The following is a 57,671-nucleotide window of genomic DNA, read 5'->3' as shown; positions in this document are numbered from 1 at the left end:
CTACCAATGCCATTGATTATTTGCGCGCCAATTATGACGTTCCATTTATAGGTATAGAACCAGCCATTAAACCGGCCGCACTTCAGACCAAAACTAAAAAAATTGGGATTTTGGCCACCAAGGGGACCTTGTCAAGTGGTCTTTTCCACAATACTTCAAAATTATTTGCCGAAGGAATCACCGTGGTGGAACAGGAAGGGAAAGGTCTGGTGGAACTCATTGAAACCGGACAAATCAATTCCATCGTCACTCGGGGCTTGCTTCTCTCTTTTATTAGGCCTATGTTGGATCAAAATATAGACTGTTTGGTACTGGGCTGTACCCACTATCCGTATCTCATTCCTTTGCTCAATGATATTCTTCCAAAGCACATTACCCTAATCGATTCCGGTGAAGCCGTAGCACGGCAAACCAAGGCAATTCTGGAAACAAATAGCCTTTTAAATTCACAGGACATTGATGGGGAATATCTATTTTACTCCAATAAAGGTATTGAAGTCTTGCGGAACCTAGTGGATGATGACAAAGCTGAAATTTTATATCTGGATTTCTAGCTTTATTTCTTCTGATACGTCAAATACGTAAAACTGTATTGGTGTCGGTCATCCTTCGGATGATGTTCCTCTTTTATCAACTCCCATTCATTTAGGTTGATTTCTGGAAAAAAAGTATCCGCTTCAAAAGTTCCGTGTACCCTGGTGAGTTCCATATCCGTGGCCAAAGGCATGGATTGCCTGTAAATTTCGCCTCCACCAATAATAAAAGCAGTTTCAGTATCGCCCACCAAATCAATGGCATCTTCAATGGAATGTACTACCGTACACGGGAATTTTGGGGTGTAGGTGTTGTCTCGGGTAATGACAATATGCTCCCGATTGGGAAGGGGTTTTGGAAAGCTTTCCAGCGTCTTTCGGCCCATAATAATTTTATGACCTGTGGTAAGTGCTTTAAAGCGCTTAAAATCATCTGGAAGGTGCCAGACCAAATCATTGTCCTTCCCCAAAGCATTGTTCTCTGCGGCAGCGGCTATGATGATGAGTCGCTTCACAGCTCTTTTTTTTTATTGATTTTGGACAATGGAAAATCCGTATCAATTTCCTTTTGGATTTCAGCAATCCGCTTTTTTTGTTGCTCCACCAAGCGCTCACGTTGCTTTCTTTCCCAATCCTGTCCCATAAACTTGTGGGTGACAAAAACATTGAAGGTATGCATGACCAATAAAAAAGCCCAAAATAGAATGACCCAGATAGACCAATCATAGGGCTCACCGTATTTCAGGATTTTGTTGGTCAGGACCAAAAATAAACTTCCGATTAAAAATAGGACCACATGGGAAAACAACCGTTTCTTCTGTTTAATGCGTTTTTGGGCATTCTCCAGCAGTTCGTGTTGCTCCAAGTCTATTTCTGTCTTTTTCTTTTTACCAAAGGACAACATGGAATGGCTATCTTTAACAACAAAGATAACCGAATTGTACCCAATACCTCAGCAATGCAAAGTCTAAGAAAAAAATTTCCTGTCCTAAATCAATGTATCTATGCCAATACAGCCTCTGCAGGTCTTTTGAGTGAAGATCTTATGGAGTGGCGACAAGGGCATGATTTGGACTTTCTCATTGGGGGCAGCAATATGAAGGTTAAGGCATTTGCCCATCTTCCGGAAATCAAGAAAACCGTTGGAAAGTTTTTTCATTGCAAGCCAACCCATGTTGCGTTGGTTCCCAACTTTACTTTAGGATTCAATATGCTTTTGGATGGACTCTCCAAGGATAAAAAAGTCTTGTTGCTCCAAAAAGATTACCCTTCCGTTAACTGGCCTTTTGAGACCCGAAACTTCAATAGGGAGTATGTGGACATCGATGAAAACATGGAGGAAAATATATATAATAGAGTGAAGTCAGGAGGCATTGATGTATTGGCCCTAAGTGTGGTGCAATGGATAAGTGGAGTAAAGATTGATCTTGACTTTTTGAAAGAACTGAAAAAAGACTTTCCCAGCCTATTGATTATTGGTGATGGCACCCAGTTCTGTGGTACCGAGCCATTCAATTTTGAAAAATCGGGATTCGATATTTTGGGCGCCAGTGCCTATAAATGGTTGTTGGCCGGCTACGGCAATGCCTTTTTTCTGGTCAAGGAAGCCGTAATGGGGCAATTTGAGCTAAAAGGTATTGGTAACGGCTCTGTGAGCAACGACCAATCCAAACGCGACAGCATTCCCTTTTGTAAATTTTTGGAGCCAGGCCACTTGGATACCTTAAATTTTGGAAGTTTAGAATTTTCACTTGACTTTTTAGATGAAATAGGCCTGGAACATATTCAAACCCATTTGCAAAAATTGTCCAATAAAGCCAAAATGGCCTTTTCAGAAATGGGACTTCTGGAACAAAGCGTGCTGGAAAGAAAGCAGCATAGCACAATCTTCAATATTAAGGGAGATCAGAAACTGTTCAACAAGCTTACTGCAGAAGATGTGGTTGCATCACCACGTGGAGGAGGTATTCGATTAAGCTTTCATTTTTACAATACCGAGGACGAAATTGAGGCCATTGCCCAGCTGTTGAAATCGTGAATGACCAAAATCATTTTTTGAAAAAAACAATCTGCTAATTTTGCCAAAGTAATCCTATTGTTAGGAGCATTTTATCAATTTGATAAATCGAACTTAACTTATTGTAAATAAGCGGTTTTATCTATTGTTTTGTTCTTGATTTAATTTTAGTACCATGGCAATAAAGAAGCAATACCTGAAAAGCAAGCCTGTTTGCAAGGTGACTTTTACAGTACCTGCAGAGGAGGCGGACAAAGTGGCTGTAGTGGGTGATTTCAACAATTGGAATCCCAAAGGGAGCACTTTAAAAAAGTTGAAAAATGGAACCTTCAAGGGAACCTTTGAGCTTCCCAATGAGAATTCATACGAGTTCAGATACTTGATTGATGGTGCCTACACCAACGATGAAGAGGCTGATCGTTTTCAATGGAACGACTATGCCGGAACCGAGAACGCTGTTCTGGAAGTATAAAAAATAGGATCGTCATTGGAGCCCCCCAACTTCAATGGCGGTTTTTTTAGTTCATTTAGTGAACACGTAATCTTTGTAGTTTTCCTCCTTGTCCGAAAAGGAGGTGGCAATCTCTAGCCCGGCCTCTTCCGCCAACCAAGTCACTATAGTATCATCATATTTTTGTGAAATCTCAGTATGGATGGTCTCCCAACGTTTAAAGGGAACTTCCAAGTCCAAGCTTTCTATGTATGCCACTTGTTCCACTTTGGAAACCAAATAACTTTTGGCTGTTCCTGACTGCGGGTCATAGACTTCCCAATGTAAAAAGTTGTCAAGATTAAAATCAGCTCCCATTTCCCTGTTGATACGGGTCAAAATGTTTTTGTTGAATGCTTCGGTGATTCCAGCCTGGTCGTTATAGGCATCTAAAATGGTCTGAGGGTTTTTCTTTTGGTCGAATCCCATAAAAATAAGGTCGTCTGGGTTGATAGCGTCCTTCATGTTTTTGAGAAACTCCACCGCTTGTAGATGCAAGAGGTTGCCAATGTTGGAACCTAGAAACAGAATCACTTTTCTTCTTCCATTGCTCTCCCCAATATCGCGAAGCGTATCAAAATAGGTGCCCTGTAGCGGATTAATATCCACTTCCGGAATTTCTTTGAAAAGCGCATTTTCAAGCTCGTTCAATGCATTCTGACTGATATCAATGGGCCTATAGTCAAATTGGATGTTCCGTTCCACTAAGTGGCGCAACAAAATCTTGGTCTTTTTGCCATCACCTGCACCAAGTTCGAACAGACTGAAAGGCTCTCCATGGTCAACAAAAAGGTCAACAATTTCTGTTTTGTTCGCTTCCAGAATATTGAACTCACAATCCGTAAGGTAATATTCCGGCATGGCCATGATATCCTGAAAAAGTTTGTCGCCTACCTCGTCATAAAAATATTTGGAAGATAGGTATTTGGGATGGGCGGTAAGGCCTTCGTACACCTCTTGCTCAAAAATGGATGTAAATGTGGTGGTTTGATTTCGCATACCTATTGAGTCGGGATTATTGTGCCAACCTTAATCCAGTAAACTGCCAGCGTAGCTGCGGATGGAAAAAATTACGGTAGGTATGCCGTGTATGGCTTATGGGCGTTGCCACGGAACCACCCCGTAGCACTTTTTGACTGACCATAAATTTGCCATTATATTCCCCAAGAGCTCCATCTGGTTTTTTATAGTTGGGGTAGGGCAGGTAGGCACTTTCGGTCCATTCCCAGCGTTTGCCCCAAGGGAAAAACGGTTGGGCCGCCTCCCATTCAAATTCGGTGGGTAATCTACATCCTTTCCATTGGGCATAAGCAAAGGCCTCGTAATATGAAATATGGGTCAATGGGGTTTCCATATCCACTTTTTGGAGCCCTTTTGCGGTATAGTGCCACCAATCACCATCAATTTTATGCCAATATAATGGAGTGGAGATGTGGTTTTGATTTACCCAGTCCCAACCTTCAGCATGCCAAATAGCAAAACGTTGGTAGCCACCTGCTTCTATAAATTCCTGGAAATCACCATTAGTGACTAATTTGTTGGAAATTTTATAGGGCTGCAGATAGACTTTGTGCCTTCCCAGCTCATTGTCGTAACAAAAATCGTCGGCAGCATGGCCGATCTCATAAATACCTTCATCCATGGCAATCCAATCCTGTTGGTGGGTTTCCTTTGGATGGTCCACAAAACTATTTGAATAGGCAGGCAAAAGCGGGTTGTTTCCCAAAATATATTTAATGTCCGTCAACAAGAGTTCTTGATGCTGCTTTTCATGGTGTATTCCGATTTCTAAAACAGCTTGGAGTTCTTCGCTCTGCGATTCTGAAAAAAATATCTTAATGGCTTGGGTAACATAGCTCCGGTATTCATATACTTTTTTTACCGAAGGCCTTGATAGATTCCCCCGATCGGAACGGACGACCCGCTTGCCTACAGTCTCATAATAACTGTTGAAAACAAAGGAGAAATCCGCATTGAACTCTTGGTAACCTTTGGCATGGGGCTTTAGAATGAATTCCTCAAAAAACCATGTGGTGTGCCCCAAATGCCATTTGGGTGGACTTACATCCACAATGGGTTGTACCACATAGTCCTCAATTTCCAAGGGTTCACAAATGGTTTCGGAATGTTCTCGGGTTTCCAAAATGAAATCCAAGAGGGAATCGGTCAGGATCATGGCAAACGTTTATCTTTAAAGATAAGGAATATAGAATTGTCGTTATCTCGGTCGATTTTTTGCAGAAACCCTTACCTGGGATACTTAAGGTTAAGGATTATTCCGCTTTTCCATGATTTCGTTTAGTTCCACTGCGGTCCATTCCTCATTTTGGTCTATAAAATCCTTGATCATTGCAATATGGCTGGCTCCGAGGAGCAGCATGATCCTTTGATTATCGGGTTGGGTGGCCTTTTGGGCCAGGGACCACATGTAGACATTACGACGGTACCATTCCGAAGCAAGATACGCTCCTACAAAATTATTCCGGTCGCCCACCAAGAGTGGCACTTGGGTCTGAAATTCATTGCTGAATCTTCGGAGTTCTTCGGTATTGAGATAATAGGTCATCTCCAGCAAAGTGGCTCCCGATTTAATTTTTTCATCAAATTCTTGGGTAAAACGTTCAATGCCATCTGTAAACTGTTGTTGTAAGTCAGTCTGATTTTGCATGGCCGCTACTGTCATTAAGCTATCAAAAGGAAAATCAGTATTTTGATAATCCACAGCTTGTACCGATTTTAACCCTACTTTTTTGGCCACTCGAAATGCCAACTGGAAAATTTCATTTTTTAAGTAAAAATCCGAAAGGCTGTCATTGGTGAAATAGTTGTCCTCCAAATAGAGTTGGTAAAGCGAATCCAATTCTTGTTGCTCGTCATAAGGCCATTCCACAAAAACTTGGTCTGGATGGTACGCTTTTATCTTTTCTGAAATCTCTTCCAATTCGACTTGGGAAGCATCACTCAGAACATCAAAACTTTTGGTTTTGGCTACATCCGCACCTGGATTGTGGTAGTGGAACGTACCGATGAGCAAAGCTTGCTTTGTGTTTTCGGGTTGTGAATTTTCAGGTTTTTCGGTGGGGGAGGTACAGCTTACAAAAACAAGTAGCGTAATGAGCGAAAACTGAATTTTTTTGATCATGGAAATTGTTTTAAACAAAGACCAATCAAGAAAGTATATGTTACAGTTAAATGGTTTTCGCTAAGACCGTAAGATTTTCTCCATTTTCCGGCCTTTGGCCAATTCATCCACCAATTTGTCCAAATAGCGCACTTGTTGGGTCAATGGATTGTCGATTTCTTCGATACGATAGCCACATATTACCCCTTTTATGAGGTGGGCATTGGGGTTTAGGTTAGCTTTATCAAAGAAGGCTTCAAAGGTTACTTTCTCATCAATCAATTTTTGGATGTCCTTTTCCGTAAAGCCGGTCAACCATGTGATCACTTGGTGCAGTTCTTCTATTGTTCGGTCTTTCTTTTCCACCTTTGTCACATAATGGGGATAAACCGATGCAAAGGTCATACTTGCAATTCGCTGATTGTGCTCTGGTGTGGTTTTCATGATAAAACGTTGAACTAAAGTTGATTAAAAGTAACAAATTTCACCTTAGGGTTTATCATAACGTGTGTGGTTTAGTTGGTCCAATAATCCACAACAAGCTCATCCGAAATATGTAGACCCGCACTTCTCCAAAAGCCCTCTGTTTTTGGATTAGCCACCTCGGAGTTGTTACAGTTGGGTTGTATTACAGATATCTTTCTTTGATGATGTTAAGATGATGGGTTTCATGTCCAATCACCGACTTTAGGAAGTCTTCCAATTGAACCTCATGGTGTTTAGCCCACCTTTTTCGTTGCAGTTGATCAATGGAAAGGGTATCTACAAAACTTTGGGAGGCCTTCCTCACATTCACATAATCCGTCAATAATTGTTGCAGGGTGAGTTCATCAAATCGACTGTTTTTGACCAAAGCCTCCTGATCATACCCCCACAATTGCACTTCTTCGTTTCGACTTAATTGAAAGGCACGGAACATTTTTATGCGTTCATGATCGGTGATATGCCCTACAATTTGTTTAATGCTCCATTTGCCTGGAGCATAACGATACGCAGCTTTTCCCTCGTCAAGCGAAGCCAATAGATCATAGGTGTTTGATTCTGAAAAAAGTACCGACAATTGCTGTTCTTGGACCAATTCATAATAATACGGAAAACCGTCTTGGGGGGTATGCTTCATGCTATAATTGGGCTTTTGCGCTATAAAAATAAGAGGAAATGGACAGTTATCCGCAAAGTTGACTTTGTTACGACCATACTTTTCCTCACCATGTGCCAGTTTAGGCCATGGTCTTCATCAAATTGCGGGTGGAAGTTGACCTATTCGGCGGCGGTGGGGTCTGTTTGATGTCAAGTTACGAAGGAAATGGCCCAAGCCACATAGAACCAGCCAAGTCCAACCCAACTGATAACATGTATTCGTTTTAGGGTCTTCCAGTCATAGATAAAAAAGGAAATAAAAAAGGCATGCCAAACCAAAATGTAAAAAAGCTCCCAATTTTCGATTTGGAATAGATCTGAGACCCTTCCGATAATAGGCTCAATAGGTAGTGCAATGGCCCAAAAGATGAACCGCTTGTGGTAGTTCTTGGTTTTTCGGTAACGATAGGCCAGTAACAGGAATACTGCAAAGCTCAACATAAAAAACCGATTGGCCCTGACAAAGGGTTGCATGGCATCCCATCCCTTAAAAACAGCGATAAAAACATAGACAGTGCTGAGGAAAACACCAATGGCGATAAGAAAACCAATCCTTCCCCATTTCATATGGGCTTTATAGTTCTTTTTAAAGATAAAAAAGGATTGAACCACAAAGGTGATAAACCAGGCCAGCATAAATAGACCGTGAATGATAAACTTAGGATCACTATTGCTTTGCTGGCCTATATCCCAAAACAGATTATCCGAAAAGGCAAGAAGGGAGAGCACCAGAAGCAGGGAACTCACTATGGGGTAATAATACTTTTCCATTTTTTAAGAATTATCCATAATAAAATGAAACCAAAATTCAAGGCAAGGATAAAAAGTAAAATTCCCAAGGGATTAAATCCTGCCGGTTCTTCTTGTACTGCTTTTTCCAGAAATAGAATGGATGTGGACAGCGGGTCTTCGGTGAAGAGTTTGTTGTTTGCTACGTTACTTCCCCAATGAATTCCAATGGCAAAGTAAATAGTGCCCGACCGTAAAAGTGCATTGGCAAAGACAAAGTGTCCAATGATGATTGATATGGAATAGAATATAGCTCCAAAGATGCCAATGTTAAATACATTGTGCATTGAAATGAATATGACGACCGCGACCAAGTTCGCAATTTTTAAGTTGTAGATTGAAATCAGTTTTTTGTAACCATAACTCCGGCAGATGAACTCCTGCACCGCCGCAGTTGGCAAAATCCAATAGAGTTCTTTAGCGATTTCACCAAACGAAATGGCCTGGTTTGTTTGAATGACATCACCAGTGAGAAGGCATTTTAAATAATAGCCAATAAGAACGGCCACAATTCCCAGAACAAGTCCAATGGGTAAATATTTGAGATTTTGTCCTTTAAAATTAAACCCCAGGGCATCCAGATTTTTGCCTTCTGTCTTATAAAGAATCCAATTGGCGAGAACAACCAATATCAGTCCAACAAATGGGAAAACTCGATCAGTTCCTTCGGGTAAGGGGATAAAATCGGGCAAAAACAACGCAATGGCAACCAAGACCGCAAAAAGCAGTAATCGGCTGATATTGGGATGGGTCTCCAATAATCCCATGGTTGTACTAAAGTTCTAATTGGCCCAGTAGTCCACTACAAGCACATCACCTATATGCGGACCAGCCACTTCTCCGAAAGCTTTGTGGTCTGGGTGAATAAGATACGCATCCCTGTCCGCTTCACTGGTAAAGGTGAGGAAATAACAGTGGGTAAGTCCTCTGTTCAGGTTTTCTGGGCTGTTGTTCAGGCCCCATTCGTAGCCTTTGATTTCCGATATTTTGGAAGGCAGTGCATTGAACGCCTCTTTTACTTCTTCCACCTCAGCTTCGGAGGAAGTCTCTTTAAATTTGAACAACACTACATGGCGCAATAGCGGTTGGGCAACCTCTTCGGTCACTATTTCAGTCTTTTCCACAGCTTCTTCTTTTGTTGGTTCTTGGGTTTTTTGGCCACAACCCAGCAGCAAAAATACAGCAAAAATGGAGAGAGAAAGGTTTTTCATGATAGTGTGGTTTTAAAATGGTTTACGGCGGAATAAGGTAAGCTAAAAATGAATAGTGTCATAATTTGTTATGACGCTTAATCCCAAGAGCTGATTTACTTTTGGTGCATGGCACAAAAAGGAAATGGATTGAAAGCATTTATCAAAGAAAGCTACGGCTCACCAGAAGAACTGGCCAAAATTTTGGACTTGGGAGTGGTAATGCTGTTCTATTTGGAGGAAGATACCTTTTCCCGTAGGGAAGTGCAAAGCGTAGCGGAGGCGCTCAAGGGGATTGGGGAGTGGTTGAGGGAATAACGGTAAGTGTATGACCCGTTGTGGTTGGGCGTGCTCAAGCTGAGAGTGGGCCTTTACCTCTGGCAGAGCTTGAGCCGCCAGGACGGGTTGATCATTTTAGTTCTGGAGTCTAATCTATGAAAATATTCGAAATTTAGTAGGATGGCAGCAATGGGTTATACACATTGTTACCTAACGTTTTTATTTAAATTCATACTCATAAAAATATATTTTGTCAGGTGGCCAAATATCCATAAATGGAATTGGAATTAAATACCCTTTCTCTTTGTCTATTTTTGGTTCAATTATTTTTCTTTGAAACACTATTTTCTCGTTTCCATTGTCCACAGATATTCTTTTTCGCTTATACGTCTTTTTCATATCCACAGTAAAACAGTCGTGTCCGCAAGTCGGTTTCCAAATGTTTTCTACAATCGGTATTATTTTTATAAAATCCGATAATTTTGATTTTGGTATATTTTTTAAAACTGTATAAGAGTAATCTTTTGAACTAAAATATATGGTCAGGGTTTCTCCTTTCAAACCAAATAGGTCAATTTCAAAATTTCCGTTCTTTTCAATTCGGGTTTCGTATGGAATTATTGTTCCACTTTCTTTTTGCTCAATTTTTTGATATTCAGTTTCTATGTAAATTGTCGCATAGTCTAATTCAGGAACTTTTAATTCGTCTTTGTTTTTTGTCAGTTCGATTATTTGTCCGTTGAAAGTTTGCGAATAAACCACAAATGATAAAAAGAGGCTTATGATTAATATGAAAGTTTCTTTTCTCAAATGTTGGGTATGTTTATTATGTTTTACATCTAGATACACCTCAATTAGGCGCTAAACAATGTTAAAAGATAGCACTTAAATTTTTATACCGGAAGTGTGGGGCTTGGTGGAGACGCTAAAGGGGATTCGGAAGTGGTTGAAGTAGTAGAAGTTAATATGAAAAAGTAAGGGTGTTCCAAGCACCAATCTTTCCATTGAACCCAAGATTTGAAATGAGTCAGAAACCCCAATTTCATCATTTTTGTACCTATTTTTTGGACTACGGGTTAGAAACTGAATTTACCCAATCCTTAATTGTGGTAACATAATCGGGATGCAATTTGGACCAATATGGAAAATCACTTTCTCCGACATCGTACATGGAATGGGAGGCTCCTTCTATTAAAACGGTTTTAAAATTATCATTCCCTGATTTCTCAATAGCTTCGGAAATTAGCGAATGGCTATTGGGTGGGATTATTTCATCCATTTTGCCTTGCACGATTAGGATAGGTTGCTTTGTAGTTTCAAAGTAAGGGATAGGGGTATACAGCAATTTTTTATCCACTTGGACTTCATCCAAATTGGGCACCCAGATATGGGTAAACCACGATTTTGATTTCTCAGCATCTATAGCTTTTTCCAAATCCTCTCTAGCTATTTTTCCTCCTATAAACTCAAAAACCTTTCGCTGTAATTTGGCAGCATCCTCAATTTCATTTCCAATTGTTTCCGCATTTCTATTTTTCCAAAAGTTCAAATCACTTTCAAGTAACGAAACTCCAGGACAACTCACCGCAATCCCATATTGTAGATTTTCCAACTCATTTAAGACATAGGGTATTTTTGTGGCTCCTTGACTGCTACCTTTAATACCGATATTTGTAATGGGAATTCCTGTTTTATCCGAAAAATAGTTAATGGCATTGATATCATCCATTAAAAGTTCCTCCATGGTTGCTGCTTGCCAATCTCCTTCTGAATTTCCAGTACCTCTTTTGTCATAATGAAAGGTAGTGAATCCCATTTGGGCAAAGAGTATGGCTTCTGCTCTTGAGGCGCTTCGGTTTGCGTTCCCAGACGAAGTTAGAATTACCACAGCCTTGTTTCCGCCATCTTTTGGATACCAAATAGTCCCATTTAACTTTAATCCGTCGGATTCAAAACCAACATCTTCATTTTTTGGGATTTGGCTGTGGCCCGGCACCTCCTTTTCTAGGGTGTAGAGAACTGTGATAGTGTCAACCGTAAGGGTTCCCTGCAGCTTATCATTGTTGTCCATCCATTGGTTTTTGAAGGAGTAGGTATAAAAATCACTTTGCAACCTAAAATTTATGGAATCGTTGCTCACTTCAACACCTTGAAATGGGATTCGGTTGGCATTTTGCTCCAAACTTGTAAAAAATACTTGGTAGCCAGTAGAGTCTTGATTAACTTCAAATTGTATTTCGTCAGAAAAGTTGCCATGTTCAAAAGTCCCCGTAAAGTTTCCAGTTTTTTCCCTGATTTTGGAATCACAGGAAAATAGTGCAAATGCGATTAAAAAAATAATGATTCGAGTTGTGGGGACATAGGTTGCAGATGAATTCATTTTGTCCGTTTAGTTTCAATTTACATTTATGAGAAAGATACCGTTTCTATGAATAGGACACACTTGATTCATGGAAAGTGCAGAACTTGGTGGAGGCGCTCAAGAGGATTGAGGAGTGGTTGCGGGAAACTAGCAATGAATTATAACCATTTTTGTGCGCTGGCTTATTTTCCAAAAAGAAGGCTTTTAAATTGTTCTGGATATTTTTGATGAAAGTATATTCCAATCATCAGAAGTCCTATTATTACCAAAAAAGGAAATAGCCATCTAAGTTCAGACTTGGCATCTTTTAAGTCATAGAGCATATCATTTTCTCCAGTCGCAATCTGATAAACTTTAGGCTGCAAGTCTGAATTCTCACTTTTTTTTATCCAAATAATTGCTCGTCCTGACTTTTTTAATTCTTTTTCAATCAGTTCGTATTTTTCATTCCTCCAACTCTTTTCAATATTTTTTACCAGCTTATAATTGTGATTATCGTTTTTCAATTTTAAGAACAGTTGGGACTTTACAGTTTTAATACCTCTTGAACTTACTTGAGTATAAAATGTCCTTACTTGTTCTATTTGTCCGCTTTTTTCAATTAACGAATTTTCAGAGGTAAACAAAATAGGGGCAAAAAAATAGAATGCACAGCCTATACAAGCCATTCCAAACCAAAGCGCTTTTCCTGCGTAATAATCTTTATGCCATTTCTTATTGGAATTCATTTTTTTTCAGCTTGCGCATAATGGTTTCGTATAACCGTCATTTACGGATATTAAGTTAATGTTTTTCGTTTTGGAATTGTGATTATGGAATGTTTCGGTTAGTTCTTTTCAATCTCCCCAATCATTTCTTTTGCCACCAACGTGGAAGAGGGAAAAAATATAGCCCTTACTCTTTCTCATCCGCCAAAGGCGAGATCATAATATGCGCCCTGTGCGTTCCCGGGTTCATGATCCACGGGTGGTTGGGGCCAACGGGGTTTTCAGGAAGACCCGTAGATTCTGCAGTGGCAAAGGGCAAATAGACCACGTAGCGGTATTTGGCGCCCTCCACTTTAAGGGTTTCGGGATCGTATTTGTCGCTGGGTCCATAATAGATATGTAGGGTAGCACCCGGTTTTCCCATATCCAATTGCCCTGATTTGGCCTCTGCTTCCCTAATATCAAAAATTTCCGGTCCAGTTTTCCCTTCGGCCCGTAGTTCCCTGCCTCTAGCCATAAAGGGTTCCATGCTTTTGTGATAGCAAGCTGCATTGAATCCTGGATTGTTGGGGTCATCGGCAAGTACTATGAATTCGTTGTCCCCTTCTTTGAGGGTTACAAACTCCCCAGCCATATTGTAGCCTATCACCTTGCATCCAGCCCGGCTTGCTGCTGGTGCAGCCATTAAGGAAGTTGCGATTAAAGCTTCTTCGGTATCAATGGCAACGTAGTTGGTTTTCGCAGGTGATGCGATGCTGTCGGTTGCGGTTTCTTTTGCCGAAGATGCTTCCGCTTTGTCTTTCCCTGAAGAATTGCAGGATACTAAAACGCCAGACAAAGCAATTGCGATTATGAGTTGTTTCATTTTTGTAGATTTTATTAGTCAAATAAAAGATAGCCTCAAAAAGATACCACTAAATTTTTAAAGTTGATGGGTATTTTTGGCGCTAGGTGCTACAAGTGGGCAAGACTATTCTTTTGGAGCATCTTGCAGAACGGCCCTCGCTTCTTTAATGTCCAATCGGTCTCCATCCAGATTTTGGGCTTTTGTAAGGGCTTCCAGAGCTAAGTCGTATTTTTTCTGAAGGTGGTACAGTTCAGATAGTTTCATCCATGCCAATGGATTTTCTGCATCATGTTCGGTCCAGATATTGGCAAGTCTTACTGCACTTTCTGGTTTTTGCTTCCCTAAAATGGCATTGATTTTTTTGCCCATTAGATCACTGTCACCATCAATGGGACTCCACCACTTCAATTTTCCAAATGAGTTGTATCGACTCCGATAAATTGAATCGGCAATCGATAATTCCTCTTCCATATAGATGTCTGATATATGCCTTAGATCGTTACTCCCCACAATTTTCAGGAATGCACTATCATGCCCTTGAAAAAAATCGGTTGAGTTCACCCCTACCGGAAATTCTACTGAAATCACATTGGAGTCATTTAAAGGATGCCCCAATTGCCAAAACACGGATGAGCAATGGAGTTTTAATTTGCTGTTGGGAAGTTGATAGGTAACTGGATCTCCATAATGATTATAACCTGCCCCAGCGGGTTCACCTATTAGGGTAATGTTTAAATATTCTTTTAATCGGGCAGCGAGCATGATTCCAGCACTAAAGGTCTGTCTTCCCTGTACCACATATAGCTTGGTTTTTGGATGGATTTTACTATACGTAATGATGTCATTTACCAAAGGGACCATCATGCTTCCATCGCCACCAAAATTATAGCGTACATCAATGATGAGTTTTTCCGGTTTTGTGGTTTCCAAAGCAGCAACAAGACGCTTTAAGAAGTCTTTAAAAGGTTCGGGACCAATTTCAGCAGCAAAATTAAATTGAAATACAAACGCTGAGTATTCTGGATAATTTTTGAACCAATAAGGCTCCCTACTTGCATAATAGGGTGGGGCGTCGTCACTAAATTCGCGATACTTTAGGGGAGGTTTGCCATTTTCAAATGGGGTGACGTAAGCATTGTACTCTTCCAGAGGAGGCCCGAACAGTTCTCCCCAATTCCGATAATTGGTTGAATAAAAGGATGAAATGGACGTTATTTCCGCAGTTGAGTGTTTGCCGCTTTCATCAATAAGCTGTAAAATCAAGTTTTGATTGTTTTCAATAATTCCCATGCCTTCCAATAGTGCCGTATTGGACATAAAAGCTGCTGCTATATTTCTTTTGTGAAAGGCATTATCACCACTTATGGCCTTTGAGACGGCATTTAAAACACTAGAAGCTGGCAAACCCGAAATGGATATAACCTTTTTACCAATGAGTTGTTTGTATGCTGGATGGGTCACCGTAATGAACAATCCATCATCAAAATCGTAAAACCTGACAGGGAACCATCTATCGAAACCATATCGTCCATCAAAATCCAAGAAAGTATGGCCATCATTAAGAAGAGCAACAATGGAACTTAGTTTTATGGATATTTCTTTTTCAGAAAGCTTAGCGACATTTTTCTTTAAATTTTGTAGTTCATTGTTCCAACGTTCTTTGGATATACTATAATAGGGATTGGGGTGTCGGGTGCGGATAAGATAATCCAGATAATCAATGTCATTTGTCCAATCTTGATGTTTGGCAATGTCATACGACTGGCCTTGGCAGGGATTGATAAGAACAAGTATGCCAAAGCAACAAATTAGGAAATAGGATTTCAAACCGTTTACTTTTATAGAATACTTCCATGAAAGCAATTGGTTACAAATTTTGGGTATTCCTTATATATGTGAAAACATTAATTCAACCATTAACAGGAGATACACAAGAGGCCAGAGGCTATCATAAAATAAGTCAAGTTTCCTGTCACACCGCCACAACCCTTTAATATATGGATTGGTATTTGAGCCAATCCATTGAACACTACATTTTAAAAGTTATGGGAATGGAATAGGGTACATCAATAGGTTTTCCATTCTGCTTTCCAGGGGTCATTTTGGGCAGAAGTTGAATGATTCGTACTGCTTCTTTTTCCAGAACCTTATGTGGCCCTCTAGTTCTAATTTTTTCAATTTCCCCTGTTTTGGTTATGATGAATATAATATAAACTTTTCCAGAAATTCCATTTACCTGGGCCTCCACGGGATATGAAAAATGGTTTTTAATGTGTTCTTGCATCTTCAATTGAAAGCACCTTTTGGCCTCTTCTTGCGTCAGGTTTTTGCAGCCGGGGAAAACAGGGATTTCCTCTACGATACCTCCTTTGTACTTTTCTGTATTGGGAATATGTATTAACTCCACTTCTTTTTGGCCCATTGGTAGAAATTGGTAAAACAGATGGTGGGTACTCACAATGGGGTCAGGTTTTTTGTTTAGGACTTTAAACTGTGGCAAGGAGGAAGGGATTTGTTCAAGGTCAGGACCAAACTTTTCGTACAATGCCCTTGAATTGATGCTGATCCTACCTTTATTTTTTTTGACTTCACCGTTTTTGTCAACCTCAAACAATATGGCGATTGATAATGTATCCTTTATATTTTTTTTGATGAGATACAGATTTCTTTTTTGTGCCAAAATAGAAACAACCTTATTCTGTAGGGCATTGTAAAGGTACTCGTTGTGATTTTGATGCTCCATGACATTGGGGTGAATCAATTGTTCCTGCGGGAAATAGTCGATTTTTGGACCATCACTTTTTTGAATGGCAAAATTTACAGGAAACCCAAAAATGAAGGGTACCGGGGTTCCGTTCTTTACGGCGGGCTCAATTTTTGGGAGCAGGCTCAAGGCCCTAATGGCCTCGTTTTTAAAATCTTCCCGAACTGAGCGGGCTTTAATATTGTTGATGATACCGTTTTTGTCAATTTCAAACTGCATATAGACAACCCCTTCAATCCCATTCTTTAATGCATTTTCAGGATATGAGATTTTTCCGTGTACAAATTCCATCAATTGTAGTTGAAAACAATCCCGTTTGCTTAAATCATTTGTGCAAGGATTTTCGTTGATTACTGGAAATTGATCCACTTCTTCTGGGGCATACACTTTTTCTTGGGAATAGAAGGTGCAGCTGAACAAGAAAAATACAAACAGAAAAAGGGACTTCATCGCAAAGGTTATACGGCCACAACCCCTTTAATATGAGGATGTGGGTCATAGTTCAACAGCTCAAAATCAGAAAACGTAAAATCGAAAATGTCTTTTACCTCGGGATTCAGTTTCATAGTGGGCAAAGGGCGTGGCTCCCGACCCAATTGCAGATGCACCTGCTCCAAGTGGTTGTTGTAGATATGGGCATCGCCAAAGGTGTGAATGAATTCTCCCGGTAAATACCCGCACACCTGCGCCATCATCATGGTAAATAGCGCATACGAAGCAATGTTGAACGGCACGCCCAAAAAGATATCGGCACTACGCTGATAGAGTTGGCAAGAAAGTTTGCCATCGGCCACATAAAATTGAAAAAAAGCATGACAGGGGGGGAGTGCGGCTTTGCCATTGGCCACATTCTCTGCAAATGAAACTGAAGTATCCGGCAATACACTGGGATTCCAAGCTGACACCAACATTCTGCGGCTATTGGGGCTGGTCTTCAGTGTTTCGATAACTTCCTTAATTTGGTCGATTTCCTCGCTGTTCCAATTACGCCATTGGTGACCATACACTGGTCCGAGGTCGCCATTATCATCCGCCCATTCGTTCCAGATACGTACTCCGTTTTCTTGGAGGTATTCAATATTCGTATCCCCTTTCAAGAACCACAACAATTCATGGATGATGGATTTGAGGTGCAATTTTTTGGTAGTGACCATGGGAAACCCTTCGGCAAGGTTAAACCGCATCTGATAGCCAAAAACGCTCAAAGTTCCCGTTCCGGTCCGGTCGCCTTTGGCGTTCCCGTGTTCCAGCACATGTTTAAGGAGGTCGTGGTATTGTTTCATTCTTTCATCAAATTAGGGTCATTTCGAACAAATATAAAGGGGAGAAATCTAGGACATCTCGACTGCGCTCGATGTGACAAAAAATAAATCTGTCTAAATTACTTCAATTAAAAAAGTATTTGATAAACACCGAGGGTAGACTTATGAAGATTTTATCAACTGAGGATAATTTACTACCCCAAAATCATCCCAGCAATGGTAGCTGACAACAAAGAGGCTAAAGAACCGCCCAAAACGGCTTTCATGCCAAATTCGGACAATACTTTGCGTTGACCGGGGGCCAAGGAGCCGATCCCTCCAATCTGTATGCCGATGGAAGCAAAGTTGGCAAACCCACACAACATATAAGTAGCCATAATTACTGATTTGTTGTAAGTGAAGTGTGGGGAATTGGCCATGCTTTTAAGTTCAGCTAATTGAGTATAACCTACAAATTCACTGGCGGCAAGTTTTATACCGAGTAATTGCCCCATAAGCATCATGTCTTCTTTAGCCACACCAATAATCCACATAAGAGGGGCAAATATGGTTCCTAAAATAGCTTCCAGAGAAAGCTTGTCGTATGTTGAATTATTGGCTATCCATTCATTTATTGAACCAATACCACCTAGAAGACTTAATATTCCATTGATCATGGCAATTATGGCCATAAATACAAGCAGCATTGCTCCCACATTAATCGCTAACTTTAATCCTTCACCTGTTCCATTTGATATGGCATCTAATATATTTGATCCAATTTTTTCATTGGAAACACGAACATCTGTATTTATTGCTTCAGTTTGTGGGTATAAAATTTTGGATACCACTATGGCGCCTGGCGCTGCCATTACCGATGCGGCCAACAAGTGTTTTGCAAAGACCAATTTGAGTAAATCATCGTTACCTCCCAAAAAGTCAATATATGCCCCAAGAACAGCTCCGGCCACAGTGGCCATGCCGCCGATCATCACCAAAAGGATTTCGGACTTGTTCATTTTTTCCAGATAGGCCTTAATGAGCAGGGGAGCTTCGGTCTGACCCAAAAAAATGTTTCCAGCAACGGAAAGACTTTCGGCTCCACTAATTCCAAAAGTTTTGGTTAGTAACCACGCAAACCCTTTTACAATTATTTGAATGATTCCCAAATAATATAATAACGACGTTAGGGCTGAGAAGAAGATAATTGTAGGTAAAACTTGAAAAGCAAAAATATAGCCGAAAGTATTAGTATCTGTAACTAATCCTTCAAAAAGAAATTTACTGCCAATCTTAGTGTATTCTAAAATTTCAATAAACAACTCTCCAATGGTTTCAAATATTTTTTGAATCAAAGGTACTTTCAGAACCCCGATGGCAATAACCAGTTGAAAGGTAAGGCCAATGCCCACAGTTTTCCAATTGATGGCTCTGCGGTTAGAACTGAACAAAAACGAAATCAAAATGAGAACGGCCATACCCAAGGTGCCCCTCCATAAGGTATTTATTGAAAACCCTTGGTTGGGAATCATCTCTGGGGTATCCTGAGCGGAAATATCATTGATGATGGTGGTGCCAATGGCAGTATTGAGAGAATCTGTGGGGAGGGTATTTTGGCTGAATGCAACCGTACAAAGGAATACTAGTGTCAGGAAACTTAAGGTCTTTTTCCCCATGTATTTGATTTATTTGCGCTTGGAAATTTCGTCCCGTAATTTGGCAGCTTTTTCGTAGTCTTCGTTGGCGACTGCCTTATCCAATTCTTTGTGGAGTTCTTCCAGTGACATTTCGCGATAACCGTGGGAACCCGGTCCGGATTCGATTTCAACCGCTTCACCTTCCTGAAGGATTTCATCTACCACGATACTATTGTCATCATCCTCATTTTCATCTTCCTTGGAAGAGAACTTGAGAAAGATACCTGCTTTGTCCAAAATGGTCCTGTAGGTAAAAATGGGCGCTTCAAAACGTAGGGCCAAAGCAATAGCATCGCTGGTTCGGGCATCAATGATTTCCTCCTCTTTATCGCGCTCACAGATGATACTGGAATAGAAGACACCATCCACCAATTTATGAATAATGACCTGCTTCACCACAATTTGAAACCTATCCGCAAAATTCTTAAACAAATCGTGCGTCAAAGGTCGGGGCGGTTTTATCTCTTTTTCCAAAGCAATGGCGATCGACTGTGCTTCAAATGCTCCTATAACAATAGGGAGTTTTCTATCCCCTTCAACCTCATTTAAAATAAGGGCGTAAGCACCATTCTGGGTTTGACTGTATGATATTCCCTTTATTTTTAACCGTACTAAGCTCATAATCTCCTCCTAAACCAAAAAAAGGCTGTTCAAATAAGTGGCTTTACCAGTTATCTGAACAGCCCCTGTTAAGGGCAAATTAACAAAATTTAAGCGTTTTGGGCTTTAAATTCCTTTAATTTTTCGATGAGTTTGGGTACCACTTCAAAAGCATCCCCAACAATTCCGTAATCCGCAGCTTTAAAGAAAGGAGCTTCCGGGTCGTTGTTGATGACCACTTTGGTTTTTGAGGAGTTTACTCCAGCTAGGTGTTGAATGGCCCCCGAGATACCGATGGCAATGTACAGATTACTGGCAACGGGTTTCCCAGTTTGTCCTACGTGTTCCCCGTGTGGACGCCATCCCATATCGGATACGGGCTTGGAGCAAGCGGTTGCCGCTCCCAAAACTTCGGCCAGTTCCTCTACCATGCCCCAATTTTCGGGACCTTTAAGTCCGCGACCACCAGATACCACAATATCGGCATCGGCGATGGAAACTTTTCCGGCCACTTTGTCAACTTCAACTGACTTGGTGGTAAAAGCATCATCAGCCAAAGAAGGGCTAAAATCTTCCACGACAGCTGAGGTACTGTTCTCCACAACCCCAAAAGCGTTATTGGATACCCCAATAATTTTAATATCCGCTGAAATTTCGGTATGGGCAAAGCCTTTATTACTAAAAGCGGTACGTTTTACTACAAAAGGAGAAGTGCTATCTGGCGCAGCAACGGCATTGGGCACGTATCCCGCATTTAATTTTGCGGTAAGGATGGGTGCCAAAAATTTGGTATCGGTACTTGAACTTAAAATAATGACTTTGGCTCCTTCAGCTTCTGCAGCCTGTGTTAATACGCTTGCATAGGCTTTTGCGTTGAAAGTGGCCAATTGGTCGTTGGATATCTGTAAAACTTTGGAAACTCCATAATCACCCAAGGAAGTTGCATCGTTGGCATTGAAGGTGACGGCGGTAACGCTTGTCCCCAAATCCTGGGCCACTTTGTGGGCGTAGGAGGCCACTTCAAAGGCACTCTTTTTGAATTTTCCTTTATCTGATTCGGTATATACTAAGACTGACATAATTTTTTACTCTTGTTTAGATAACTTTAGCTTCGTTGTGCAATAGCTCGACCAATTCCCCAACATTATCGGTATCCACCAATTTAACGGGGCCTTTTGGGGCAGGTTTTTCAAACTTTTGGTCGTTGGTGGGTTGTGATGCTTCTACTGGTTCAACTACATTCAACTTTTTTTGACGGGCTTGCATAATCCCCCTCATGTTTGGAATGCGAAGGTCACTTTCTTCAACCAATCCTTTTTGGCCTCCAATCACCAAGGGCAACGAAGTGCTTATTTTTTCTTTTCCACCGTCAATTTCACGAATGGCGGTGGCGTTTGTACCATCAACCTCTAAATTGATACAGGTATTTACAAAATTCATGTCCAACAGTGTAGCCAAGATGCCAGGGACCATGCCCCCATTATAATCAATGGATTCCCTACCCGCTATGATGAGGTCGTAACCGCCATTTTTTACCACTTCGGCCAATTGTTGGGCCACAAAGAAACCATCGGTGGGTTCGGCGTTTACCCGAATGGCTTCATCTGCACCAATGGCCAATGCTTTTCGAATGGTGGGCTCGGTCTGTGCTCCGCCTACAGTGGCCACATGAACCTCGGCACCTTGCTTTTCCTTGAACCACATGGCGCGTGTCAACCCAAATTCATCATTGGGATTTATCACAAATTGTACTCCGTTCGTGTCAAACTTGGTATCACCTTCCGTAAAATTGATTTTGGAAGTAGTATCCGGTACGTTGCTTATGCAAACTAAAATCTTCATATATATTTTAGGTTTATGGTTTCAAAGATAGCTATTAAATTCTAAATTTATTATGCATGCATAATAAATTTTTAGAAGGAATATTTGTTAAAATAATGAACCGTTTATCGGATATTTCTGTATTTCAAGGGAAATCGATTTAAATCGTGGCCAACAAGGATTTACTTTAGAATATATGCAAGATGTTAAATTTTAAAAGGTTATGTGGGATCTTTCTTCAGTGTCCAAGGAGTACCAATGGGTCAAGTTCAATGACCCTGAAATGGAAAACAAGGTTATCAGGTTTGCCAAGTTTAATTGTAGGAGCCTTTTTAGAATTGCAAGGGAGGAGGTAAGGCATATTAGTTATTCATCAGATTCGGATTTTCTCTTGGTGCATTTAACAGATGGGGATAAGAATCTGTATGGTTTTTACAATTTTAAATCTCCCAAGTTCTACCCGCTCATTGGGGAACATTCCAGAATTTTCTCACTGATTTCTTTTTTGTCAGAAAATGATATTGCTAAACTCGTTGATGATTTAAAAGTTTCGTATGAATCCTATTTGGAGTCTGAAACGCATAAAAAGGAGGTTTTTTATCTGAATGGCATAAACATCGTGGTGGATAACTTTCTTCCTACGCAGCACTGGGAACTTTTTCAGGAAAATGAAGCGCACTACACAGATGTCATTGGGTATTTAAAAGAGCGATACGTTGATGTCTTAAAGGATACTGATGATGAAGATATAGAGTTGTGGCGGACCGAGTTGGGCTTTTCAAACACCTACCAATTAATGGAGGTAAACTTTTACAAGAAAAGGGAGGGGAGGAACAATCGTTTTTATTTACTGTTTGACTTTAACTGGGCGGACCCTTTTAATTTTAGATCTTCATTTGTAGACGGCAGTTCTGGGTATATCCATGATATTTGGCATGAGCAAAGCCAAGCAGTTGACAAAGATTTTTCATTGGACAGTCCTATTAAGATTATGGAATATCTCAGGTTTTTCTGTTGGGCTGTTGAAGGAGATGAAGGGCATTTTATTCTACCTACCCAAGATGAAATGCCGTGGGCAAAAGTTCCGGATAAATACTCACTTGGAATAGATTTTTACAGAAAGCTCATTCGTACGGGTGAGGTAAAAGAAAAGGAGGACTCTGGTGTAACCAAAGCCATTATTGAGGATATAAGTGTGGTTTATGGTACTGCTTTATTTACCGCCGCCTTTGAAGTTGATGTTGAAAATGGGACTTTGGAAATGGTGGATGACGAACCTGTCGCCGCCGATTTGCCTTTTGAAATACCATTTTTTAAACGGTTGATTCCAGTTGGGGACGATGAATTTCAAAAGATATTGGAAAATATCAGGAGTGGTGGAGGAAATAAGAATCTTGGTACTGAAGAAGACGTCGATGACAAAAATGATGATGCCAAGCCAAAAAAGGGAGAGGTAGTAACATGGGATGCGAAAGAAAATGATTTAAAAAAAGTATTTGGAGACAAGGAATGCTTAAATGCGCATGATACCATTAAGGTGCTTGAAACTGAAAATATCCTTGAAGACACTTGTGTTAATGAAAGGGTATTTATTAATGATTTTTTGAAGCAACCTAAACCAGTTGAGATCAGGAACTGCGTTTTTGAGGGTGAGGTACGTTTTATTGGAGAGGAACATTTTGGCAGGTTTGAATTTACCAATTGTGTTTTTAAAAAAGTAGTGCATGCCAATGGTGTGGGTATAAAAAGCACATTGAACTTTATGGATTGCATATTCAAAGGGGGAATGAATGACGAGTCCATTAATGGGGAGGAGGTTTCGGTGGATTTTCACAATTTCAGGAGCGAAAGCGATCTTATTTTCGAGAACTGCCACTTTTTTGGAAACGCCACGATGTCCAATATGGGTATATATGGTGATTTGATTTTTGCGGGTTGTTCGTTTTCTACTATGAAAGATAGACTTCCCATGATTTACTCTTTGGATAAGGTCTATGAGCCAACAGAGCAACAAGGAAGATTTCGATTGAGGAACCAAAAACAAATAGATGATGCCTTTTCAAAACTTGTATTGACCCAGTCCAACATAAATGGAAGTCTTAAGATTCATGGTACACAATTAGCTGATAGAAGAATTTTGTGTTCAGTTTTTGCTGGGAGAATAGAAGCATCGGGTATAGAGGTCAATGGAGAAATGGAAGTGTACCATTGCTTTGTAAACTACTATGCAGATTTTTCCTCCTCGGATTTCAAAAAATCCGTAAGCTTTGTAAAACATGGTGTTCAGTTATGTTTGGTTACTAAAAGCTGGCAATCTCAAGTAAATTCTGTTCAAACCAAGATTCTAGGTCAGCTTACCTTTCAGAACAGTAATATTAAAGGTTCTCTTAATTTATCTTATCTCGAAACCGAAAATGAGATTAACCTATATGGGGCCTTTGTAGATACCTATGTGCTTGTTTTTGGTTTGAGATGTAATCAAATGAACCTGAATTTTTCAGAAATAAAGGGAGGACTCTTTGCGTATAGAATGGATTTTTCCATGCTTATATGCCACAGTTTGTATGTAAAAAAGAATATTTGGCTCTCATCTGCCAAGATAAACAAGATACGGCTTGAAGCCATCATGGTGAATGGAATGATAATTGCCAAGACAGGGGAATTTAATGAAGTAACTATATCCATGGGATGGGGTCCTGATACGGAAAACCTTAAGATCAAACCAGATTTTAGCCGGGTAAAGAAAATAGACTTTAAATCGGTTCATATAAAAGGGGATGTTGACCTATCCGGGGTAAATTCCAAAGAAGGGGTACATATTGGCAATTCAAGTATTGGTGGAAACCTCTTGTTTTTTAATGAGCGCCAATTTGATACCATGAACAACTTGTACATAGATAACAGGGAAGTGTTGGAAGTAGGCACATTCTCAAAAATGGACAAGCAGTATATTAAGACTAAGAAAAGATATGATGAAAACAAGAACGAGGAATACGAAAAGGAAGAAATAGACTTTTATATATGGCTCCAACACAATAAGTTCAAGTCGAGGATAGGAGAATTTTCTGTACAACGCAAGGAGGGAAACCTAGAGCTGAATGCCCTGAACATATCTGGTAGATTGGATTTAAGGAATCTTGAAGTCGACGGCGGAATTCAATTGGATAACAGTATAGTTGCTCAGGACTTGGATATTAGTGGAATCTTGAAAAATCAGAAAGTCCAGTATAGTCTTGGAGTGTTGGATGGACTGGGAACAAGTTGCAAGGAAATTTCCATGAGGAACATCCAGGTGGGCAGGGACGTTTTAATGTTTGGTGCTAAAACAGGTAATGATTTTTTGGCAAGTGGCGCCAACATCGTCGGGGGATTATTTTTGGTAGCTGATGATAAGGGACGCTACGTGGAAATGGATTTAAAGAAAAAGCCAAAATACCTGGCAATAATTGAGGGAAATTTTGATGTATCTGTATCGGAGATAAAAGAACTGAGCTTTACTGATGACAACTTTTTAACGAGTAGCAGTAGTATAAACTTGGAACGAACAAGTGTGGATAAATTTAGGATTATAGACCCAACTCCACAGGGAATTAATCTTACGGGGGTCAAGGTGAACCAATGGGATTTTGGCAAAGGCAATGGAAATTCATCAGCAGAAGAATATACAAATGTTCTTGATAAAATGTTTCCCTTTGATAAACAAGTATATATAGATATCGAGAAAAGCTTTAGAAATAGGAGCGAAGATGAGGATGCTAATGAGATTTATATCAAGATGAGGGAGAAGGAAAAGAATGAGAACAAGAGCAACAAATCATGGAAATGGTATGAAAAAGGTTGGGATTTTGTCTATAAAATTACCACCGAATACGGAACCAACTTTGGTAGGCTATTGGTCCTGTGGTTAGGATTGGTGCTGGCCCTCGCATCTTTTTTACGTGGATTTGAGGCGTTGCATTATGCATCAGGGAAAACCCTTAATTTTTGGGAAAGCCTCTTATATGCCTTCCAGTGTTGTATTCCTTTGTTTGAGTTAGAGGTCGTTTATGACATAAGAGTTAATGATCTTTGGTGGAAATATGCCGTTTTTGGATGCACCATTCTTAGTTATATTATGCTTTCCATAGCCTTATTTGGTTTTTCTACAAGGGTAAGTCGAACAAAATAATAAAATGGGGATTGCTTTTGGCATTATAATTTTATCCAAAAATTTTTATTACCTATTTTTGACTCCCATAATTTAAAAAAATGAAAACACTACAGTTTAGGGAAGCCATTGCAGAGGCAATGTCTGAAGAAATGCGAAGGGACGATACCATTTATTTGATGGGAGAGGAAGTGGCCGAATACAACGGCGCCTACAAAGCTTCAAAAGGAATGTTGGATGAATTTGGACCCGAACGCGTTTTGGATACGCCTATTTCTGAATTGGGTTTTGCCGGAATTGGTGTAGGTTCTGCCATGAACGGTAACCGACCCATCATAGAATTTATGACCTTTAACTTCTCCTTGGTGGGCATAGACCAGATTATCAACAATGCGGCAAAAATTAGGCAGATGTCCGCTGGTCAGTTTCCATGTCCCATTGTCTTTAGGGGGCCAACGGCTTCTGCGGGACAATTGGCAGCGACACACTCCCAGGCTTTTGAAAGTTGGTACGCCAACTGTCCTGGATTAAAGGTGGTGGTGCCTTCCAATCCTGCTGATGCGAAAGGGTTGTTGAAATCAGCCATTCGTGATGACGACCCCGTTATTTTCATGGAATCTGAGCAGATGTACGGTGATAAAGGTGAAGTGCCCGAGGGAGAGTATACCATTCCATTGGGTGTGGCCGATATTAAAAGAGAAGGTACTGATGTGACTATTGTTTCCTTCGGAAAAATCATTAAAGAAGCCTACACTGCTGCTGACGAATTGGCGAAGGAAGGAATCAGTTGTGAAATCATCGATTTGCGAACCGTGCGTCCTATGGATCATGATGCCATCCTTAACTCAGTAAAGAAAACCAATAGAATGGTGATTTTGGAAGAGGCTTGGCCTTTTGGCAACGTGGCCACTGAAATTATCTACCATGTTCAAGACAAAGCATTCGATTATTTGGACGCGCCCATCGTAAAACTCAACACAGCAGATACTCCCGCGCCCTATTCTCCGGTTCTTTTGGCCGAGTGGTTGCCCAATCACGAAGATGTAATCAAAGCTGTTAAAAAGGTTTTATATAAATAAACTTGGTTATATTTGTAAGGTATTTGGGCCTCATCGACTTTCGTTGATGGGGCTTTTTTAAGGAAACAGCTTTTGATAAAAAATTACTTTTAGTCAAATTAATCGAAGTAAAACTGAAAGGCCTTATGGTTTTTCACATGTCCCATATATCAAAACATGAAAAGATTCCTTACCGTATTCTTTTTCCTGTCTTTTTTGGCTGTTTCTGCCCAAACCAAGGTTGGGGGCATTGTTTTGGATGAATCAGGAGATCCCATTGCCTTTGCCAATATCATTTTTAAAAACTCATCCGAAGGTACCATCACCAACGATAATGGTCGCTTTTACCTAGAATCTGATGAAACTTACGATACCGTAACGGTTTCCTTTATTGGTTATGAAACCAAGGAATTGACCTTAGCAGAGAAGGTGAATTATGGTATGGAAATCGTATTGGTCGAGTCTACTGAGCAATTAAAGGAAGTAGTGGTATACACGGGGAAACAATCCAAAAAGGACAATCCTGCCATAGACATACTCCGGAAAATTTGGGCAAAGAAACGGGAGAACGGAGTGCGCATGTTCAGGCAATATGAGTACGATAAATACGAAAAAATAGAGTTTGACCTCAATACCATCGATAGTGCTTTGATCCAAAGTAAATTGTTCAAAGGCCTTGAATTTATGTTTGATGATTTGGATACTTCACGCATTACCGGGAAAACCTACCTTCCCTTTTTCTTAAATGAAAATTTTTCCAAAGTTTATGGAGATAACACCATAGAAAAGGAAAAAGAGGATATACTGGGAAACAAAAGCTCAGGTTTTGAAGGCAATCAGGCCATAACCGCTTTTGTGGAAGACCTTTATTCCGACTACAACATCTACGATAATTACCTTCGCTTTTTTGACAAAAGTTTTACCAGTCCACTTTCCAAAACCGGGATTGATACTTATAACTATGTCCTTTCGGACAGTACTTTTATTGACAACAAATGGTGCTACAACATCATCTATTATCCTAGACGGAAGAACGAACTCACCTTTAAAGGAGATTTTTGGGTGAACGATACCACCTTTGCCATCAAGAAAATTAACATGCAGGTCACCAAAAGTGCCAATATCAACTGGGTAAAGGAAATCTATATTGAGCAGGATTTTGAGGTGGTCAATGATTCGGTCTTTTTGTTGAAGCGGGACTATATGTTAAGCGATTTTGCTTTTTCCAAAAAGGAAAAATCGCGTGGAGTGTATGGAAAACGTACCACGGTTTTCGATAATTACAAGTTCAACACCAACCATCCCGAAACATTTTACAAGTCGGAATCCGACCCGTATGACCCAAGAGTGTTTGCTCGGGACAGTACGTTTTGGAAAAATGCCCGCCTGGAAACCCTTAATGATGATGAATCCGGGATTTTTAAATTGCTCGATACCCTAAAAACGGTTCCCAAGTTCCGTACCTACTATGACATTGTCAGTATTTTGGGTTCAGGCTATATTGAGATTGACAAGTGGAATATTGATCTTGGTGACATCTACAGCTCCTTTGGATTCAATGATGCCGAAGGCATTCGCTTGCGAGGCGGCGCAAGGACCTATTTTGGCCAGAACGACCCTTGGCGTTTGGAAGGTTATATGGCTTACGGTTTTGATGATCGAAAGTTCAAACACGGATTTTCAGGCAAGTTTTTGCTGGATAGAAAGACGAGGCTCATTATCCAGGGAGGAAATAGAAGGGATATTGAACAATTGGGGCTGAGTCTGACCAGTACGTATGATGTTCTGGGTAGAAGTATTGCCTCCTCTTCTCTGGTGACTGTGGGTTCCAATGATCGATTGACCAACATCAACCTATCCACTTTTGGTGTTGAAATGGAACCGGTCAAGAATTTTAGAGTCATTTTTGGGGGGTCTTTTAGAACATTGAGCTCGGCCCTTCCAGAAGCTTTCAGCCTGGATTATGTGGATTTGGAGTCCCCGACCGGGATAGCATCGGAAGTAAAACAATTTGACCTCAGTACAGCTTTGATCTACACGCCTGGAAAGAGGACAATAGGATACGGTGTGGAACGTGTAAACATCAATGATGATCACAGCACTCTTGTGTTAAACTACACCAAAGGTATACGTGGTTTTTTGGAAAGTGATTTTGACTATGAGCGCATTCAGTTTTCCTATCGCCAACCCTGGGAAATAGGTGGATTTGGAAGATTGACCAGTAGCGTGGAACTGGGAAAGACCTTTGGTGAGGTGCCTTTAGGCCTTTTAAGCGTTATTCCGGGGAACCAGACGCTGTTTTCCCTTTACAATACTTTCCCAAATCTGGATTTCTATGAATTTGTCACCGATACTTACGCCACGGTGCACTTGGAACATAACTTTAATGGAAGGCTGTTTTCGAGAATTCCACTGCTACGTAAACTTAATCTCAGGGAAATAGTTGGGCTACGTGGGGCTTGGGGGCAACTTTCCGATGAAAATATTGCACTCAGTTCTCCTACCAATATCCCTTTAAGGGCTCCCGAAGACCAAGTATATTGGGAGTATTCCTTTGGAGTGGGGAATATCTTTAAGATTTTCCGGATAGATTTCAACTTTAGGGGTAACTACTTGGATAATCCCGATGCCCGACCATTCGGAATCACAGGAAGCTTCGGATTTAATTTTTAATTAAAGGAAAAACACCAATTTCCTTACCCTTTTCCAGTAATACGGGCTATTTTTGCAAAAACAAAACTTCAAAAATGTCCAAAAAAGAACCCGTTACTTTCGATGTATTGATTGAAATTCCAAAAGGTAGCCGAAACAAGTACGAATACGATTTTACCCTACATAAGATCAGGTTTGATCGAACCCTCTTTTCTTCCATGATGTATCCCGGTGATTATGGCTTTGTGCCAGAGACTTTAGCTTTGGATCATGACCCATTGGATGTTTTGGTATTAGGAACTGAACCCACATACCCTATGGTGGTGATGGAGGTGAAACCCGTGGGGGTTTTCCACATGACAGATGAGAAAGGGCCAGATGAAAAATTGATTTGTGTGCCCGTATCGGATCCTATTTGGAGCAAAAGAGATGATATCAGCGAATTAAACCCGCATAGATTAAAAGAAATAGAGCACTTTTTTCAAGTGTACAAAGACCTGGAAAAGAAGAAGGTTGATACCGGAGGTTGGGGCGATGTCAATGAGGCCATAGCCATTTATCATGAATGTGTAAAACGCTATGAGGAAAGTGAGCACAAAAAGAAACGAACCTATACTATATAGATAACACAGACGTGGAATTTATGCGCTTTTAATAATCAAAAGCGCATTTTTTTTATTACTTCGTATTTTACTACATTAGCTGCCATTAAAAAAAATCTTAAATAACTACAAACTATGGATTTAATTGTGAAATTTTTGCCCGCATTTGGTATCCTGGGCTTACTGTACGTGTTTGTGAAGAACGTATGGGTCTCAAAACAGGAAGTTGGGGACGATAAAATGGCAAGAATCGCCAAGAACATTGCAGATGGGGCAATGTCATTTCTAAAAGCGGAATATAAAATATTGAGCATATTCGTCATCGCCGTAGCCGTTTTGTTGTTCTTCAAAGGGAGTAACGAAGCAGGTTCGAACGGTATGGTGGCCGTCTCCTTTATTGTTGGGGCCATTTGTTCAGCTTTGGCAGGTTTCATCGGAATGAAAGTAGCTACAAAAGCTAATGTTCGAACCACAAATGCTGCCCGTACTTCTCTAGGTAAGGCCTTGGAAGTGGCTTTTGCCGGCGGTGCTGTAATGGGTCTTGGTGTTGTAGGTCTTGGAGTTCTTGGTTTAAGTGGACTTTTTATGATATACAGCGGACAAGGCTGGGAACTTGGTGAAGTATTGAATGTACTTTCCGGTTTTTCCTTGGGTGCATCATCCATAGCCCTTTTTGCCCGTGTGGGTGGGGGTATCTATACCAAAGCTGCAGATGTTGGCGCAGACCTTGTAGGTAAGGTGGAAGCTGGTATTCCTGAAGATCACCCGTTGAATCCTGCTACCATTGCAGATAACGTTGGGGATAACGTTGGGGATGTTGCCGGTATGGGTGCTGACCTTTTTGAATCCTATGTGGGATCCATTATTGGTACCATGGTATTGGGTGCTGTTTTTGCTGGGTTGCCAGAGTTTCAAGCTGCCTTTGATGGTTTAGGTGCCGTATACTTGCCTTTGGCATTGGCTGCCATTGGAATTGTAATGTCGATTATTGGAACATTCTTTGTGAAAGTGAAAGATGGAGGAAATCCACAGACCGCTTTGAACATTGGTGAGTTTGGTTCAGCTGGACTCATGTTGGTTGCTTCTTATTTTATTATAAATGCCATGTTGCCCGAATCTTGGGTGGAGGCTGGAAAGGAATATTCTGCCATGGGTGTTTTCTGGGCTACCATTGCCGGACTAGTAGCCGGATTGTTGGTAGGTAAGGTCACTGAATATTATACAGGAACAGGAAAAAAACCGGTTAACTCAATTGTGCGTCAGTCAGAAACGGGTTCTGCTACAAATATCATTGCTGGTTTGGGTGTGGGTATGATGTCTACTGCTATTCCTATTATATTGATTGCTGCCGCGATTTTGGTATCACATCATTTTGCAGGTCTATATGGAATCGCCATTGCAGCCGTGGGTATGTTGGCCAATACAGGAATCCAGTTGGCCGTTGATGCCTATGGACCTATTTCCGATAATGCTGGTGGAATCGCCGAGATGGCTGAACTGCCCAGTGAAGTTCGTGAGCGTACCGATAAATTGGATGCTGTAGGAAACACCACTGCCGCCATTGGTAAAGGATTTGCGATTGCTTCTGCCGCGTTAACGGCCTTAGCGTTATTTGCTGCTTTTATGAAGACTGCTGGTGTTCAATCCATCGATGTGTCACAACCCGATATTATGGCCGGACTTTTGATTGGAGGTATGCTTCCTTTCGTATTCTCTGCACTTTCAATGAATGCTGTAGGAAGAGCGGCTATGGCCATGATTGAAGAAGTTCGTCGACAGTTTCGGGATATTCCTCAACTCAAAGCAGCTTTGGAAGTGATGCGTAAATACGATTCCGATATTTCCAAGGCTTCCGAAGCGGATAGAAAAATATTTGATGCTGCCGATGGTGTTGCTGAGTACGAAAAATGTGTAGCCATATCCACACAAGCATCCATCAAGGAAATGGTATTGCCAGGTTTATTGGCGATTGCTGTTCCTGTTGCCATTGGTTTTATCGGTGGTGCTGAAATGTTGGGTGGTTTATTGGCTGGTGTCACCACGGCTGGTGTGTTGATGGCCATTTTCCAATCCAATGCCGGTGGTGCATGGGATAACGCGAAAAAGACTATCGAGAGTGAAGGTCGTAAAGGTTCCGATGCCCACAAAGCTGCTGTAGTAGGTGATACGGTTGGTGATCCTTTTAAGGACACTTCTGGTCCTTCCCTAAATATTTTGTTGAAGTTGATGTCCGTTGTGGCCTTGGTCATCGCGCCAAGTTTGGTGAGCATGTCATCAGGAGATGAATTGAGCATGGTTAAGGAAAATGGAAACGTCATCACCATTTCTGAGGAGGGCATGAAGGAAACCAAGACCATCGAGAAAAAGTTTACGGTGGAAATCAGTAACACGGCTGAGGGAGCTTACAAAGCAATCGTAACTTCAAGCTATGAGGATGGTGGAGAGGTTATGGATGAAGTAAAAGAGTTTGAAGCCGGTTCCAAAGAAGAATTGGAGCAAATGATCCAACAATATAAAAGTGCTAAGGCAAAGAATTAGCGCTCGCTTTTAAAAATCAAAAGCTGAAAAAACCACGCCTTGGCGTGGTTTTTTTATGCGGTTAATCTTCCAGTGCGAAGGCAACAATTTGATCTCCCGGTTTTGTGCCCAGTTTTTCACCACCGCAGGCCACAGCGATATACTGTTTTCCATTGACCTCATACATGGTAGGTGTAGCAAAGGCGGGAGCGGGCAATTTGTATTGCCAAAGCAGTTCTCCGGTTTGCTTGTCAAAAGCCCTTAAATGCCCGTCTATGGTAGCAGCAATGAACAATAATCCATTTTCGGTGATCACGGGACCTCCATAGTTCTGTGTTCCTGTTATGGGGTCACCCTCTGCTCGGGCTTCGGGTATATCACCCAAAGTAATGGACCATAAAAAGTCGCCAGTATTTAAGTCTATGGCATGTAGGGTACCCCATGGTGGACTTATCGCGGGATAGCCTTTGCTATCCTGAAATCGCGTGTAGCCCTTGAACTTATAGGGAAGTGGGTAGGCTTCAGAAGCATCTTGGGTGACCATCTCGCTTTTTTCATCAAAAAGAAATTGGAGCAACGCCTCTTTTTCATCTTCGGGAATTTGTGGAAATCCGGTCATCATGCCTTTTCCGTTGGCAATCAACTCAGAAACTTCCGTTTTGGTCTTAGAATCTTTGATGTTGATGAGAGAAGGATACCCACTAGCCGCCATTCCTTTTCGGTCTTTCTGGTGGCAAATCACACAGTAACGATTATACACCAGTTCTCCCAAAGGGGCTTCTTCGGTAACCATTTCGTTTTCCACCATCTGCAAGTACCAGGGAATTTCATTGGAATTGACATAAATGATGCCATCCTCTGGGTCGGCACCAGCACCTCCCCATTCAGCGGCACCATCAAGCCCCGGAAAAAGCACATTGGTTGCAAGGCTGGGAGGTGCAAATTCCCGTCTATCCATATTGCGGATAATTTCTTGAAGCTCCTCTTTATTTTCCGCATACGGACTTACATCAGCTTCTGTTAAATCCTTGGCCAATCTGGCAAAGGGCTTTGGTTTTACGGGAATAGGTTGGGTAGGCCATGCTTCTTCGCCATCCAAAGTGGAAGCTGGAACGGGAACTTCTTCAATATCAAACAGCGGTTCTCCGGTAGCACGATTAAAAACATAGACGTAACCTTGTTTGGTGACTTGGGCGACTGCTTTAATTTTCTTTCCGTCTCGTTCTACCGTGATGAGGTTGGGTGGGGCAGGAAGGTCTCGGTCCCAAACATCATGGTGAATCAACTGAAAATGCCAAATGCGTTCCCCGGTTTCGGCATTTAAGGCCAACAACGTATTGGCAAACAGGTTGGAGCCATTCCGTAATCCACCGTAAAAATCCGGTGATGCGGAACCTGTGGGGATGTAAACAATCCCAGTTTCTTCATCGAGCGACATTCCGGACCAGTTGTTGGCCGCCCCAACGATATCTCTTTGGTAGGCGTCTTTATTTTCCCAAGTATCGTATCCTTCTTCATCGGGATGCGGAATGGTGTGAAAAACCCATTCAACTGTTCCAGTGATAATATTAAAGGCCATGATATTGCCCGGAGCAGAACCCACATCTTCCCCAACGCGAACCGGCATAATGATTAAATCCTTATACACGGTTCCAGGCGTATTGGAAATCAAAAACTTGTTTTTTGCAGAATCGGGCATCCCTGAATGAAGGTCTATTTTTCCATTTTCGCCGAAAGACGAAATGGGTTTGCCCGTCAAAGCATTTATGGCATACAAATTGGGCCCTGCTGTGTATAAAATTCGTTTGTCCTCTCCTTTGGACCAGTACGAAACACCCCTGCTAGTAGATAAATTTAGGCGAAGGGAATCTCCAAAACGCCATAACTCTTTTCCAGTTCCTGCATGAATGGCCACAGCTCGAAGGGCAGCCGTTACCCCATACATCATGGTATCGATCACAATAGGGTTCATTTGCATTTGACCACTGTCCTTGGCCGAATAGGACCATGCCATTTTCAGGTTCTTTACATTCTCCTTATTGATTTGTGATAAGGTGGAGTAATGGTTTCGGTCCGGGCCACCCAGATAGGATGACCAAGTGGTATAGTCTTTTTTTACTTGTTCTTTTGAGGGCTGACAAGCTAAAAAAAATAGGCCTAGGGGCAGCATAAAAAGGATAAATCGGAGTGTTTTCAAGTTAGTTTGGTTTAAAATGTAGTGCCCTCTAAACTACTAAAAATAGCCAAACGATGGAAAAGTCTTCTTGTTTTGGAGAGTTCATGGTCAGTTCGAGCGCAGTCGAGAACCTATTAAGTAGTATGCGTTTCCATGCATCTCGACTGCGCTCGATGTGACTTTAATGCAATTTAAATGTTATAGGAATGGAAAAAGGCACTTTTACTGGATTGCCACGTTGCTTTCCTGGGGTCATTTTTGGGAGTTTGGATATAATTCTGGCCGCTTCTTTTTCCAAAATTTCATGGGGTCCTCGCATTTGTACATCACCGATGCTACCGTCCTTTTGAATGGTGAAAATGATGTTGACCCGACCCTGCAACCCCATTTCTTGGGCAGGTTCAGGGTATCGGAAGTGTTTTTGAATGTGTTTTTGCATCATCTGCTGAAAACAGGCTTTCTTCTCATCTTCATTGGAGATGACCTCACATCCTGGAAAAACAGGAGCATTTTCAATGCTTATCCATGGCACTATTTCAGGCTCATCCGTCTCGGCGACTTCGATACTTTCAAGGGGTGTAATTTCGGTATCCTCATTGCTTTCGGTAGATTCAATGACTGTTTCAACCACTTCTTCATCATCTTTGGCAATTTCAATTGCTGGTGGTGCTTGAATTTTTGGTGGTGGGGTTGGTAGTTTCTGAAAAGTCAGGGGTACTTCCTCGATAAGTTCATCCTGAATTTTTAGGCCTGCATTGTCCCATGCATCTGTTGAATAATACGTTTTCCATTCCAAGGCTAAGTAGGCTAGGAGCAATATCACAGCCATCCCAATAAAAAAATAAAGGGTGTTGTTTCGTTTCAATTCCAGATTTGGATTTTTCTTGAGTTCCATAATTTTCAAATTTTTGGCCGCAATGGGCGGAGTTATTATTTGAAAACTACGTTGAAAATCAACCGAATGAAACCCATAATTAGGGAACGGGTGGTTTGGGTGAGGGAATGGAAGAAAATATCTGATACTTACACATGAAAGTGTAGCTAACTCTTCAATCGAGTAATTTCAGCATTGAGGTTTTCCCGTAGGGAAATCCCTTTTTGTTTTAAGTTTTCATAAAGGCTCAACATATAACTGTCCGTTACAAGCGCCCAATAAATCGTTTGTTTAAACTCGAAATCGTTCATCAATTTTTCATAATCCAAGGGAACAGGTTTGTGGTTGATAAACTCAAAATTAAGCATCAACGTAGGTTTTATATAATCTTGAAAATGCTGGTAATGTTCTTTTTCGGAAGATTGGATTTTCTCATATTCAAAATCATAATACAACGAAATCTCTAGTCGGATGCTATCGTTGGCAATAATTTCCATACCTCTGGATTTTAAGGTTTCATAAGGGCCTGAATTGGAGAAAAAAATACTGGTTCCCATAAAGAATGGTAATCTTTTCTCAAGCTCTTCGGTAAGGGGAATGTCCTTCTCCATATGTTCCATAAGAAGGCTATATAATTTCACCCTTTGGGTGAACCCGAATATATTTTCCTCGATATCTTCCAAATCTTGGTTAACAGCGTTGGCGACTTCCTGCAGCGAGCGGATTTCAATTTTTTGGGATTTCTGGGATTCGTTCCAGTTATTGAACCAAATTGCCGCGGTGATACCAATGAAAATCAGTAGAATCTCTCCAAGTGCATATTTCCAGCTGATTTTTTTAAATACTTTTCTGATCATAATGCCTTAATCGGTCAATGCCTGATAAACTAGAGCTCTTAGTTTTCCATGATCATCAATATTTCTGGCCGGAATCAATTGGGTGAAATATACCACTAGCATTTCCTCTTTGGGGTCGGCCCAATAAGTGGAATGGTAGGCACCACCCCAAGCAAATTCACCTTCAGAACCCAAGGTGCCACGAAGTCCCAAGTCTTCTACGGTAGAAAAGCCTAATCCAAAACCTTGCCCTTCATTAAGCGGAAAAGGGAGATGATTGGTAGTCATCAATTCTACGGTTTTGCGAGAAATAATACGATTCCCATTGAACTCACCTTTGTTGAGCATCATTTGTAAAAATTTGGCATAGTCCATGGCCGTACTCAAAAAACCTGCACCTCCGGAGAAGCTTTTTCTTGGTCCGTCCACATAAGCGCCTTGGCCCACCATACCACCGGGATTTGGAGCACGCTCCAACCCGTTTTCCGTGGTAGAGTATACCGTAGCCAAACGTTCTCTTTTGTCTTGGGGAAGATAAAAATGGGTATCGGTCATGCCAATAGGGTCAAGGATGTTCTTTTTCAAGAAAACATCCAAGGGTTCTCCTGAAGCCACTTCAATTAAGGCTCCCAAAATATCGGTGTTGTAGCCATACACAAATTTTTCTCTGGGCTGCGATTCAAATGGAAGTGCTGCCATTCGGTTTACCGTAGCCTGAATAGGTTCGTCCCGATCCGCAAAATACCAACCTTGGATTTTGGCTTCTTCCCATAAATCTTTGGCAATTCCACCGCCATAGGCAACCCCAGAGGTATGGGTAAGCAAATCACGAATGGTAATGGGTCTGTCGGCATCAACAATGTCATAGGAACCATCATCTTTTGCAACCGCCACTTTGGTTTTCATAAAGGCCGGTATATATTTCCCTACGGGGTCGGTAATCAGCAATTTGCCCCTTTCTTGAAGAATCATCACGCCAACACTCACAATGGCCTTGGTCTGTGAGGCAATCCGGAAAATGGAATTTTTCGCCATGGGTGTGTTACTTTCCATGTCGCTCTTTCCAAAGGATTCAAAATAGGCCACTTTACCTTTTCGGGCAACAAGAGCAACAGCTCCTGATAGTTTTCCATCATCCACATAATCTTGAAAGGTTTCGGTAAGCACATTAAGTCGTTCCGAAGATAGGCCCACTTCTTCCGAGGGAACTTGGGTCAATTGCTGCGCAGAAAGGTTGATGTGAACAAAAAATACAATTGCAAGTAATGGTAGTTTGTTGAAATGTTTTGTTTTCATGTGGTTGGTTTTGTTGATTTAAAATGAGTTGATGACCAGTACACCTTTATTTTCAAAGTTATGCATATTTGGAAGCGCAGTGATGGCATCTTCCAAAGTGATGGTACGTTCTATGAGTTTGTGAGGGTTGAGTTTCCCTGTTCGAATCATTTCCAGCATTTCTGGATATTTAAAGGCTTGCATACCGTGGCTTCCGAGGACTTCCAGTTCATTGGAAATCACCATATCCATAGGAACTTTAGGATGTTTGTGGTCTCCGGTCATTAATCCCACTTGAATATGCTTGCCCCGTTTTTTAAGATTGGCAATGGAGTTGAAACAGGTGGTTGGATTTCCTAACGCATCAAGCGATACATGTGCGCCACCATGGGTCAATGCTTTGACCTCGGCCACAACATCCGCACTTTTTTGGGCATTAACGGTGTCCACAGCTCCCAGTTCTTTCGCGAGGGATAAGGTATCATCATTGATGTCAACGGCAATAACATGTGCTCCCAATGCATTTGCAATCATAATGGCCGAAAGCCCAACCCCTCCGCAGCCATGCACGGCCACATATTGCCCACCGGTTACTTTTCCTTGTTCCACAACAGCCCTAAATGCAGTGATAAATCGGCAACCTAAAATAGCCGCGGTTTCATAGGTGATTTCGTTAGGAATTTTGACCAAATTGGTGTCTGCATAATCTAGAGCCACATATTCTGCAAAGGAACCCCAGTGCGTAAAACCGGGTTGCGATTGATGGTCACACACTTGGTGGTTGCCCGATTTGCATTCGCCACAAGTGCCACATCCGCAGACAAAGGGTACAGTAACGCGGTCACCAATGTTAAAGTTTGCAACATTTTTTCCGATGGCTGCTACAGTGCCCGCCAATTCATGACCGGGGACATGAGGTAGTTTAATGTCGGGGTCATGCCCCATCCACCCATGCCAATCGCTCAGGCAAAGTCCGGTAGCTTCCACTTTTACCACCACGCCATAATCGCTGGGCGTAGGGTCTGGCACAGATTGAATACTCAATACACCTTCAAAGTTTTCGTACACTAAAGCTTTCATGAATTTTTGACTACTGGGAATTTCATACAGCAATTAAATATACCGATATCCACCGAATTATGATGGGAAAAGGGCGAAGGGTGGAAGTTTTGGTTTGAATTTTACTCAAACAACCCGTGAATCTCAGCATCAATACGATTGATTACTTTGCCCAAATCTTCGGGTTCATCCACAAAATTAAGGTTGTCCACTTCAAAGATGAGCAACTTGCCCTTTTCGTAGGTGTTGGCCCAAGCTTCGTAGCGTTCGTTCAAGCGGCTGAGGTAGTCAATGGAAATGGAATTTTCATAATCCCGCCCGCGCTTATGGATTTGGTTGACCAAATTGGGAATGGAACTACGCAGATAGATTAAAAGATCGGGTGGTTGAACCAAACTTTCCATTAGCTCAAACAGCCCTTTGTAATTTTCGTAATCGCGGTTGGTCATCAACCCCATGGCATGCAGGTTGGGGGCAAAAATGTGGGCATCTTCATAAATGGTCCGATCTTGGATTACATTTTTTCCCGTTTCCCTAATTTTTAGAATTTGGCGATAGCGGCTGTTTAAAAAGTAGATTTGCAGGTTAAAACTCCAACGTGCCATTTGCGTGTAGAAATCATCCAAATACGGATTGTCCACCACATCTTCAAAATGGGCTTCCCATTTATAATGCTTTGCCAATAAGTTGGTAAGGGTGGTCTTTCCGGCGCCAATGTTTCCTGCTACCGCAATATGCATAGGGTGTTAGTGTTTTAAGGTTGGTGTTTAATGATTAGGCTAACGCAAGCCGCAATATACAAAGTATAATCAGTCAAAGAAAAAAAACTCTTTGAAATGGGACTATGGGGATAAGTATAAAACAAAGTTTTAAAATATGTTCCAAATATGTACTTTTGCCCTTCAAAATGAGGACAGATTTGACTGATTGCAACCTCCAAAAATGCTAAAGCAGTTCGTGCCAAACATAATTTGGCATCTCTTCTATAGGGTCTGGAACTTCTTTGCAGGGCTTTGGTCAAAGCAACCTCAATAATTAAGAATAATGGCATATTTGTTTACATCAGAGTCCGTTAGTGAAGGACACCCAGATAAGATTGCGGACCAAATTAGTGATGCTCTTTTAGATAATTTCTTGGCCTTTGACCCCGATAGCAAAGTGGCTTGTGAAACCTTGGTAACCACAGGTCAAGTGGTGCTGGCAGGGGAGGTGAAAAGTCATACCTATGTGGATTTGCAGAGTATTGCCCGGGAGGTGATCAACCAGATTGGCTATACCAAGGGCGAATACAAATTCAGTGGTGATTCTTGCGGGGTGATTTCGTTGATTCACGAGCAATCACAGGACATTAACCAAGGGGTGGATCGTGGCAATAAAGAAGAACAGGGAGCTGGTGACCAAGGGATGATGTTCGGATACGCCACCAAGGAAACTGACAATTATATGCCCTTGGCGCTGGATATTTCGCACAAAATCCTTCAGGTATTGGCTGAATTGCGGAGAGAGGGAGACAAAATCACCTATCTACGTCCCGATGCCAAGGCACAGGTAACTATCGAGTATTCGGATGATAATGTGCCGCAGCGTATCGATACCATTGTGATTTCAACACAGCATGATGAATTTGGTGCAGATGAAGAAATGTTGGCCCAGATTAAAAAGGATATTATAAATATTCTTATTCCCCAAGTGAAAGAATTGTTGCCTGAGAGCATTCAGTTGTTGTTCAACGATAAAATCAAATACCATATCAATCCTACTGGAAAATTTGTGATTGGTGGTCCTCATGGAGATACTGGACTGACCGGACGAAAAATAATCGTGGACACCTACGGAGGTAAAGGTGCTCATGGTGGTGGCGCTTTCAGCGGAAAGGATCCCAGTAAAGTAGACCGAAGTGCCGCCTATGCTGCACGCCATATCGCCAAAAATTTGGTGGCTGCTGGGGTGGCCGATGAAATATTGGTGCAAGTAAGTTATGCCATCGGAGTGGTGGAGCCCACTTCCCTTTTTGTGGAGACCTACGGCTCGGCCAACGTGGGGATGTCCGATGGTGAAATCGCCAAAAAAGCTTCGGAACTTTTTGATATGCGACCTTTTGCCATTGAAGACCGATTAAAGTTGAGAAATCCTATCTACTTGGAAACGGCAGCTTACGGGCATTTGGGAAAGGAACCGCAAACCGTAACAAAAGTTTTTGAATCGCCCTATAATGGAAGAATCCAGAAAGAAGTGGAATTATTCACTTGGGAAAAATTGGATATGGTAGACAAAGTGAAGGAAGCCTTCAGATTATAAATACCTATCAAAACAAACAGAGAATAAGGGAGCTTTTTATGGGCTCCTTTTTTTGTTGGCATACTCCCTCGAACTTTAGTAGTTTTAGAGCATCAAAATTCGAAAAGCATGAAAACTTCAGTCCGCATCCTATTCTTGGGTCTTTGTTTATCATTTGTTGTAATAAGCTGCAAAAAAACAACAAAAACGGAGTCAACGGCAGTTGACACTTATGTAGCCGACCATTATACCAAAGAAGAAGTGGATATAGAAATGCGGGATGGCATAAAATTGCATACCACCATATATTCTCCCAAAGATACCTCAAAAGAGTACCCCATCCTGATGCAGCGAACCCCATACAGTTCGCAACCCTACGGGCCGGGGAATTTTAGAACCCAGATTGGCCCCAATGTGAATTTGATGAAGGAAGGGAATATCATTGTCTACCAAGATGTTCGGGGGCGATGGTTGAGCGAGGGGCATTATGAGAATATGCGAGCCTATATTCCCAATAAGACTTCCAATGACCAAGTGGATGAAAGCTCGGACACTTATGACACTATTGACTGGTTGGTAAATAATGTAGAGAACAACAATGGCAAAGTAGGGGTTTGGGGGATTTCGTATCCGGGGTTTTATGCCACCTATGCCACGGTAGATGCACACCCAGCACTGAAAGCGGCATCGCCCCAAGCTTGTATTGGGGATTTCTTTTTTGATGATTTCCACCATAACGGAGCGTATTTGTTGAGCTATTTTAGAGCTACTGCTCTTTTTGGTACACCCAGGCCCAATGGGGATCAACCCATTGATACAGCATGGTATGTGCTTCCAGAGTTGCCTACGGAGGATCAGTATCAGTTTTTCTTGGACGCAGGACCACTCCAAAATTTGGATTATTTCTACGAATATGAAACCGCGGACACCCCCACTATGCGACCTGAAGGAGTTACCGATGATTTTTTCTGGAACGAGCTCAAAGAACATCCCAATTATGACGAACTATGGCAAAGCCGTGGACTCATTCAGCATTTAAAAGATATAAAGAGCAGTGTGGCCACCATGATTGTGGGAGGATGGTTTGATGCCGAGGATTTATACGGACCCTTGGAAACCTACAAGAATATTGAAAAGCACAATGATGGAAACTACAATACCATGGTTTTTGGTCCTTGGGATCATGGCCGATGGGCCAGTCGTGGGGGACGAAGCTTGGTGGGCAACTACTACTTTGGAGATTCCATTTCCGAGTTTTTCCAAGATAACATTGAGACAAAGTTCTTCAATCATTTTTTAAAAGGTGATGGAGATATGAACTCCGGTTTGCCCGAAGCTTATGTATTTGACACCGGTAAAAAAGAGTGGAAGCAATATGATACATGGCCACCTGCAAATATGGTGAAACAGACCATGTACCTTTCCGAAGACCAAGAACTGACTTCAGAACAAAAAGGAGTCAATGGAATCCAGTTCATCAGTGATATTAAAAAACCGGTGCCCTATTCTGAAGATGTGAAAACCGTTTTCACACCTAGAAAATACATGACGGACGACCAGCGTTTTGCCGCCAGACGTTCCGATGTTTTGGTCTTTGAAACGGATATATTGGATGAGGATTTGACCCTAGCAGGCGATATCATGGCGAAATTAAAAGTAGCTACTACGGGTACCGCCGCAGATTGGATTGTGAAGGTCATCGATGTGCACCCGGCCGATTCCGAGACCAACGAAGAAATGCAAGACCACCTTAGAATGAGCAATTACCACTTAATGGTACGAAGCGAAGTATTGCGTGGTCGATTCAGGAATAGTTTTTCCAACCCAGAACCTTTTACGCCCAATCAAAAAACCGATGTGAACATTAAATTGCAGGATGTCTTTCACACCTTCAAAAAGGGGCATAAATTACAAGTTCAAGTACAGAGTACTTGGTTCCCTTTGATTGATTTGAACCCGCAAACCTATGTGGAAAATATCTTTAAGGCGGATGAATCGGATTTTAAAACCCAGACCCATACCGTATTTACAGATTCCAATATTGAGTTCTCAGTTTTGAGGTAGAGGAAATCACGGGTCTTCTGTGAATTTTTCCAAAAAGATTAGGAATTTCGGTTGTTCCGTCTGTATATTTGTCGCTCAAAGTTCAAACACGTATTGAATAGTTATCAAGAAAGGTGGAGGGAATAGACCCTATGAAGCCTTAGCAACCCTTGACCCCTTGTGTCATGAAGGTGCTACATTCTATCCCATGCGGGAATAGATAACACCATAGGTAGTTTCTACCCACACTTTCTTATAGCCATACAATAATAATATCCTTAACCCTACGGGTTAAAAATTTATAATATGGAATTACGGCATTTGGCCATAGACAAATTTCAAACGATACAGGGGTCTGTACAGAATCTTAAATTATCGTATCAAACTTTTGGGCAACCCCTATATACTGCCCCCATTGTTTTGGTAAACCATGCCCTTACCGGAAACTCCAATGTGGCTGGTGAAGAGGGTTGGTGGTCCGATTTGATAGGGGAGGGCAAGTGTATCAACACCGATACGTACACCATTTTGGCCTTCAACATTCCCGGGAATGGTTACGATGGATTTGTCATTGAGAATTATAAGGATTTTGTGGCCGGAGACGTGGCCCGAATCTTCCTTTTGGGATTGGAACAGTTGAAAATCGACCGACTGTTTGCTATCATTGGTGGTTCTTTGGGCGGTGGAATTGCATGGGAGATGGCTGCGTTCAATCCTGCTATTACCGAACATTTGATTCCAGTGGCCTCCGATTGGAAATCCACTGATTGGTTGATTGCCAACTGCCAGATTCAAGAGCAGTTTTTGGTGAATTCCAAGCAGCCTGTTCACGATGCCCGTATGCACGCGATGTTGTGCTATCGTACCCCGGAATCTTTTAAGGAGCGCTTCAAGCGTAGTACCAATGAGGAACTTCAGGTCTTTAATGTGGAAAGCTGGTTGATGCACCATGGCAAGAAATTGCAGGAGCGCTTTCAATTATCGGCCTATAAATTAATGAACCAACTCTTGAAGACCATCGATATTACCCGAAATGGGGATGAAGCTTTCAAAACACTTCAGGATAGCGATACCAAAATTCATATTGTTGGGGTCAATTCGGATTTGTTCTTTACCGCCGAAGAAAACAAGGAAACCTTTAAGCGGTTGGCCCTGGCGAATACCAATGTCACCTACGGTGAGGTACAGTCCTTGCATGGGCACGATGCTTTTTTGATGGAGTTTGAGCAGTTGGAAAAGCTATTGGAAACTGTTTTTCAGAAAAATGGAAAGCATGAGCGCATCAAGATTCTAAAATTTGGTGGAAAATCCTTGGCCAATGGTGAGGGCATTGAGCGTGTTTTGAAGATTATCAGCAAACGCGCAAACGACAATGAACATTTTGCCGTGGTTGTTTCCGCTCGGGGAAAAGCTACCGACCAATTGGAAAACCTTTTGGAAAAAGCAGCTAAAGGGGAGTCGTTTACTGAAGATTTGAAGGCTTTTTCATTATATCAAGAAAATGATTTTGATGGGGTTGACCTCAAAGAAGAACTTAAAGCAATTGAAAAGATTTTAAGTGGAGTGTCCTTAACGGGCGATTACAGTCTCCGTACCAAAGATGAATTGTTGTCTTTTGGAGAGTTGATTTCAGGGAAAACCGTTACAGCATTGTTGAACCAATTGGGATTAAAAGCACAGTTGGTCGATTCAAGAAGTTTGATTAAAACAGATGATACCCACAACAACGCAGAAGTTGACCATGGCATTTCCAAAGAAAATGTGATTCGTTGTTTTCACGACTTGGATTCGGATACCATTGCTGTGGTTACTGGTTTCATTGGATCTACCAAAGAGGGAATTACCACTACTTTGGGCAGGAACGGAACCAACTATTCCGCGGCGCTTTTGGCCAACTTTTTGGATGCTTCGGAATTGATTAATTACACCCATGTGGATGGCATTTTTACCGCCAATCCAGATTTGGTGCCCGATGCGAAATTGATTGATGTCATCTCCTATGATGAGGCCAATGAGTTGGCCAATTTTGGAGCCAACATCCTTCATGCCAAGACCATCATCCCTCTAATTGAAAAGAATATTCCCTTGCGGATTTGTAATACGTTCAATGATGATAACGAGGGTACATTGATTGGTCCTAAAACCAATAATGGAGGTATTAAATCTTTATCAGTATTGGATAAGATGGCCTTGATCAATTTGGAAGGACGTGGTTTGTTGGGTAAAGTGGGCATTGATGCCCGAATATTTAGGGCTTTGGGGGTAAATGGCATAAGTGTTGGAATCATTTCCCAAGGTTCTTCTGAGCGGGGCATTGGTTTGGTAGTGGATGCTTCCAAGGCGGAAAAAGCCAAAAAAGTGTTGGACCAAGAGTTTGAGACCGACTATTCATCGCACGATATAAATCAGATAACCGTAGTGAAGGATGTTTCGGTAATTTCAATCGTGGGAATGGACCTGAGCAGTTTTCACAAACCATTCAATGCCTTGGTAAAAAATCAAGTGATTCCCTTGCTTTTCAATAACACAGTCACGGGTAAAAATGTGAGCATGGTGGTCAAAAATACGGACTTGCACAAGGCCATCAATGTGATTCACGGACAGATCTTTGGAATCGCAAAGAAAATTAATTTGGCACTATTTGGACATGGTAATGTAGGAGGCACTTTGATTCAACAATTATTGGATTCCAACAAAAGCATTGAAGGCAGAAAAGGCATCGACCTCAAAGTTTTTGCTGTGGCCAATTCCAAAAAAGTGCTTTTGGATGCGAAGGGAATCGGAGCCAACTGGGCAAAGCGATTGGAAAAGGAAGGAAAACCCTATCAGGTAGAAGACATTATAGCTTTCACCAAAACCCATCATTTGGAAAATCTGATTGCGGTGGACAATACGGCTAGCAAAACGTTTGTTGATAATTATGAGCTATTGATAAAGCATGGTTTTGATTTGGTTTCTTCGAACAAGATCGCCAATACCCTCAGCTTTGATACATACAAGTCTATCCGAAAATGTTTGGATAAAAATCAGAAACAATACCTGTACGAAACCAATGTGGGCGCTGGGCTTCCGCTTATTGACACCATTAAGCTTTTACATTTATCGGGAGAAAACATTACCCGAATCAAAGGGGTGTTCTCAGGCTCGTTGAGCTACATTTTCAATACGTTTTCTGAAGTGGATACTTCATTTTCATCTATCATTAAGGAGGCGATGGAAAAAGGATTTACTGAGCCCGATCCTAGGGAAGACCTGTCTGGAAATGATGTGGGCAGAAAATTATTGATTTTGGCCCGTGAACTGGATTTGCAAAACGAGTTTTCGGATATTTCAGTGGAAAATTTGATTCCTGAAGCATTGCGAACACTTTCATTTGAAGATTTCAACTCCCGTATTGGAGAGATGGATGAAATTTACGCGAAAATCAAGAGTGAACAAGTAGCAGGCCATGTGCTGAGATATGTGGGAGACCTTCATGGCGATTTGCAACAGGACAAAGGTATATTGGAGGTTAAATTGATTTCGGTGCCCAAAGAAAGTGCCTTGGGGCAGGTAAAAGGTTCGGATTCCATTATTGAGATCTATACGGAATCCTATGGAGAAAACCCCTTGGTGATCCAAGGTGCTGGAGCAGGAGCTGCAGTAACCGCACGTGGGGTATTCGGTGATATTTTAAGAATAGCAGAAAAGATATGAGAAAGAGTAGCAAGCAGTTTGAAACAGAAGCCATCCGTACGCAAATGGAGCGTACCCAATTTTTGGAGCACTCCAGTCCCATGTACTTGACCTCCAGTTTTGTGTTTGAGGACGCAGAGGATATGAGGGCTTCTTTTGCAGAGGAAAAGGACAGAAATATTTATTCAAGGTATTCCAATCCTAACTCGTCGGAGTTTATAGATAAGGTCTGCAAAATGGAAGGAGCAGAGAATGGTTTCGCTTTTGCTTCGGGAATGGCGGCAGTTTATTCCACTTTGGCGGCATTGTTGGAAAGTGGCGATCACGTGGTGTCCTGCAAAAGTATTTTTGGGTCGACACATACCTTGTTTACCCAGTTTTTTCCAAAATGGAACATTACCACAAGCTATTTCGGAGCGAATGATTTGGATGCTGTTGAGGGCTTGATTACACCTAAGACTAAAATCATTTATGTAGAATCGCCTACCAATCCTGGGGTAGATGTATTGGATTTGGAACGTTTGGGCAACATCGCCAAAAAGCATGGGGTTATTTTTATAATTGATAACTGTTTTGCATCACCCTATTTGCAGCAACCTATTAAGTTCGGTGCTGATTTGGTCATTCATTCCGGAACCAAATTGATGGATGGTCAAGGACGCGTATTGGCTGGAATCACGGTGGGGAGCAATGAGTTGGTGGATAAAGTGTATCGTTTTTCACGTATCACAGGCCCCGCACTTTCCCCTTTTAATGCATGGGTATTGTCCAAAAGTTTGGAAACCTTAGCACTTAGGGTGGATAGACACTGTTCCAATGCTTTGGAATTGGCCACCTATTTGGAAGGTCATGATAAAATTGAATGGGTCAAGTATCCTTTTTTGAAGTCGCACCCCCAGCACGAACTGGCCAAAAAACAGATGAAAGCAGGAGGCTGTGTGGTCGCTTTTGAAGTGAAGGGAGGTCTGGAAGCCGGAAGAAAGTTCTTTGACAACATTGAATTGTTGTCCCTTTCAGCCAATTTGGGGGATGCAAGGAGTATTGTTACACACCCAGCTTCCACCACACACAGTAAACTCAGTAAGGAAGACCGCGAATCCGTGGGAATTACAGATGGAATGGTTCGGGTTTCAGTAGGGTTGGAGCATATTAAGGACATCATAGCAGATATTGAGCAAGCCTTGGAATAGTTGGCGAAGACCTATGATATTTTGAGAGGCGGATTGTTAATTTTCGCTATATTCGTGGGATGCTCTCCAAGAAGACAAAATATGGTCTAAAAGCACTTACCTATCTCGCTTCCGTGGGAACAAAAGAGCCTGTACAAATTGCGGAAATTGCCAAACATGAGAACATTTCCCAAAAGTTTTTGGAAAGTATTTTGCTTACGCTCAGACGAAATGGTTTCCTTGGGTCTAAAAAAGGAAAGGGCGGCGGTTATTACCTGATTAAAGAACCCAATGAAATTCCCATGACAGCCGTGATGCGGGTTTTGGAGGGTCCCATAGCCATGGTTCCCTGCGTAAGCTTGAATTTCTACGAAAAATGTGATGACTGCCCGGATGAAGGCGAATGCTCTGTCCACAAATTAATGCTCCAAGTGCGGGATAGTGCTTTGGATGTGTATCGGAACAATACCTTGGCCGATTTGATTTCCTAAAAAAGTTATTGATTTCAATGCTGATTTTATAACAGATGGCATAGATTTGTTATAATCTACTAAAACTATAGGATAAAAGTAATTTTAAGATTCATTTTGCTTTTTGTTCCAATAATAAGTTCTATTTTTGAAATTCCTACTAAAACGATAGACATTATATAATATGGCGCTAGATATAAATTTGGACTACTATAACAAGCAATTTAGAGGGATACCGCCCGAGGAAATTATCAGTTGGGCATTGCAGTTATCCGAAAAGAGAATAGTCACTACAAGTTTTGGCAAATATTCGGCCGTGCTTCTTAACACATTTAGCACCATAGATCCGGGAATAAATGTGGTTTGGTGTGATACTGGCTATAATTTGCCAGAAACCTATGAGCATGCTTCATACCTCACTTCTTTGCTCAACCTTAACCTTAACACCTATGTTCCAAAGGAAACGAAAGCCTATACTGAGCATCGCTTAGGTTTTCCTTCAGTTGACCAACCCGAGCATGCGGAGTTCTCTGATATTGTGAAGCTGGAACCCTTTAGAAGAGCACTGGCTGAACATACGCCAGATATTTGGTTTTCAAATATTAGAATACGTCAAACAGAATTGAGGACTTCTAAAGATATTTTGAGCTACAGTAAAGATGGTATCCTTAAGATAAGTCCCTTTTACTATTGGACCGATGATGATTTAGATATGTATCTAGAAGAGCATAATCTACCCAAAAACAGCACCTATTTTGACCCAGTCAAAGCCTTGGAAACCAGGGAGTGTGGAATCCATTTACAATAAAATTAACCTATTAAATACATAGGAAAAAGGAAATATGCAGAGTTTTAGAACAGAAATAGAAAATCCCGTTGTTGAAAAAGATATTATTGAACTGGAGAAGAAAATTCGCCAGTTTAAAGGGGGTGAAGTGGATGAGGAAAAGTTCAGGAGTCTTCGTTTGGCCCGTGGGGTTTATGGGCAGCGCCAACCTGGGGTTCAGATGGTTCGGATTAAATTGCCGTATGGTAAAGTGACCTCCAATCAACTCCTACGAATTTCTGATGTTTCTGATGAGTATTCCAGAGGTCGTTTGCACATTACCACACGCCAGGATATTCAGATTCACTACGTGGATTTGGAACGCACACCCGAACTTTGGGCGCAATTGGAAAAAGATGATGTGACCCTTCGGGAAGCCTGCGGAAATACGGTAAGGAATGTTACTGCCAGTGAAACAGCTGGTATTGATGTGAATGAGCCATTCGATGTTTCTCCTTATGCCCACGCCGTTTTTGAATACTTTTTGCGAAACCCCATCGGACAGGAAATGGGAAGAAAGTTTAAGGTCTCCTTCTCGGCAAGTGATGAAGATACCGGACTTTCCTATATGCACGATTTGGGCTTTATCGCCAAGATTCAAAATGGGGAAAGAGGCTTCAAGGTGCTATTGGCCGGTGGATTGGGTTCTCAACCCCGCCATGCGGATGAATTATACAGCTTTTTGCCCACCGATAAAATTGTTCCATTAATGGAAGGTGTCATTCGGGTTTTTGACCGGTACGGCGAACGAAAAAGTCGTGCTAAGGCCCGTATGAAATTCTTGTTGAAGGATATCGGTTTGGATGGGTTCAAACAATTGTTGGAAGAAGAACAAACCGCTGTTCCGCATCAAACCTATCCCATCAACATCGAAAATTACCCGGAAATAAAAGTGGCTGAAGTGGAAACTCCCGAAGTTGCTATTGAAGATAAAGATACTTTTGAACAATGGAAATCCACCAACTTGGTGCCACAAAAACAAGAAGGCTTTGTAGCTATCGGAATTAAAGTGCTTTTGGGTGATTTCTATACCGATAAAGCCAGGGAATTGGCCAAGTTGGTACAGGACTATGCTGCTGGGGAGATTCGTTTGTCCCTCAGACAAAATATATTGATTCCTTTTGTTAAGGAAGAATTAGTGCCATTTTTCTATCAAGAATTGAAGCGATTGGGCTTCGCCGAAGCTGGCTATAACAAGGCCTTGGATATCACTGCATGTCCAGGAACCGATACCTGTAACTTGGGAATTGCCAGTAGTACAGGAATCGCTGATGAGTTGGAACGGGTGATCAAAGCAGAGTATCCACACTACATCAAAAATCCAGATGTGGTCATTAAAATTAGTGGTTGTATGAATGCTTGTGGTCAACATAATATGGCCCATATTGGCTTTCAGGGAATGTCCGTTCGAACCAAGGACAAATTGGTGGCACCTGCCCTTCAAGTATTGCTGGGTGGAGGAAATTTAGGAAACGGAAACGGTGTATTTGCTGATAAAGTGGCTAAAATCCCGAGTAAAAGAGGTCCCCAGGCTTTGCGCTTGATCTTGGACGATTTCGAAGCCAATGGCAATGGAAAATCTTTCACGGACTATTATGCCGAACAAGGACAGCATTATTTTTATGATTTCCTAAAGCCACTTACCGATGTGGATAACCTTACCCCAGAAGATTTTATTGATTGGGGAAATGAGGAAAAATATAAAAAGGAGATTGGAGTGGGTGAATGTGCCGGGGTCATTGTTGATTTGGTGGCCACATTGTTCTTGGAAAGCCAAGAAAAAATTGATAATGCTGAAGAGGCGCTTAATGAAGGAAAGTGGGCGGCCAGTATCTACTATTCCTATCAATCCATTGTCAATTCGGCCAAAGCGTTGTTGACCGCGGAGAAGCAAAAGGTGAATACCCATTCCAGCATCATTAAAGATTTTGATGAACTCTATGTGTCATCTGGAAAAGTATCATTTGAGGGTAGTTTTGAAAGTTTGACCCTTCAGTTGAATAAAAATGCACCATCCGAAACGTTCGCCAAAAGCTATTTGGAAGATGCCAAAAGTGTGTTGGAACAATTGGAGAACTATAGAAAATTGGAGTTGGAACATGCATAACGGAAAATTAACAGTGGTAGGGGCTGGCCCCGGGGATTTGGAGTTGATTACCTTAAAGGGTATCAAGGCCTTGCGTAGTGCCGATGTTGTGCTGTATGATGCTTTGGTAGATCCTGCCCTGTTGGAATATGCATCCAAGGCGGAACAAATTTTTGTGGGCAAACGAAAAGGGTGTTATCGATATCAACAAGAGCAAATCAATGAACTCATTGTGCAAAGAGCTTCCGAAGGGGTACACGTGGTGCGCTTAAAAGGGGGAGACCCGTTTGTTTTTGGTCGTGGTGCTGAAGAAATGGAGTTTGCTGCAAATCATGGTGTAGAAGTAGCTGTGGTTCCAGGAATTTCATCTTCGGTTTCCGTACCTGCTGCACAAAACATTCCTGTAACCAAAAGAGGCGCAGCCGAAAGTTTTTGGGTGATAACCGGTACCACAAAAGACCATAAATTATCCAAGGATGTGGCTTTGGCGGCAAAGTCCAACGCTACGGTGGTCATTCTTATGGGAATGTCAAAATTGGGAGAAATCATGGAGCTCTTCAGAGAAGAGGGAAAACAAGATACACCAGTGGCCATTATTCAGAATGGAACCACAGAGAACGAGAAAGTGGGAATTGGTACTGTTGCTTCTATTGAGCACAAGGCAAAGGAGCAGCAGTTAGCCAATCCTGCCATAATCATTATTGGAGAGGTGGTCAACCACCGTCAACATATATTGGATATTCAAAATGAATATCAAATTAGAGGAAAAAAATTGTTTGAAAAAGTATAAAACCTTGAGTGTCCCCTTGGATGACTTTAGGGGTGTCGATTAAAAGAAAAATTATGATCAAAACAGACATATTAATTATTGGAGCGGGACCAACAGGATTGTTCACCGTTTTTGAAGCAGGATTGTTAAAGTTGAAGTGCCATTTGATTGATGCTTTGGCGCAACCGGGAGGGCAATGCTCCGAAATCTATCCTAAAAAACCCATTTATGATATTCCAGCCTACCCTGAGATTTTGGCTGGGGATTTGGTGGATAAATTAATGGAACAGATAAAACCTTTTGAGCCTGGATTTACTTTGGGTGAACGTGCCGAAACTTTGGAAAAACAAGAAGACGGCTCTTTTATAGTAACCACAACCAAAGGGACTCAGCACCATGCACCAGTGGTGGTCATTGCTGGCGGATTGGGCTCTTTTGAACCCAGAAAGCCCTTGATTGCCAATATTGGACTCTTTGAAAGCAAAGGAGTGGAATATATGATCAAGGACCCAGAGCAGTTCCGGGATAAGAAAGTAGTGATTTCAGGAGGAGGAGATTCTGCCTTGGATTGGGCTATTTTCTTGGCCGATGTAGCTTCTGAAGTTTCATTGGTACACCGAAGAAATGAGTTTAGAGGTGCGTTGGATTCCGTTGAAAAAGCACGGGAATTGGCCAAATTGGGTAAAATTCAGTTGTATACCGAAGCCGAAGTAAAAGAAATTCATGGTAAGGATGAGCTTCACGCAGTGGTGATTGAATACAATGATGAAGAAAAAGAACAAACCTATATAGAGACTGATTTCTTCATTCCTCTTTTTGGACTCTCTCCCAAATTGGGACCAATTGGTAGCTGGGGCTTGGAAATAGAGAAAAATGCCATTAAGGTGAACAATGCCAAGGATTATCAGACCAATATTCCTGGTGTTTTTGCCATTGGCGACGTAAATACCTATCCTGGAAAGTTAAAATTGATTCTTTCCGGGTTCCATGAGGCGGCCGTAATGTGCCAATTTGCCTATCAGATTATCAACCCAGACAAACGATATGTGATGAAGTATACCACCGTTGGTGGAGTGGAAGGGTTTGATGGTTCCAAAAAAGAAGCCAAAAAAGAAGTGGTGCAAAGCATCAATTAGTGTAAAATCATATTTTAATGCGGACACCTTTCCAAAGCAGTTTGGGAAGGTGTTTTTTTATGCTGTATATTTGAATTTTACAACTTTATGCAAAGTCTGTTCACCCTACGCGATTTTTACAGCAAGCTTAGTCTGCCCATTCCTGATAATATTGGAAAGGACGTGGGGCACTTCAATGTTTTTAAGATTGATGAATATCGCACACGGTTAGACAAAGGTGAGATGCGCTACGATCAGCGTTCCTACTTTAAGATCAGTTTGATCAATGGCCAAAACAAGGCAGAGTATGCCGATAAGTCAATTCATATTGAGAACAAGGCATTACTGTTTGCTTCTCCCAAGATTCCCTATCGTTATGTTCCGCTGGATGGAAATCAATCCGGTTATTTCTGTGTATTTACCGATACCTTTTTATCCAAGGACAAAAGCGGGGTGATTCTGGATAACCTGCCCCTGTTTCAACCGGGGGGATATCCCATTTTCAATATTTCAGATGAAGATTACAGGGAGTTGGAACAACTCTTCAAGAAAATAGACCAAGAACTTTCATCGGACTATGCCTATAAATTTGATTTGATCAGAGCATATGTGATTGAACTCTTGCACTTAGGTCAAAAATTAAACCCAGCAGAACCTCTTGATAACAGTAAAAATGCAGCAACCCGAATTACCGATTTGTTTGTGGAGTTGTTAGAACGTCAGTTCCCTGTAAATTCGCCTGCACAACGTTTGGGATTAAAAACGGCCAATGATTTTGCAGAACGTTTGGCGGTACATGCCAATCATTTGAATAAAGTACTCAAAGAAACTACGGGGAGCACCACCACGGCCATTATCCATTCCCGAATTTTTGAAGAAGCCAAGATTCTACTCAATAACACCGATTGGAACATTTCTGAAGTTGCTTTTAGTTTGGGCTTTGAGGAAGTGGCCCACTTTTCCAATTTTTTCAAAAAGCACTCTACCCTTTCGCCCTTAAAATTCCGGAACGAGGTAAACATTTGATTTTTACAAAAAAACGATTGATGCTTGCAACCCTACCCTAGCACACCCAGCTAATTTTGTCGAGTAATCAAAAATCAAATACAATGAACAAAGAAAAAATAGCACTGGTCACCGGAGGTAGCCGCGGACTCGGTGAGGACATGTCCATCAGCCTAGCCAAAAAAGGATTGAATGTTTTACTGACCTATCACAGCAACAAGGAAGAAGCCGATAAAACGGTAAGCGAAATTGAAAAAATCGGTCAAAAAGCCTACGCAATACAATTGGATGTAGCCGATAACCACAGTTTTGATGCCTTTTCAGAAGAGGCGAAGAAAAGTTTAGCTTCCCATTTTGGAGCGGAGAAAATTGATTTCCTAATTAATAATGCGGGAATTGGAATTGATACACCGATTGGTGAGACTACCGAAGAGCAATTGGATACCCTAGTGGACATTCATTTTAAAGGGGTGTATTTTCTCACCCAAACCCTTTTACCCATTCTTGCTGATGGTGGAGGAATTGTGAATATTTCAAGTGGATTGGCTCGTTTTTCATTCCCGGGATATGCCGTATATGGATCTATGAAAGCTGCGGTTGAAGCACTTACCCGATATCAAGCCAAAGAATTGGGAGCGCGAAAAATTAGGGCAAATGTGGTGGCGCCAGGAGCCATTGAAACAGACTTTACTGGCGGCACCAATAAAAATGATGAAGGCAAAAGAGCTGCCATTTCCAGTTTTACTGCCTTGGGCCGCGTAGGTATTCCAAGTGACATTGGTGGCGTGGTAGCTTTCTTGTGTACCGAAGATGCAAAATGGGTCAATGCCCAACGTATTGAAGTCTCAGGAGGTATGCTGGTTTAATCTTTTGTTATATATATTACAAATGGGCCGCTACTATGAAAATTAGCGGCTCTTTTTTTGCTTTTCATTCCCGAGTGCCGTTAATTTGCACCTCAGTTCATTTAAAACTTGAGATGGTTATCAAGAAAGGTGGAGGGACTGGACCCTTTGAAGCCTTAGCAACCCTCGACTTCGAGAAGGTGCTACATTCTACCCGTTGGGAAGGATAACAAAAGAATACGTTCCGACAGTATTTCCCACATTTTCTTGATACCGCATATCCCTTTTTTAAGGGTGATTTTATTATGGAAAAGATTGAAAACATTCTGCAAAAGCGAATCTTGGTCCTTGATGGGGCCATGGGTACTATGTTGCAGCGCTATAAATTTACAGAAGCGGATTTTAGGGGAGACCGATTTAAGGATTGGCCTAGTGACCTACAGGGGAACAACGACCTATTGTCACTGACCCAACCGGAAGCCATTGCTGAGGTTCACCGTAAATATTTTGAAGCCGGGGCCGATATTGTGGAGACCAATACCTTTTCAGGAACAACCATTGCCATGGCCGACTACGGTATGGAAGAATTGGTGTATGAACTGAATTATGAATCCGCCAAAATAGCAAAGCAGGTAGCCGAAGAATTTACAGCGAAGGAACCCAACAAACCCAGATTTGTGGCAGGAAGTATTGGCCCAACCAACAAAACGGCCAGTATGTCACCTGATGTGAATGATCCCGGCTTTAGAGCAGTTTCTTTTGATGAACTTCGAAAGGCATACAAACAACAAGTTGAAGCCCTGCTGGATGGTGGTTCCGATATTTTATTGGTGGAAACCATTTTCGATACCCTCAACGCCAAGGCTGCACTATTTGCTATTGAAGAAGTAAAGGATGAACGCAATATTGAAGTGCCTGTCATGGTCAGTGGTACCATAACCGATGCTTCTGGACGGACTTTGTCTGGCCAAACGGCAGAGGCTTTCTTGATTTCTATATCCCATATCCCAATTTTATCCGTTGGATTCAACTGCGCTTTGGGTGCCAAACAACTGACACCCCACCTAGAAGTGATTTCCGCTAAATCCGGCTTTGCCACTTCGGCGCATCCCAATGCGGGATTGCCCAATGCTTTTGGAGAATACGATGAGACCCCAGAACAGATGGCAACGCAAATCAAGGAATATGTAGAAAAGGGCTTGGTGAACATTGTTGGCGGATGCTGTGGTACCACTCCAGAACACATCAAAGCCATTGCAGATTTGGTAAAGAAATATGAACCTAGGAAACTTTTGACTCTGGCATAGCGTAGCATTATGGTAAAGGAAAATGGAGAGAGATATCTAAAACTAAGTGGTCTCGAGCCCTTGGTCATCACCCCCGAAAGCAATTTCATAAATGTGGGGGAGCGTACCAATGTGGCCGGTTCCAAACGGTTCTTAAGGCTTGTCAAAGAAGAAAAATTTGATGAAGCTTTAGATGTGGCCCGAGATCAAGTGGAAGGTGGAGCCCAGATTATCGATGTGAACATGGATGACGGTTTGATCGATGGAAAAGAAGCCATGGTTCGATTCTTGAACTTAATCGTTTCTGAACCCGATATCGCCCGCGTCCCCATCATGATCGATAGTTCCAAATGGGAAATCATCGAAGCCGGATTGCAAGTGGTTCAAGGTAAATGTGTGGTGAATTCCATCAGTCTTAAAGAAGGAGAAGAGGAATTTATCAAACATGCCAAATTGGTTAAACGGTATGGTGCTGCGGTTATTGTCATGGCTTTTGATGAAGTAGGTCAAGCCGATAATTTGGAACGCCGAATCGAAATTGCGGAGCGGTCTTACGATGTGTTGGTCAACAAGGTGAAATTTCCTCCGGAGGATATCATTTTCGACCTTAATATTTTTCCAGTGGCAACGGGAATGGAAGAACACAGACGCAATGCCGTCGACTTTATAGAAGCCACCCGTTGGGTTCGAGAGAATTTACCCCATTGCAGCGTAAGTGGAGGGGTGAGCAATGTTTCTTTTTCGTTTAGGGGGAACAATCCGGTTCGCGAGGCCATTAATTCGGCCTTTTTGTACCATGCCATCAAGGCTGGGATGAACATCGGAATTGTAAACCCGACCATGTTGGAGGTATATGACGATATCCCCAAAGACTTGTTGGAATATGTGGAGGATGTGCTGTTGGATAGGCGGGATGATGCCACCGAACGCTTATTGGAATTTGCCGAGACCGTTGTTGGGACTACAAAAGAAAGTAAGGTCGATTTATCTTGGAGACAAGAGCCCCTTCAAGATCGAATTACGCGCGCTTTGGTCAAGGGAATAGATCAATATATTATTGAAGATGTTGAAGAAGCCCGCCAACAAGCAGCTAAACCTCTACAAGTAATCGAAGGTAACTTGATGACCGGAATGAATGTGGTCGGCGACCTTTTCGGAAGCGGAAAAATGTTTTTGCCCCAAGTGGTGAAATCTGCAAGGGTAATGAAAAAAGCTGTGGCCTATCTAACGCCCTATATTGAAGCATCAAAAGACAAGAATGCCAAAGCAGCGGGAAAAATTTTGATGGCCACCGTGAAAGGCGATGTGCAT

At 41.7% G+C, this 57,671-nt stretch carries 49 protein-coding genes and 2 riboswitches (2 of these 51 cut by a window edge); of the genes, 22 read left to right on the top strand and 27 right to left on the bottom strand.

Going from position 1 to position 57,671, the window contains the following annotated elements; translation table 11 throughout:
- Nucleotides 1-554 carry the 3' portion of a glutamate racemase gene (murI, locus tag J0X14_RS10785; RefSeq protein ID WP_207097788.1) on the top strand. It extends 226 nt beyond the left edge of the window, so only the last 554 of its 780 coding nucleotides appear in the window; the start codon falls outside the window, past its left edge; the stop codon is at nt 552-554.
- 2 nt (nt 555-556) lie between these two features.
- Here the strand turns inward: murI and J0X14_RS10780 are convergent, their stop codons facing one another.
- Together J0X14_RS10780 and J0X14_RS10775 are read right to left on the bottom strand one after the other, a co-directional pair.
- Nucleotides 557-1,048, bottom strand: coding sequence for a dihydrofolate reductase (locus tag J0X14_RS10780; protein WP_207097787.1), 492 nt, complete (start codon nt 1,046-1,048; stop codon nt 557-559).
- Nucleotides 1,045-1,437 (bottom strand): 2TM domain-containing protein, encoded by a 393-nt coding sequence (locus J0X14_RS10775; RefSeq protein ID WP_207097786.1) that lies wholly within the window; start codon nt 1,435-1,437, stop codon nt 1,045-1,047. Before J0X14_RS10775 ends, J0X14_RS10780 begins: the two co-directional genes overlap by 4 nt.
- A 3-nt stretch (nt 1,438-1,440) precedes the next feature.
- Between J0X14_RS10775 and J0X14_RS10770 the strand changes: the two genes are divergently transcribed.
- Together J0X14_RS10770 and J0X14_RS10765 are read left to right on the top strand one after the other, a co-directional pair.
- Nucleotides 1,441-2,571 carry an aminotransferase class V-fold PLP-dependent enzyme gene (locus J0X14_RS10770; RefSeq protein ID WP_242527998.1) on the top strand — a complete coding sequence of 377 codons (1,131 nt, stop codon included), beginning with the start codon at nt 1,441-1,443 and terminating at the stop codon, nt 2,569-2,571.
- Nucleotides 2,572-2,725: 154 nt separating this feature from the next.
- Complete coding sequence (locus J0X14_RS10765; RefSeq protein WP_207097785.1) at nt 2,726-3,022, top strand: isoamylase early set domain-containing protein; 297 nt, start codon at nt 2,726-2,728, stop codon at nt 3,020-3,022.
- Between the two features lie 51 nt (nt 3,023-3,073).
- Here the strand turns inward: J0X14_RS10765 and J0X14_RS10760 are convergent, their stop codons facing one another.
- The 8 genes from J0X14_RS10760 to J0X14_RS10725 all read right to left on the bottom strand — a co-directional run bounded on the left by J0X14_RS10760 (nt 3,074) and on the right by J0X14_RS10725 (nt 9,301).
- Nucleotides 3,074-4,039: an L-histidine N(alpha)-methyltransferase gene (locus tag J0X14_RS10760; protein ID WP_207097784.1), complete on the bottom strand. Its 966-nt coding sequence runs from the start codon at nt 4,037-4,039 to the stop codon at nt 3,074-3,076.
- Nucleotides 4,040-4,055: 16 nt separating this feature from the next.
- The gene (gene egtB, locus J0X14_RS10755; protein WP_207097783.1) at nt 4,056-5,216 is read right to left on the bottom strand and encodes an ergothioneine biosynthesis protein EgtB; all 1,161 of its coding nucleotides are present in this window, start codon (nt 5,214-5,216) and stop codon (nt 4,056-4,058) included.
- A 90-nt stretch (nt 5,217-5,306) separates the two neighbouring features.
- Nucleotides 5,307-6,182 carry a DUF5694 domain-containing protein gene (locus J0X14_RS10750; RefSeq protein WP_207097782.1) on the bottom strand — a complete coding sequence of 292 codons (876 nt, stop codon included), beginning with the start codon at nt 6,180-6,182 and terminating at the stop codon, nt 5,307-5,309.
- A gap of 60 nt (nt 6,183-6,242) precedes the next feature.
- The gene (locus J0X14_RS10745; RefSeq protein WP_207097781.1) at nt 6,243-6,605 is read right to left on the bottom strand and encodes a DUF2200 domain-containing protein; all 363 of its coding nucleotides are present in this window, start codon (nt 6,603-6,605) and stop codon (nt 6,243-6,245) included.
- A gap of 184 nt (nt 6,606-6,789) precedes the next feature.
- On the bottom strand, nt 6,790-7,281 hold the full coding sequence (locus J0X14_RS10740; protein ID WP_207097780.1) for a DinB family protein: 492 nt from the start codon (nt 7,279-7,281) through the stop codon (nt 6,790-6,792).
- A gap of 170 nt (nt 7,282-7,451) precedes the next feature.
- Nucleotides 7,452-8,072, bottom strand: a complete 621-nt coding sequence (locus J0X14_RS10735) for a hypothetical protein (RefSeq protein ID WP_207097779.1) — start codon at nt 8,070-8,072, stop codon at nt 7,452-7,454.
- Entirely contained in the window at nt 8,048-8,857 is an 810-nt protein-coding gene (locus J0X14_RS10730; RefSeq protein ID WP_207097778.1) for a CPBP family intramembrane metalloprotease, read from the bottom strand. Before J0X14_RS10730 ends, J0X14_RS10735 begins: the two co-directional genes overlap by 25 nt.
- A gap of 15 nt (nt 8,858-8,872) precedes the next feature.
- Nucleotides 8,873-9,301 carry a Dabb family protein gene (locus J0X14_RS10725; RefSeq protein WP_207097777.1) on the bottom strand — a complete coding sequence of 143 codons (429 nt, stop codon included), beginning with the start codon at nt 9,299-9,301 and terminating at the stop codon, nt 8,873-8,875.
- A gap of 108 nt (nt 9,302-9,409) precedes the next feature.
- Here J0X14_RS10725 and J0X14_RS10720 point away from each other — a divergent pair, with 108 nt between their 5' ends.
- Nucleotides 9,410-9,598 (top strand): hypothetical protein, encoded by a 189-nt coding sequence (locus tag J0X14_RS10720; RefSeq protein ID WP_207097776.1) that lies wholly within the window; start codon nt 9,410-9,412, stop codon nt 9,596-9,598.
- Between the two features lie 180 nt (nt 9,599-9,778).
- Here J0X14_RS10720 and J0X14_RS10715 read toward each other — a convergent pair whose 3' ends face one another.
- The 11 genes from J0X14_RS10715 to J0X14_RS10665 all read right to left on the bottom strand — a co-directional run bounded on the left by J0X14_RS10715 (nt 9,779) and on the right by J0X14_RS10665 (nt 21,619).
- Complete coding sequence (locus J0X14_RS10715) at nt 9,779-10,369, bottom strand: hypothetical protein (RefSeq protein WP_207097775.1); 591 nt, start codon at nt 10,367-10,369, stop codon at nt 9,779-9,781.
- A gap of 259 nt (nt 10,370-10,628) precedes the next feature.
- Nucleotides 10,629-11,939 carry an alpha/beta hydrolase family protein gene (locus tag J0X14_RS10710; protein ID WP_207097774.1) on the bottom strand — a complete coding sequence of 437 codons (1,311 nt, stop codon included), beginning with the start codon at nt 11,937-11,939 and terminating at the stop codon, nt 10,629-10,631.
- Nucleotides 11,940-12,103: 164 nt separating this feature from the next.
- Nucleotides 12,104-12,649: a hypothetical protein gene (locus J0X14_RS10705; RefSeq protein ID WP_207097773.1), complete on the bottom strand. Its 546-nt coding sequence runs from the start codon at nt 12,647-12,649 to the stop codon at nt 12,104-12,106.
- Between the two features lie 166 nt (nt 12,650-12,815).
- Nucleotides 12,816-13,493, bottom strand: coding sequence for a hypothetical protein (locus J0X14_RS10700; protein ID WP_207097772.1), 678 nt, complete (start codon nt 13,491-13,493; stop codon nt 12,816-12,818).
- Nucleotides 13,494-13,598: 105 nt separating this feature from the next.
- Nucleotides 13,599-15,302, bottom strand: a complete 1,704-nt coding sequence (locus J0X14_RS10695; protein WP_207097771.1) for a S41 family peptidase — start codon at nt 15,300-15,302, stop codon at nt 13,599-13,601.
- 202 nt (nt 15,303-15,504) lie between these two features.
- A complete protein-coding gene (locus tag J0X14_RS10690; RefSeq protein WP_207097770.1) occupies nt 15,505-16,689 on the bottom strand; it encodes an energy transducer TonB in 1,185 nt (394 codons plus the stop codon).
- Between the two features lie 8 nt (nt 16,690-16,697).
- Nucleotides 16,698-17,522 (bottom strand): thymidylate synthase, encoded by an 825-nt coding sequence (locus J0X14_RS10685; RefSeq protein ID WP_207097769.1) that lies wholly within the window; start codon nt 17,520-17,522, stop codon nt 16,698-16,700.
- 173 nt (nt 17,523-17,695) lie between these two features.
- On the bottom strand, nt 17,696-19,156 hold the full coding sequence (locus J0X14_RS10680; protein ID WP_207097768.1) for a NupC/NupG family nucleoside CNT transporter: 1,461 nt from the start codon (nt 19,154-19,156) through the stop codon (nt 17,696-17,698).
- Nucleotides 19,157-19,165: 9 nt separating this feature from the next.
- Nucleotides 19,166-19,798, bottom strand: coding sequence for a bifunctional nuclease family protein (locus tag J0X14_RS10675; protein WP_207097767.1), 633 nt, complete (start codon nt 19,796-19,798; stop codon nt 19,166-19,168).
- An 89-nt stretch (nt 19,799-19,887) separates the two neighbouring features.
- The gene (locus J0X14_RS10670) at nt 19,888-20,856 is read right to left on the bottom strand and encodes an electron transfer flavoprotein subunit alpha/FixB family protein (protein WP_207097766.1); all 969 of its coding nucleotides are present in this window, start codon (nt 20,854-20,856) and stop codon (nt 19,888-19,890) included.
- 16 nt (nt 20,857-20,872) lie between these two features.
- Entirely contained in the window at nt 20,873-21,619 is a 747-nt protein-coding gene (locus J0X14_RS10665) for an electron transfer flavoprotein subunit beta/FixA family protein (protein WP_207097765.1), read from the bottom strand.
- 202 nt (nt 21,620-21,821) lie between these two features.
- Between J0X14_RS10665 and J0X14_RS10660 the strand changes: the two genes are divergently transcribed.
- The 5 genes from J0X14_RS10660 (at nt 21,822) to J0X14_RS10640 (ending at nt 32,595) form a co-directional block, all read left to right on the top strand.
- On the top strand, nt 21,822-25,766 hold the full coding sequence (locus tag J0X14_RS10660; protein ID WP_207097764.1) for a hypothetical protein: 3,945 nt from the start codon (nt 21,822-21,824) through the stop codon (nt 25,764-25,766).
- Between the two features lie 80 nt (nt 25,767-25,846).
- Nucleotides 25,847-26,824, top strand: coding sequence for a pyruvate dehydrogenase complex E1 component subunit beta (locus J0X14_RS10655; RefSeq protein ID WP_207097763.1), 978 nt, complete (start codon nt 25,847-25,849; stop codon nt 26,822-26,824).
- A 156-nt stretch (nt 26,825-26,980) separates the two neighbouring features.
- Complete coding sequence (locus tag J0X14_RS10650; RefSeq protein ID WP_207097762.1) at nt 26,981-29,476, top strand: DUF5686 and carboxypeptidase-like regulatory domain-containing protein; 2,496 nt, start codon at nt 26,981-26,983, stop codon at nt 29,474-29,476.
- 74 nt (nt 29,477-29,550) lie between these two features.
- Entirely contained in the window at nt 29,551-30,078 is a 528-nt protein-coding gene (locus J0X14_RS10645) for an inorganic diphosphatase (protein WP_207097761.1), read from the top strand.
- Between the two features lie 114 nt (nt 30,079-30,192).
- Nucleotides 30,193-32,595: a sodium-translocating pyrophosphatase gene (locus J0X14_RS10640; protein WP_207097760.1), complete on the top strand. Its 2,403-nt coding sequence runs from the start codon at nt 30,193-30,195 to the stop codon at nt 32,593-32,595.
- Between the two features lie 61 nt (nt 32,596-32,656).
- Here the strand turns inward: J0X14_RS10640 and J0X14_RS10635 are convergent, their stop codons facing one another.
- The 6 genes from J0X14_RS10635 to J0X14_RS10610 form a co-directional block, all read right to left on the bottom strand.
- Complete coding sequence (locus J0X14_RS10635; RefSeq protein WP_242527997.1) at nt 32,657-34,771, bottom strand: pyrroloquinoline quinone-dependent dehydrogenase; 2,115 nt, start codon at nt 34,769-34,771, stop codon at nt 32,657-32,659.
- A gap of 160 nt (nt 34,772-34,931) precedes the next feature.
- On the bottom strand, nt 34,932-35,645 hold the full coding sequence (locus tag J0X14_RS10630) for an energy transducer TonB (protein WP_207097759.1): 714 nt from the start codon (nt 35,643-35,645) through the stop codon (nt 34,932-34,934).
- A gap of 146 nt (nt 35,646-35,791) precedes the next feature.
- A complete protein-coding gene (locus tag J0X14_RS10625; RefSeq protein WP_207097758.1) occupies nt 35,792-36,481 on the bottom strand; it encodes a DUF6090 family protein in 690 nt (229 codons plus the stop codon).
- Nucleotides 36,482-36,487: 6 nt separating this feature from the next.
- Nucleotides 36,488-37,756 (bottom strand): serine hydrolase domain-containing protein, encoded by a 1,269-nt coding sequence (locus J0X14_RS10620; protein WP_207097757.1) that lies wholly within the window; start codon nt 37,754-37,756, stop codon nt 36,488-36,490.
- An 18-nt stretch (nt 37,757-37,774) separates the two neighbouring features.
- The gene (locus tag J0X14_RS10615) at nt 37,775-38,815 is read right to left on the bottom strand and encodes a zinc-dependent alcohol dehydrogenase family protein (protein WP_207097756.1); all 1,041 of its coding nucleotides are present in this window, start codon (nt 38,813-38,815) and stop codon (nt 37,775-37,777) included.
- A gap of 101 nt (nt 38,816-38,916) precedes the next feature.
- The gene (locus tag J0X14_RS10610) at nt 38,917-39,534 is read right to left on the bottom strand and encodes a deoxynucleoside kinase (RefSeq protein WP_207097755.1); all 618 of its coding nucleotides are present in this window, start codon (nt 39,532-39,534) and stop codon (nt 38,917-38,919) included.
- Nucleotides 39,535-39,838: 304 nt separating this feature from the next.
- Here J0X14_RS10610 and metK point away from each other — a divergent pair, with 304 nt between their 5' ends.
- The 13 genes from metK to metH form a co-directional block, all read left to right on the top strand.
- A complete protein-coding gene (gene metK / locus J0X14_RS10605) occupies nt 39,839-41,092 on the top strand; it encodes a methionine adenosyltransferase (protein ID WP_207097754.1) in 1,254 nt (417 codons plus the stop codon).
- Nucleotides 41,093-41,200: 108 nt separating this feature from the next.
- Entirely contained in the window at nt 41,201-43,135 is a 1,935-nt protein-coding gene (locus tag J0X14_RS10600; protein ID WP_207097753.1) for a CocE/NonD family hydrolase, read from the top strand.
- A gap of 98 nt (nt 43,136-43,233) precedes the next feature.
- Nucleotides 43,234-43,341, top strand: a riboswitch (SAM riboswitch).
- A 79-nt stretch (nt 43,342-43,420) separates the two neighbouring features.
- Nucleotides 43,421-46,810 carry a bifunctional aspartate kinase/homoserine dehydrogenase I gene (thrA, locus tag J0X14_RS10595; RefSeq protein WP_207097752.1) on the top strand — a complete coding sequence of 1,130 codons (3,390 nt, stop codon included), beginning with the start codon at nt 43,421-43,423 and terminating at the stop codon, nt 46,808-46,810.
- Nucleotides 46,807-47,979 carry a trans-sulfuration enzyme family protein gene (locus tag J0X14_RS10590; RefSeq protein WP_207097751.1) on the top strand — a complete coding sequence of 391 codons (1,173 nt, stop codon included), beginning with the start codon at nt 46,807-46,809 and terminating at the stop codon, nt 47,977-47,979. The genes thrA and J0X14_RS10590 overlap by 4 nt, the downstream gene beginning before the upstream one ends.
- A gap of 59 nt (nt 47,980-48,038) precedes the next feature.
- Nucleotides 48,039-48,449, top strand: a complete 411-nt coding sequence (locus J0X14_RS10585; protein ID WP_207097750.1) for an RrF2 family transcriptional regulator — start codon at nt 48,039-48,041, stop codon at nt 48,447-48,449.
- 163 nt (nt 48,450-48,612) lie between these two features.
- The gene (locus tag J0X14_RS10580) at nt 48,613-49,236 is read left to right on the top strand and encodes a phosphoadenosine phosphosulfate reductase family protein (protein ID WP_207097749.1); all 624 of its coding nucleotides are present in this window, start codon (nt 48,613-48,615) and stop codon (nt 49,234-49,236) included.
- A 34-nt stretch (nt 49,237-49,270) separates the two neighbouring features.
- Nucleotides 49,271-51,361 (top strand): HEPN domain-containing protein, encoded by a 2,091-nt coding sequence (locus J0X14_RS10575; protein ID WP_207097748.1) that lies wholly within the window; start codon nt 49,271-49,273, stop codon nt 51,359-51,361.
- On the top strand, nt 51,354-52,130 hold the full coding sequence (gene cobA, locus J0X14_RS10570) for a uroporphyrinogen-III C-methyltransferase (protein WP_207097747.1): 777 nt from the start codon (nt 51,354-51,356) through the stop codon (nt 52,128-52,130). The genes J0X14_RS10575 and cobA overlap by 8 nt, the downstream gene beginning before the upstream one ends.
- A gap of 53 nt (nt 52,131-52,183) precedes the next feature.
- On the top strand, nt 52,184-53,245 hold the full coding sequence (locus tag J0X14_RS10565) for an NAD(P)/FAD-dependent oxidoreductase (protein ID WP_207097746.1): 1,062 nt from the start codon (nt 52,184-52,186) through the stop codon (nt 53,243-53,245).
- Nucleotides 53,246-53,332: 87 nt separating this feature from the next.
- Nucleotides 53,333-54,250 carry a helix-turn-helix domain-containing protein gene (locus J0X14_RS10560; RefSeq protein WP_207097745.1) on the top strand — a complete coding sequence of 306 codons (918 nt, stop codon included), beginning with the start codon at nt 53,333-53,335 and terminating at the stop codon, nt 54,248-54,250.
- 83 nt (nt 54,251-54,333) lie between these two features.
- Nucleotides 54,334-55,095, top strand: coding sequence for an SDR family NAD(P)-dependent oxidoreductase (locus J0X14_RS10555; RefSeq protein ID WP_207097744.1), 762 nt, complete (start codon nt 54,334-54,336; stop codon nt 55,093-55,095).
- Nucleotides 55,096-55,209: 114 nt separating this feature from the next.
- Nucleotides 55,210-55,307: riboswitch (SAM riboswitch) on the top strand.
- Nucleotides 55,308-55,379: 72 nt separating this feature from the next.
- On the top strand, nt 55,380-56,381 hold the full coding sequence (locus J0X14_RS10550; protein WP_207097743.1) for a homocysteine S-methyltransferase family protein: 1,002 nt from the start codon (nt 55,380-55,382) through the stop codon (nt 56,379-56,381).
- A 9-nt stretch (nt 56,382-56,390) separates the two neighbouring features.
- Nucleotides 56,391-57,671 carry the 5' end (the start) of a methionine synthase gene (gene metH / locus J0X14_RS10545; protein ID WP_207097742.1) on the top strand. The gene runs 1,440 nt beyond the window's last position, so the window shows 1,281 of its 2,721 coding nt (coding positions 1-1,281); it begins with the start codon at nt 56,391-56,393; its stop codon lies beyond the right edge, outside the window.

Source organism: Allomuricauda sp. CAU 1633 (assembly GCF_017313225.1).
In the GTDB taxonomy this organism is placed as follows: domain Bacteria; phylum Bacteroidota; class Bacteroidia; order Flavobacteriales; family Flavobacteriaceae; genus Flagellimonas.
The sequence above is the reverse complement of the archived record's forward strand: the minus strand, read 5'-3'. Positions and strand labels throughout refer to the sequence as shown.

What these genes read in the sequence shown, in the direction of transcription:
- metK (WP_207097754.1), top strand. Translation starts at nt 39,839, where the DNA reads ATGGCATATTTGTTTACATCAGAGTCCGTTAGTGAAGGACACCCAGAT.
- thrA (WP_207097752.1), top strand. Translation starts at nt 43,421, where the DNA reads ATGGAATTACGGCATTTGGCCATAGACAAATTTCAAACGATACAGGGG.
- J0X14_RS10710 (WP_207097774.1), bottom strand. Translation starts at nt 11,939, where the DNA reads ATGAATTCATCTGCAACCTATGTCCCCACAACTCGAATCATTATTTTT.
- egtB (WP_207097783.1), bottom strand. Translation starts at nt 5,216, where the DNA reads ATGATCCTGACCGATTCCCTCTTGGATTTCATTTTGGAAACCCGAGAA.
- J0X14_RS10720 (WP_207097776.1), top strand. Translation starts at nt 9,410, where the DNA reads ATGGCACAAAAAGGAAATGGATTGAAAGCATTTATCAAAGAAAGCTAC.
- J0X14_RS10730 (WP_207097778.1), bottom strand. Translation starts at nt 8,857, where the DNA reads ATGGGATTATTGGAGACCCATCCCAATATCAGCCGATTACTGCTTTTT.
- J0X14_RS10610 (WP_207097755.1), bottom strand. Translation starts at nt 39,534, where the DNA reads ATGCATATTGCGGTAGCAGGAAACATTGGCGCCGGAAAGACCACCCTT.
- J0X14_RS10690 (WP_207097770.1), bottom strand. Translation starts at nt 16,689, where the DNA reads ATGAAGTCCCTTTTTCTGTTTGTATTTTTCTTGTTCAGCTGCACCTTC.
- J0X14_RS10555 (WP_207097744.1), top strand. Translation starts at nt 54,334, where the DNA reads ATGAACAAAGAAAAAATAGCACTGGTCACCGGAGGTAGCCGCGGACTC.
- J0X14_RS10625 (WP_207097758.1), bottom strand. Translation starts at nt 36,481, where the DNA reads ATGATCAGAAAAGTATTTAAAAAAATCAGCTGGAAATATGCACTTGGA.
- J0X14_RS10645 (WP_207097761.1), top strand. Translation starts at nt 29,551, where the DNA reads ATGTCCAAAAAAGAACCCGTTACTTTCGATGTATTGATTGAAATTCCA.
- J0X14_RS10620 (WP_207097757.1), bottom strand. Translation starts at nt 37,756, where the DNA reads ATGAAAACAAAACATTTCAACAAACTACCATTACTTGCAATTGTATTT.
- J0X14_RS10550 (WP_207097743.1), top strand. Translation starts at nt 55,380, where the DNA reads ATGGAAAAGATTGAAAACATTCTGCAAAAGCGAATCTTGGTCCTTGAT.
- J0X14_RS10655 (WP_207097763.1), top strand. Translation starts at nt 25,847, where the DNA reads ATGAAAACACTACAGTTTAGGGAAGCCATTGCAGAGGCAATGTCTGAA.
- J0X14_RS10675 (WP_207097767.1), bottom strand. Translation starts at nt 19,798, where the DNA reads ATGAGCTTAGTACGGTTAAAAATAAAGGGAATATCATACAGTCAAACC.
- J0X14_RS10650 (WP_207097762.1), top strand. Translation starts at nt 26,981, where the DNA reads ATGAAAAGATTCCTTACCGTATTCTTTTTCCTGTCTTTTTTGGCTGTT.
- J0X14_RS10615 (WP_207097756.1), bottom strand. Translation starts at nt 38,815, where the DNA reads ATGAAAGCTTTAGTGTACGAAAACTTTGAAGGTGTATTGAGTATTCAA.
- J0X14_RS10580 (WP_207097749.1), top strand. Translation starts at nt 48,613, where the DNA reads ATGGCGCTAGATATAAATTTGGACTACTATAACAAGCAATTTAGAGGG.
- J0X14_RS10585 (WP_207097750.1), top strand. Translation starts at nt 48,039, where the DNA reads ATGCTCTCCAAGAAGACAAAATATGGTCTAAAAGCACTTACCTATCTC.
- J0X14_RS10760 (WP_207097784.1), bottom strand. Translation starts at nt 4,039, where the DNA reads ATGCGAAATCAAACCACCACATTTACATCCATTTTTGAGCAAGAGGTG.
- J0X14_RS10575 (WP_207097748.1), top strand. Translation starts at nt 49,271, where the DNA reads ATGCAGAGTTTTAGAACAGAAATAGAAAATCCCGTTGTTGAAAAAGAT.
- J0X14_RS10680 (WP_207097768.1), bottom strand. Translation starts at nt 19,156, where the DNA reads ATGGGGAAAAAGACCTTAAGTTTCCTGACACTAGTATTCCTTTGTACG.
- J0X14_RS10565 (WP_207097746.1), top strand. Translation starts at nt 52,184, where the DNA reads ATGATCAAAACAGACATATTAATTATTGGAGCGGGACCAACAGGATTG.
- J0X14_RS10640 (WP_207097760.1), top strand. Translation starts at nt 30,193, where the DNA reads ATGGATTTAATTGTGAAATTTTTGCCCGCATTTGGTATCCTGGGCTTA.
- J0X14_RS10740 (WP_207097780.1), bottom strand. Translation starts at nt 7,281, where the DNA reads ATGAAGCATACCCCCCAAGACGGTTTTCCGTATTATTATGAATTGGTC.
- J0X14_RS10735 (WP_207097779.1), bottom strand. Translation starts at nt 8,072, where the DNA reads ATGGAAAAGTATTATTACCCCATAGTGAGTTCCCTGCTTCTGGTGCTC.
- J0X14_RS10665 (WP_207097765.1), bottom strand. Translation starts at nt 21,619, where the DNA reads ATGAAGATTTTAGTTTGCATAAGCAACGTACCGGATACTACTTCCAAA.
- J0X14_RS10590 (WP_207097751.1), top strand. Translation starts at nt 46,807, where the DNA reads ATGAGAAAGAGTAGCAAGCAGTTTGAAACAGAAGCCATCCGTACGCAA.
- J0X14_RS10630 (WP_207097759.1), bottom strand. Translation starts at nt 35,645, where the DNA reads ATGGAACTCAAGAAAAATCCAAATCTGGAATTGAAACGAAACAACACC.
- cobA (WP_207097747.1), top strand. Translation starts at nt 51,354, where the DNA reads ATGCATAACGGAAAATTAACAGTGGTAGGGGCTGGCCCCGGGGATTTG.
- J0X14_RS10775 (WP_207097786.1), bottom strand. Translation starts at nt 1,437, where the DNA reads ATGTTGTCCTTTGGTAAAAAGAAAAAGACAGAAATAGACTTGGAGCAA.
- J0X14_RS10750 (WP_207097782.1), bottom strand. Translation starts at nt 6,182, where the DNA reads ATGATCAAAAAAATTCAGTTTTCGCTCATTACGCTACTTGTTTTTGTA.
- J0X14_RS10660 (WP_207097764.1), top strand. Translation starts at nt 21,822, where the DNA reads ATGTGGGATCTTTCTTCAGTGTCCAAGGAGTACCAATGGGTCAAGTTC.
- J0X14_RS10700 (WP_207097772.1), bottom strand. Translation starts at nt 13,493, where the DNA reads ATGAAACAACTCATAATCGCAATTGCTTTGTCTGGCGTTTTAGTATCC.
- J0X14_RS10745 (WP_207097781.1), bottom strand. Translation starts at nt 6,605, where the DNA reads ATGAAAACCACACCAGAGCACAATCAGCGAATTGCAAGTATGACCTTT.
- J0X14_RS10725 (WP_207097777.1), bottom strand. Translation starts at nt 9,301, where the DNA reads ATGAAAAACCTTTCTCTCTCCATTTTTGCTGTATTTTTGCTGCTGGGT.
- J0X14_RS10670 (WP_207097766.1), bottom strand. Translation starts at nt 20,856, where the DNA reads ATGTCAGTCTTAGTATATACCGAATCAGATAAAGGAAAATTCAAAAAG.
- J0X14_RS10765 (WP_207097785.1), top strand. Translation starts at nt 2,726, where the DNA reads ATGGCAATAAAGAAGCAATACCTGAAAAGCAAGCCTGTTTGCAAGGTG.
- J0X14_RS10705 (WP_207097773.1), bottom strand. Translation starts at nt 12,649, where the DNA reads ATGAATTCCAATAAGAAATGGCATAAAGATTATTACGCAGGAAAAGCG.
- J0X14_RS10560 (WP_207097745.1), top strand. Translation starts at nt 53,333, where the DNA reads ATGCAAAGTCTGTTCACCCTACGCGATTTTTACAGCAAGCTTAGTCTG.
- J0X14_RS10685 (WP_207097769.1), bottom strand. Translation starts at nt 17,522, where the DNA reads ATGAAACAATACCACGACCTCCTTAAACATGTGCTGGAACACGGGAAC.
- J0X14_RS10600 (WP_207097753.1), top strand. Translation starts at nt 41,201, where the DNA reads ATGAAAACTTCAGTCCGCATCCTATTCTTGGGTCTTTGTTTATCATTT.
- J0X14_RS10770 (WP_242527998.1), top strand. Translation starts at nt 1,441, where the DNA reads ATGGCTATCTTTAACAACAAAGATAACCGAATTGTACCCAATACCTCA.